Annotated in this window: 54 protein-coding genes and 1 tRNA gene (2 of these 55 only partly in view); 19 read left to right on the forward strand and 36 right to left on the reverse strand. The window is 68.5% G+C overall.

Features of this window, described 5'->3' with window-relative positions:
• On the forward strand, positions 1 to 360 hold the end of the coding sequence (locus tag MUN46_RS01290) for a 16S rRNA (uracil(1498)-N(3))-methyltransferase (RefSeq protein WP_243375807.1). It extends 363 nt beyond the left edge of the window; only the last 360 of its 723 coding nucleotides appear in the window; its start codon lies off the left edge, out of view; its stop codon occupies positions 358 to 360.
• 24 nt (positions 361 to 384) lie between these two features.
• On the opposite strand, the gene MUN46_RS01295 is transcribed toward MUN46_RS01290, so the two are convergent.
• From MUN46_RS01295 to mpl, 9 genes are all read right to left on the reverse strand, one after another.
• Positions 385 to 999: a hypothetical protein gene (locus MUN46_RS01295; RefSeq protein ID WP_243375808.1), complete on the reverse strand. Its 615-nt coding sequence runs from the start codon at positions 997 to 999 to the stop codon at positions 385 to 387.
• A 32-nt stretch (positions 1,000 to 1,031) separates the two neighbouring features.
• A complete protein-coding gene (locus MUN46_RS01300) occupies positions 1,032 to 1,472 on the reverse strand; it encodes a guanyl-specific ribonuclease (RefSeq protein ID WP_237979038.1) in 441 nt (146 codons plus the stop codon).
• 62 nt (positions 1,473 to 1,534) lie between these two features.
• Positions 1,535 to 2,263 carry a transglycosylase SLT domain-containing protein gene (locus MUN46_RS01305; RefSeq protein WP_243375809.1) on the reverse strand — a complete coding sequence of 243 codons (729 nt, stop codon included), beginning with the start codon at positions 2,261 to 2,263 and terminating at the stop codon, positions 1,535 to 1,537.
• 274 nt (positions 2,264 to 2,537) lie between these two features.
• A complete protein-coding gene (gene mgtE / locus MUN46_RS01310) occupies positions 2,538 to 4,070 on the reverse strand; it encodes a magnesium transporter (RefSeq protein ID WP_422732580.1) in 1,533 nt (510 codons plus the stop codon).
• A gap of 81 nt (positions 4,071 to 4,151) precedes the next feature.
• Positions 4,152 to 4,883: a monofunctional biosynthetic peptidoglycan transglycosylase gene (gene mtgA / locus MUN46_RS01315; protein WP_243375810.1), complete on the reverse strand. Its 732-nt coding sequence runs from the start codon at positions 4,881 to 4,883 to the stop codon at positions 4,152 to 4,154.
• On the reverse strand, positions 4,880 to 5,725 hold the full coding sequence (aroE, locus tag MUN46_RS01320; RefSeq protein ID WP_243375811.1) for a shikimate dehydrogenase: 846 nt from the start codon (positions 5,723 to 5,725) through the stop codon (positions 4,880 to 4,882). Before aroE ends, mtgA begins: the two co-directional genes overlap by 4 nt.
• A 151-nt stretch (positions 5,726 to 5,876) precedes the next feature.
• On the reverse strand, positions 5,877 to 7,886 hold the full coding sequence (locus MUN46_RS01325; RefSeq protein WP_243375812.1) for a ribonuclease catalytic domain-containing protein: 2,010 nt from the start codon (positions 7,884 to 7,886) through the stop codon (positions 5,877 to 5,879).
• Positions 7,887 to 7,925: 39 nt separating this feature from the next.
• A complete protein-coding gene (locus MUN46_RS01330) occupies positions 7,926 to 8,504 on the reverse strand; it encodes a YqiA/YcfP family alpha/beta fold hydrolase (protein WP_243375813.1) in 579 nt (192 codons plus the stop codon).
• Positions 8,501 to 9,859, reverse strand: coding sequence for a UDP-N-acetylmuramate:L-alanyl-gamma-D-glutamyl-meso-diaminopimelate ligase (gene mpl, locus MUN46_RS01335; protein WP_243375814.1), 1,359 nt, complete (start codon positions 9,857 to 9,859; stop codon positions 8,501 to 8,503). The genes MUN46_RS01330 and mpl overlap by 4 nt, the downstream gene beginning before the upstream one ends.
• 218 nt (positions 9,860 to 10,077) lie before the next feature.
• Here mpl and MUN46_RS01340 point away from each other — a divergent pair, with 218 nt between their 5' ends.
• Positions 10,078 to 10,716, forward strand: a complete 639-nt coding sequence (locus tag MUN46_RS01340; protein WP_243375815.1) for a hypothetical protein — start codon at positions 10,078 to 10,080, stop codon at positions 10,714 to 10,716.
• On the opposite strand, the gene MUN46_RS01345 is transcribed toward MUN46_RS01340, so the two are convergent.
• Positions 10,713 to 10,907, reverse strand: a complete 195-nt coding sequence (locus MUN46_RS01345; RefSeq protein ID WP_243375816.1) for a hypothetical protein — start codon at positions 10,905 to 10,907, stop codon at positions 10,713 to 10,715. The two genes, MUN46_RS01340 and MUN46_RS01345, sit on opposite strands and share 4 nt — an antisense overlap.
• Positions 10,908 to 10,987: 80 nt before the next feature.
• Between MUN46_RS01345 and accB the strand changes: the two genes are divergently transcribed.
• The 5 genes from accB to MUN46_RS01370 are packed head-to-tail and all read left to right on the forward strand — an operon-like array spanning position 10,988 to position 15,591.
• On the forward strand, positions 10,988 to 11,443 hold the full coding sequence (accB, locus tag MUN46_RS01350) for an acetyl-CoA carboxylase biotin carboxyl carrier protein (protein WP_243375817.1): 456 nt from the start codon (positions 10,988 to 10,990) through the stop codon (positions 11,441 to 11,443).
• Positions 11,444 to 11,449: 6 nt separating this feature from the next.
• Positions 11,450 to 12,799 carry an acetyl-CoA carboxylase biotin carboxylase subunit gene (gene accC, locus MUN46_RS01355; protein ID WP_237979028.1) on the forward strand — a complete coding sequence of 450 codons (1,350 nt, stop codon included), beginning with the start codon at positions 11,450 to 11,452 and terminating at the stop codon, positions 12,797 to 12,799.
• A 23-nt stretch (positions 12,800 to 12,822) separates the two neighbouring features.
• Entirely contained in the window at positions 12,823 to 13,722 is a 900-nt protein-coding gene (gene prmA / locus MUN46_RS01360; protein ID WP_243375818.1) for a 50S ribosomal protein L11 methyltransferase, read from the forward strand.
• Positions 13,723 to 13,758: 36 nt separating this feature from the next.
• Complete coding sequence (locus MUN46_RS01365) at positions 13,759 to 14,565, forward strand: zinc-ribbon and DUF3426 domain-containing protein (RefSeq protein ID WP_243375820.1); 807 nt, start codon at positions 13,759 to 13,761, stop codon at positions 14,563 to 14,565.
• A 60-nt stretch (positions 14,566 to 14,625) separates the two neighbouring features.
• The gene (locus tag MUN46_RS01370) at positions 14,626 to 15,591 is read left to right on the forward strand and encodes a carbohydrate kinase family protein (RefSeq protein WP_243375821.1); all 966 of its coding nucleotides are present in this window, start codon (positions 14,626 to 14,628) and stop codon (positions 15,589 to 15,591) included.
• 22 nt (positions 15,592 to 15,613) lie between these two features.
• On the opposite strand, the gene tolA is transcribed toward MUN46_RS01370, so the two are convergent.
• The 4 genes from tolA to MUN46_RS01390 are packed head-to-tail and all read right to left on the reverse strand — an operon-like array spanning position 15,614 to position 18,206.
• A complete protein-coding gene (gene tolA / locus MUN46_RS01375) occupies positions 15,614 to 16,645 on the reverse strand; it encodes a cell envelope integrity protein TolA (protein ID WP_243375823.1) in 1,032 nt (343 codons plus the stop codon).
• 6 nt (positions 16,646 to 16,651) lie between these two features.
• The gene (locus MUN46_RS01380) at positions 16,652 to 17,083 is read right to left on the reverse strand and encodes a biopolymer transporter ExbD (protein ID WP_243375824.1); all 432 of its coding nucleotides are present in this window, start codon (positions 17,081 to 17,083) and stop codon (positions 16,652 to 16,654) included.
• A gap of 5 nt (positions 17,084 to 17,088) precedes the next feature.
• Positions 17,089 to 17,763: a protein TolQ gene (gene tolQ, locus MUN46_RS01385; protein WP_243375825.1), complete on the reverse strand. Its 675-nt coding sequence runs from the start codon at positions 17,761 to 17,763 to the stop codon at positions 17,089 to 17,091.
• Positions 17,760 to 18,206, reverse strand: coding sequence for a YbgC/FadM family acyl-CoA thioesterase (locus MUN46_RS01390; RefSeq protein ID WP_243375826.1), 447 nt, complete (start codon positions 18,204 to 18,206; stop codon positions 17,760 to 17,762). The genes tolQ and MUN46_RS01390 overlap by 4 nt, the downstream gene beginning before the upstream one ends.
• Positions 18,207 to 18,443: 237 nt before the next feature.
• On the opposite strand from MUN46_RS01390, the gene MUN46_RS01395 reads away from it, so the two are divergent.
• Genes MUN46_RS01395 through MUN46_RS01410 form a run of 4 tightly spaced genes read left to right on the forward strand, consistent with a single transcriptional unit; the run spans position 18,444 to position 24,918 of the window.
• Complete coding sequence (locus MUN46_RS01395; protein WP_243375827.1) at positions 18,444 to 20,696, forward strand: ABC transporter substrate-binding protein; 2,253 nt, start codon at positions 18,444 to 18,446, stop codon at positions 20,694 to 20,696.
• On the forward strand, positions 20,693 to 21,670 hold the full coding sequence (locus tag MUN46_RS01400; protein ID WP_243375828.1) for an ABC transporter permease: 978 nt from the start codon (positions 20,693 to 20,695) through the stop codon (positions 21,668 to 21,670). Before MUN46_RS01395 ends, MUN46_RS01400 begins: the two co-directional genes overlap by 4 nt.
• 9 nt (positions 21,671 to 21,679) lie before the next feature.
• Entirely contained in the window at positions 21,680 to 23,074 is a 1,395-nt protein-coding gene (locus tag MUN46_RS01405) for an ABC transporter permease (protein WP_243375829.1), read from the forward strand.
• Positions 23,071 to 24,918, forward strand: coding sequence for an ABC transporter ATP-binding protein (locus tag MUN46_RS01410; RefSeq protein WP_243375830.1), 1,848 nt, complete (start codon positions 23,071 to 23,073; stop codon positions 24,916 to 24,918). The genes MUN46_RS01405 and MUN46_RS01410 overlap by 4 nt, the downstream gene beginning before the upstream one ends.
• A gap of 30 nt (positions 24,919 to 24,948) precedes the next feature.
• Here MUN46_RS01410 and ruvB read toward each other — a convergent pair whose 3' ends face one another.
• The 4 genes from ruvB to ffh are packed head-to-tail and all read right to left on the reverse strand — an operon-like array spanning position 24,949 to position 28,616.
• Positions 24,949 to 25,977, reverse strand: a complete 1,029-nt coding sequence (gene ruvB, locus MUN46_RS01415) for a Holliday junction branch migration DNA helicase RuvB (RefSeq protein WP_243375831.1) — start codon at positions 25,975 to 25,977, stop codon at positions 24,949 to 24,951.
• Between the two features lie 28 nt (positions 25,978 to 26,005).
• The gene (gene ruvA, locus MUN46_RS01420; protein ID WP_243375832.1) at positions 26,006 to 26,593 is read right to left on the reverse strand and encodes a Holliday junction branch migration protein RuvA; all 588 of its coding nucleotides are present in this window, start codon (positions 26,591 to 26,593) and stop codon (positions 26,006 to 26,008) included.
• Positions 26,590 to 27,180, reverse strand: a complete 591-nt coding sequence (gene ruvC / locus MUN46_RS01425) for a crossover junction endodeoxyribonuclease RuvC (RefSeq protein ID WP_243375834.1) — start codon at positions 27,178 to 27,180, stop codon at positions 26,590 to 26,592. Before ruvC ends, ruvA begins: the two co-directional genes overlap by 4 nt.
• 29 nt (positions 27,181 to 27,209) lie before the next feature.
• Positions 27,210 to 28,616: a signal recognition particle protein gene (gene ffh / locus MUN46_RS01430; protein ID WP_243375835.1), complete on the reverse strand. Its 1,407-nt coding sequence runs from the start codon at positions 28,614 to 28,616 to the stop codon at positions 27,210 to 27,212.
• Positions 28,617 to 28,892: 276 nt separating this feature from the next.
• Between ffh and MUN46_RS01435 the strand changes: the two genes are divergently transcribed.
• Genes MUN46_RS01435 through MUN46_RS01450 form a run of 4 tightly spaced genes read left to right on the forward strand, consistent with a single transcriptional unit; the run spans position 28,893 to position 31,255 of the window.
• A complete protein-coding gene (locus tag MUN46_RS01435; RefSeq protein ID WP_243375836.1) occupies positions 28,893 to 29,711 on the forward strand; it encodes a cytochrome C assembly family protein in 819 nt (272 codons plus the stop codon).
• A gap of 12 nt (positions 29,712 to 29,723) precedes the next feature.
• A complete protein-coding gene (locus MUN46_RS01440) occupies positions 29,724 to 29,996 on the forward strand; it encodes a PP0621 family protein (RefSeq protein ID WP_243375837.1) in 273 nt (90 codons plus the stop codon).
• A gap of 3 nt (positions 29,997 to 29,999) precedes the next feature.
• Positions 30,000 to 30,674: a 1,6-anhydro-N-acetylmuramyl-L-alanine amidase AmpD gene (gene ampD / locus MUN46_RS01445; protein WP_243375839.1), complete on the forward strand. Its 675-nt coding sequence runs from the start codon at positions 30,000 to 30,002 to the stop codon at positions 30,672 to 30,674.
• Positions 30,675 to 30,700: 26 nt separating this feature from the next.
• Positions 30,701 to 31,255 carry a YggT family protein gene (locus MUN46_RS01450; RefSeq protein WP_243375840.1) on the forward strand — a complete coding sequence of 185 codons (555 nt, stop codon included), beginning with the start codon at positions 30,701 to 30,703 and terminating at the stop codon, positions 31,253 to 31,255.
• Between the two features lie 186 nt (positions 31,256 to 31,441).
• Here MUN46_RS01450 and MUN46_RS01455 read toward each other — a convergent pair whose 3' ends face one another.
• The 5 genes from MUN46_RS01455 to rplU form a co-directional block, all read right to left on the reverse strand.
• A complete protein-coding gene (locus MUN46_RS01455; protein WP_243375841.1) occupies positions 31,442 to 33,199 on the reverse strand; it encodes a proline--tRNA ligase in 1,758 nt (585 codons plus the stop codon).
• Between the two features lie 86 nt (positions 33,200 to 33,285).
• Positions 33,286 to 34,452 carry a glutamate 5-kinase gene (gene proB, locus MUN46_RS01460; RefSeq protein WP_243375842.1) on the reverse strand — a complete coding sequence of 389 codons (1,167 nt, stop codon included), beginning with the start codon at positions 34,450 to 34,452 and terminating at the stop codon, positions 33,286 to 33,288.
• A 71-nt stretch (positions 34,453 to 34,523) separates the two neighbouring features.
• A complete protein-coding gene (gene obgE, locus MUN46_RS01465; protein ID WP_243375844.1) occupies positions 34,524 to 35,645 on the reverse strand; it encodes a GTPase ObgE in 1,122 nt (373 codons plus the stop codon).
• 104 nt (positions 35,646 to 35,749) lie between these two features.
• Complete coding sequence (gene rpmA / locus MUN46_RS01470; protein ID WP_237979005.1) at positions 35,750 to 36,013, reverse strand: 50S ribosomal protein L27; 264 nt, start codon at positions 36,011 to 36,013, stop codon at positions 35,750 to 35,752.
• Positions 36,014 to 36,046: 33 nt separating this feature from the next.
• The gene (rplU, locus tag MUN46_RS01475; RefSeq protein ID WP_237979004.1) at positions 36,047 to 36,358 is read right to left on the reverse strand and encodes a 50S ribosomal protein L21; all 312 of its coding nucleotides are present in this window, start codon (positions 36,356 to 36,358) and stop codon (positions 36,047 to 36,049) included.
• A 333-nt stretch (positions 36,359 to 36,691) separates the two neighbouring features.
• On the opposite strand from rplU, the gene MUN46_RS01480 reads away from it, so the two are divergent.
• The 3 genes from MUN46_RS01480 to MUN46_RS01490 all read left to right on the forward strand — a co-directional run bounded on the left by MUN46_RS01480 (position 36,692) and on the right by MUN46_RS01490 (position 37,816).
• A tRNA-Pro gene (locus tag MUN46_RS01480) sits at positions 36,692 to 36,768 on the forward strand.
• A gap of 194 nt (positions 36,769 to 36,962) precedes the next feature.
• Positions 36,963 to 37,601, forward strand: a complete 639-nt coding sequence (coaE, locus tag MUN46_RS01485; RefSeq protein WP_243375846.1) for a dephospho-CoA kinase — start codon at positions 36,963 to 36,965, stop codon at positions 37,599 to 37,601.
• Positions 37,598 to 37,816 carry a DNA gyrase inhibitor YacG gene (locus tag MUN46_RS01490; RefSeq protein WP_243375847.1) on the forward strand — a complete coding sequence of 73 codons (219 nt, stop codon included), beginning with the start codon at positions 37,598 to 37,600 and terminating at the stop codon, positions 37,814 to 37,816. The genes coaE and MUN46_RS01490 overlap by 4 nt, the downstream gene beginning before the upstream one ends.
• 6 nt (positions 37,817 to 37,822) lie before the next feature.
• Here the strand turns inward: MUN46_RS01490 and MUN46_RS01495 are convergent, their stop codons facing one another.
• The 4 genes from MUN46_RS01495 to secA form a co-directional block, all read right to left on the reverse strand.
• On the reverse strand, positions 37,823 to 38,593 hold the full coding sequence (locus MUN46_RS01495; protein WP_285230530.1) for an NUDIX domain-containing protein: 771 nt from the start codon (positions 38,591 to 38,593) through the stop codon (positions 37,823 to 37,825).
• Positions 38,590 to 39,480, reverse strand: a complete 891-nt coding sequence (locus MUN46_RS01500; protein ID WP_243375848.1) for an ATP-binding protein — start codon at positions 39,478 to 39,480, stop codon at positions 38,590 to 38,592. The genes MUN46_RS01495 and MUN46_RS01500 overlap by 4 nt, the downstream gene beginning before the upstream one ends.
• Entirely contained in the window at positions 39,477 to 40,127 is a 651-nt protein-coding gene (locus tag MUN46_RS01505) for a hypothetical protein (protein ID WP_243375849.1), read from the reverse strand. Before MUN46_RS01505 ends, MUN46_RS01500 begins: the two co-directional genes overlap by 4 nt.
• A 118-nt stretch (positions 40,128 to 40,245) precedes the next feature.
• Positions 40,246 to 42,996, reverse strand: coding sequence for a preprotein translocase subunit SecA (gene secA / locus MUN46_RS01510; RefSeq protein ID WP_243375851.1), 2,751 nt, complete (start codon positions 42,994 to 42,996; stop codon positions 40,246 to 40,248).
• A gap of 297 nt (positions 42,997 to 43,293) precedes the next feature.
• Here secA and MUN46_RS01515 point away from each other — a divergent pair, with 297 nt between their 5' ends.
• Positions 43,294 to 43,776 carry a hypothetical protein gene (locus MUN46_RS01515; protein WP_243375852.1) on the forward strand — a complete coding sequence of 161 codons (483 nt, stop codon included), beginning with the start codon at positions 43,294 to 43,296 and terminating at the stop codon, positions 43,774 to 43,776.
• A 16-nt stretch (positions 43,777 to 43,792) separates the two neighbouring features.
• On the opposite strand, the gene lpxC is transcribed toward MUN46_RS01515, so the two are convergent.
• From lpxC to murD, 9 genes are all read right to left on the reverse strand, one after another.
• Complete coding sequence (gene lpxC, locus MUN46_RS01520) at positions 43,793 to 44,710, reverse strand: UDP-3-O-acyl-N-acetylglucosamine deacetylase (RefSeq protein WP_243375853.1); 918 nt, start codon at positions 44,708 to 44,710, stop codon at positions 43,793 to 43,795.
• Between the two features lie 113 nt (positions 44,711 to 44,823).
• The gene (gene ftsZ, locus MUN46_RS01525; protein WP_243375854.1) at positions 44,824 to 46,251 is read right to left on the reverse strand and encodes a cell division protein FtsZ; all 1,428 of its coding nucleotides are present in this window, start codon (positions 46,249 to 46,251) and stop codon (positions 44,824 to 44,826) included.
• 144 nt (positions 46,252 to 46,395) lie between these two features.
• Positions 46,396 to 47,643, reverse strand: coding sequence for a cell division protein FtsA (ftsA, locus tag MUN46_RS01530; protein WP_243375855.1), 1,248 nt, complete (start codon positions 47,641 to 47,643; stop codon positions 46,396 to 46,398).
• A 6-nt stretch (positions 47,644 to 47,649) separates the two neighbouring features.
• A complete protein-coding gene (locus MUN46_RS01535; protein WP_243375856.1) occupies positions 47,650 to 48,489 on the reverse strand; it encodes a cell division protein FtsQ/DivIB in 840 nt (279 codons plus the stop codon).
• Between the two features lie 46 nt (positions 48,490 to 48,535).
• Positions 48,536 to 49,471 carry a D-alanine--D-alanine ligase gene (locus MUN46_RS01540; RefSeq protein WP_243375857.1) on the reverse strand — a complete coding sequence of 312 codons (936 nt, stop codon included), beginning with the start codon at positions 49,469 to 49,471 and terminating at the stop codon, positions 48,536 to 48,538.
• Positions 49,464 to 50,879: a UDP-N-acetylmuramate--L-alanine ligase gene (murC, locus tag MUN46_RS01545; protein ID WP_243375897.1), complete on the reverse strand. Its 1,416-nt coding sequence runs from the start codon at positions 50,877 to 50,879 to the stop codon at positions 49,464 to 49,466. Before murC ends, MUN46_RS01540 begins: the two co-directional genes overlap by 8 nt.
• A 5-nt stretch (positions 50,880 to 50,884) precedes the next feature.
• On the reverse strand, positions 50,885 to 51,985 hold the full coding sequence (gene murG / locus MUN46_RS01550) for an undecaprenyldiphospho-muramoylpentapeptide beta-N-acetylglucosaminyltransferase (RefSeq protein WP_243375859.1): 1,101 nt from the start codon (positions 51,983 to 51,985) through the stop codon (positions 50,885 to 50,887).
• Positions 51,986 to 52,020: 35 nt separating this feature from the next.
• Complete coding sequence (gene ftsW / locus MUN46_RS01555; protein WP_243375860.1) at positions 52,021 to 53,277, reverse strand: putative lipid II flippase FtsW; 1,257 nt, start codon at positions 53,275 to 53,277, stop codon at positions 52,021 to 52,023.
• On the reverse strand, positions 53,271 to 54,344 hold the 3' portion of the coding sequence (gene murD / locus MUN46_RS01560; protein WP_243375861.1) for a UDP-N-acetylmuramoyl-L-alanine--D-glutamate ligase. The gene runs 369 nt beyond the window's last position; 1,074 of the gene's 1,443 nt are visible here — the last part of the coding sequence; its start codon lies off the right edge, out of view; its stop codon occupies positions 53,271 to 53,273. The genes ftsW and murD overlap by 7 nt, the downstream gene beginning before the upstream one ends.

A 54,344-nucleotide genomic window follows, 5' to 3' on the forward strand; every position in this document is an offset into this window, starting at 1 on the left:
CTCAGGAAGCGCCTTGAAAAGCTGGAGTCGTGCGCCATCGCGGCCTGCGAGCAGTGCGGCCGCAGCGTGCTGCCGCCGCTGAAGGCCTGGCCCAGCCTCGAGGCCATGCTCTCGGGGGTGCGCGCCGAAAGGCGCTTCATCCTCGCCCCGTCGGCCGGGCGCGCGCCCGCGCTTTCGGGCGCAGCCTCGGCCGCCTTCGCCGTCGGTCCCGAGGGGGGATTTGAAGACTCGGAGCTGCTCGCGGCCGACAGCCTCGGGTGGGAGCGCGCCCTTCTCGGCCCGAGGATCCTGCGCACGGAGACCGCGGGGCTCGCGGCGCTCGCCGCGGCCAACGCAGCCGCGGGCGACTATCTCCTCTGAGGGCGCCGCGGGGCCGGGCCTTCTTCAGGGCCGGCGCTTTTCCCTTGCGGTGAGGATCCGCTCGATCACGGCCCCTAGGGTCCAGTCGTAGCCGAGCGACATCACCCCCGAGACCGCCGCCGCGGCCAGGCAGACGGCTCCGGCCGGGGCGGCCTTCGCGCTGAAGTCCTCGAAGGCCGCCGCGAGCTGCGGCGAGTTGAGGCTCAGGTCAGTGAGGTCGAGCAGGATGAGGCTCACGGAGTAGGAAAAAAGCCAGGGCGCGAAGCCCGCCAGGCTCGCCACGAGCAGCGCGGCAAAGAATTTCTTGGGCGGCCGGTTGAGCGCGATGGTCGGGTCGAGCACATAGGGCCCGGTGCTTCGAAGCGATTCCTTCCACAGCCCGATCACCAGCCCGACCAGGAAGCAGATGGCGCACAGCCCCGCCACAAGCAGCGTCATCCCGGCAATCGCGCGCAGCAGCCCGTGCATCGCGAGCAGGGGCGCCGCGACGAGAAAGAGCGCGAGCGGAAAGAGCCCCCAGCGCAGCGCGGTGCCCACCGCGCCGCGTCCGCCCAGGCGCATCAGGCGCCGCGCCACGTAGGCGCACAGCCCGATTCCCAGGGCAAGCCCGAAAGCGACGATGAGCGTGCGAACCCACATGGGCGTTTCTCCTGTTTACAGCCGGGCGGCGGCTACTCCCGGATCCGGTGCAGCACCTCGTAGTCGTCGGAGGTGTACCAGTACTCGCCGCTGGTCGCGACGCTGCCCTTCTTGCCGAGGCCGGCTACGATGCGGCGCTTGCCCGTCCCCTTCACGCCGGGGGTGGGAACGATATAGAGGCGGTAGTACCCGCGCCGCTTGATGGGGAGCTTCTTCTGCCGGTTGCGGAAAACGAGGCCGTCGTCCTTGTATTCGAAGGGGCCGCCCGCCTTGATGGCCGCGAGCTTCGCCCGCGCCTCCGGGGGCAGGTCCTTCACCGAAATCTCCTCGGCGGCGCCCCAGAGGCTTCCCCAGCGGCCTTTCTCAGACACGCCGGGCGAAAAGACGATGGCGGCGATCGCAATGGTGAGAAGGACTGCGAGAACGCCGGCTCCGAAAAGGGAGCGGGACCTGTCGAGCAGTTTCTTCAGCATAGCGGCTCTTCCTTGGGCGCCGGCGGGGGCTCGGGGCTGCGGCGTTTTCCCGCCGCGCGCCTTCAGCCTCCCGTCACCTCCGAGAGCCAGTTGCGGAACTCGGTGAAGGTGCCGGAGATCTTGTCGCCGAAGCTCTCAGCGGGCCTGCGCGAGCGGTGTAGGCTCACCGCCTCGGAGACGTCGCCCTGCGCGGCGAGCTTCATGCGGCTGTGCTCGCGCGTCACTTTGTTGCCGTAGCCCTGGTCGTGCGAGAGCAGCGCCCCGCCCATATAGAGCTTGAGCGCCCGCGGCAGCGACCCGGTGCGGTCGATCAGCTCGCGCAGCAGCTCGCTGCCCACCTGCAGGTTCGTCTCAATGTCGAAGACGCCGCCGCTTTTTTTCTTGAAGCGGCCCGCGTGGACCTTCGGCACCACCTGCATCAGCCCGCTCGCGCCGGAGCTGCGGTTGCGGGCGTTGGGATTGAAGGCGGACTCGGCCGCCGTAATGGAAAGGATGAGCAGCGGGTCGAGGTTGTTGCGCCGCCCGGCCTCGATCGCGCCGTCGATGATGCGCTCGATCTGGTCGCGCGGCACCTTGTAGGCGCGCGCCACGTAATCGGCGAGATGGCTGCGGTAGGCCGCGGGGTCTTCCGCAGCGGCGGCCGCCTCGGCCTGAGGCGCTTTCTGGATTTCAGCGCCCGCCGCGGAAGCGGCGGAGGCGGAAATGCAGAAAATCCCTCCGGCCAGCACGACAAGCGTCTGACGAAGATGGGAAGCGAGCGATGAAAAGGGGTTTCTCGAGTTATGTCTCATAAGGCTTCTTCGCGTCAGGCGCGCCGCACAGTCTGCTGCGGCACCGCTGCCTGCGGGGCTTTTTTCTCGGCCCCGGGGCGGGCGCCGCCGCGCGCCGGATCGCTGTTATTTCTGGTTTTCCGTCCTTTCGCCCGGAGGATCCGGGTCACAAAAAGCACTGCAGGGCCGCCGCTTCGGGAGGCCCCCTTCAGGGTTTAGTTTAATCTATTCGGCCGCAGGCACCCGGCCGCGCGCCGGAGACATACCTCTTAGGAAATAATCCCCGGGCGCCGCCTCACCGGAAGAAGAGGGTTGCGAGCGACAGGAAAATGAGGAAGCCGCCCGAGTCGGTCATGAACGTGAGCAGCACCGAGCCGCCCATCGCGGGGTCGCGCCCGAGGGCCCGCAGCACGAGCGGCACGGCCGCGCCCACGATCGCGCCGAGGATGATGTTGAGCATCATCGCGAGGAACATCACGAAGCCGAGCATCATGCCCTGGCCGGAATCGCGGTACAGGAACCACACGAGCAGCCCCGAGATGACGCCCCACATGATGCCGTTGATCAGGGCGACCAGAGTCTCGCGGCGCAGCACGTCGGGAATGTTGCTCGCCGTCACCTGCCCCATCGCCATCGACCTCACGAGCAGGGTGAGCGTCTGGTTGCCGGAGTTGCCCGCCATGCCCGCCACGATCGGCATCAGGGCGGCGAGCGCCACCACCTTCGAGATCGTGCCGTCGAAGGCGCTGATCACGCGCGAGGCGATGAAGGCCGTGCAGAGGTTCACGCCCAGCCAGAGCCAGCGCGAGCGCGCGGTCTCCCAGACGCTGCTGAAGATGTCCTGGTCGTCGTCGAGGCCCACGGCGCCGAAAGCGTCCTCCTGGCTCTCCTCGCGGATCACGTCGACCACCTCGTCGACGGTGAGCCGGCCCACCAGCCGGCCCGCCTCGTCGACCACGGCGGCGGAGACGAGGTCGTAGCGCTCGAAGGCCTGGGCGGCGTCGCTCTCGCTGTCAAGCGGCGAGAGCGTGAGCACGTCCTTCTGCATCACGTCCTTCACGACCTTGGAAGGAGTGTTCACGAGGATGCGCGACAGGGAAAGCGTGCCGCGGAAATGCCCTCCGCGGTCGACCACGAACACCTTGTCGGTGTGGTCGGGCAGCGCCTTATAGCGCCGCAGCTGCTCGAGCACCGACCCCAGGGTCGCGTCCTCGCGCACCGTGACGAGCTCGAAGTCCATGCGGGCGCCGACGCTGTCCTCCGGATAGGACATGGCCGCCCGCAGCTGCGAGCGCTCCTCCATCGACAGCCCTTCCTGAACCTCGGCGGAGACGTCGGGAGGAAGGTCTGGCACCAGGTCCGCGATCTCGTCGGTGTCGAGCGTCTCCACCGCATCGACGAGCTCGTCGCGGTTCATGGCCTCGATCAGGGTCTCGCGGACGCCCTCGTTTACTTCGATCAGGATTTCGCCGTCGCGGTCGCTGCCGACGAAGTTCCAGAGCGCGAGGCGCTCGTCAAGCGGCAGGGCCTCCAGCACCCAGGCGATGTCCGAGGGATGAAGCCGCTCGCAGATCGACCTGAGCTCGCGGGCCGCCTCCGGCGTGACGGGAACCGCCTCGGAGCGCTCGGCGTCATCGTGCCCGCGCTGCCGGCCGCTTTTCTCCTCCTGCTCCTCGAGCTCGTCAAAAATCTGCTGCACCCGCGCGAGCGCGTTGCTCGCGTCGTCGGGATCGCGCATGGGGCTTGAGGGAGCCGCAGCCGCAGCGGCAGGCTCTTCTTTGTGCTGTTTTTTTTCTTCCTCGACCATGTCTGTGCGAGCTCCGCTCATTCCGGCACTCCGGTGTTGGTGAGCACGATTGTACCCGCAAGAGGCCCGCAGCACCGAACGGCGGCCCGGCTCCGCGGGCTTTCAGCGCGCGAGGTTTTCGCCGCCGGCCCGCAGGGGCGTGCGCTGCATGTAGTACTCGATGCGGGCGGCCTTGCGCCTGATGAACGCCGAGCCCCGGTGGAGCTGGTAGTAGCGCGGCCGCGGCAGGATCGCCGCGAGGAACGCCGCCTGGCCCTCGGTCAGGGCCGAGGCGCTGCAGCCGAAGTAGTACTTCGCGGCCGACTGCACGCCGAAGATCCCCTCGCCGAACTCGGCGGTGTTCAGATACACCTCGAGGATGCGGCTCTTGGGCCACAGGCGGTCGAGCGCGAGCGAGATCAGGATCTCCCGGGCCTTGCGGATGTAGCTGCGCTCGTGGGTGAGAAAGACGTTCTTCACCACCTGCTGCGTGATGGTGGAGGCGCCCCCGCCGCGCCCCTTTTCGAGGTGCTTTTCCATCTCGAGCTCGAGGGCGTCCCAGTCGACCCCGTCGTGGTGGAGGAACTTCTGGTCCTCGGAGGCGATGACCGCGCGCTTGATGTTCGGCCCCATGCGCGACAGCGGTATCCATTCATGCCGGAAGGGAATGCGCCGGCCCTCCGCGGCGATCCGCTCGCGCTCGAGCTTCATGTAGGGCGTCATCGTGGGATTGACCCAGCGGTAGGCGGCCGCCTCCCCCAGAATGAAGATGTGCCAGAGCAGCGCCGCGGCCGCAAGCGCGAGCAGCGCGTTCCTTGCGGGATGCCTCAGGAAGGCCCGCAGCGCCCCGGTCACGGCCGGGCTGCGGCCGCCGAGGCCGCGCGGTTTTCAAGCAGGCAGCGGATCTCGCCGTAGGTCGAGGCGGTGTCGGGCCTCACCCCGCGCCAGTCCGCGTAGCTCTCCGCGGCCTGCTCGATGAGCATGCCCAGCCCGTCGACCGCCTTTCGGGCGCCCGACTTCAGCGCGAGCTCCATGAAAGGCGTGGGCCGCGCCGCGTAGACGAGGTCGTAGGCGAGCGAGGCCTCGGCGAAGGCCGCCTTCGGCACCGGCGGGGCCAGGTTGGACAGGCTCGTCGAGGTGGCGTTGATGATGAGGTCGAAGTGCTCGGCCGCGGTCTCCTCGTAGGCGATGGCGTCAATCCCGAAGCTGCTCGCGAGCGCCTCGGCGCGCTCCATCGTGCGGTTGGCGACCGCGATCCACTTCGGGTTGAGCTCGAGCAGCGACGGCAGCAGCCCCCGCACGCCGCCCCCGGCCCCGAGCACGAGAATGCTCGAGCCTTCGATCGGAAAGCCGAAGCGGCCCGTCACGTCCGCGACGAACCCCGCGCCGTCCGTGTTGTCCCCCGTCACGCGGCTGCCGAAAATAAGGGTGTTGGCCGCGCCGCAGCCCCTCGCCCGCACGGTGAGCCGCTCGGCGTACTTGTACGCCTCCATCTTGAAGGGCAGCGTGATGTTGCAGCCCTTGTAGCCCTGCTCGATCAGCGAGTCGACGAAGTCGGAAAAGCCCCCGATCGGCACCTCGAGCTTCTCGTAAACGATGCTCTCGCCCAGGCTGCGGGCGAAGCTGCGGTGAATTTCCGGCGACAGGCTGTGCGCAATGGGATTGCCCAGCACTGCGTAGCGATCGGGCTTTTTCATGATCTCTCCTTGACCAGTACTCAGGACTCCTGCGCCGCTACCCTCCAGGGCGGCCCGCGGCGCCTCGTGCCGTTTTCCTCCCTTTCTATCACAAGAAGAGGCAGCGGGCCAGCCTCCCGGCGGCCGGGCGGGCTGCGCCGCAGGGGGCCTTTCAGGGCCGGGGGCCGGGCTGCGGCTGGGGATCGGCCTGCGCCGGCGCGTCCCCGGGCTCCTGCTCCTGCGGGACCTGCGGCTGCGGCAGCGGCTCCTGCTCGGGATCCTCCTCCGGGTCCCCGAGCTCCTCCCTGCCGCCGCGCACCTCGCGCAGCTTCACCTCGAGCACGAGGTCGACGTAGTCGAGCGCGATCACATCGAGCATCACCCGCTGGCCGCGCTCGAGCTCGGGCAGGCCCGGCACGCGCTGCATGAACGGCAGCCCGTCGATGCGCACGAGGTCGTCCTTCACCACCGCGGCCTCGATGCTGCGCAGCCCCTCCTGCTCGATCCAGCGCAGCGACCAGTACCGCTCCATGCGGATCTGGAAGGACTTGTAGCTCTCGTAGATCGTCTCGAAGGTCTCGACGATGGAGAAGAAGTCCGCGTCGTTGCGCTCATAGGGGGGCTTCTCGCCCATGACGACGGCGATGATCTGCTGCTGGTTCACGAGGTCGACGTAGCGCCTGAGCGGCGAGGTGCACCACGAGTAGCGCGCCACCCCCAGGCCGTCGTGGGGGCCGCCCGTGGTGCTCATGCGCACCCGGCCCATCCTCTGGCTGCGGTAGATGCCGGCCGTCTCGTGCTCCTCGAGCCAGGACCCCCAGGTGCTGTTGGCGAAGATCATCGACTCGCCCACGAGAAGATCGAGGGGTTCGCCGCGGCGGCGGCCCTTCACGTGGATCACCGCGTCCTCGCCCTCGCCCTCGAGGTCGAAGTACCAGTCAATCTTGCCGCGGGGCTCGGGCCGCCCGCGCACCTTCTCGCGCTCGGCCTGCAGGTGCCGCGCAAAGCGCCACAGGTACGTGATGTCGGAGGCGTGCGGGATGGTGAGGCTGCCCGACTCGATCGCCTCCTCGGTCACCTGCCCGTCCCACTGGTCGTAGCGCAGGTTCACGTCCATCCGCACCCGCTCCAGCCGCGTGTCGGTTGAAAGCACGCTGAAGGTCGCGTCATCGACCACCGCGTAAAGCGACAGGCACGGCGAGATCTTGCCCTCGTCGAGCGAGAAGGCCTTCACCCAGCTCTCGGGCAGCATCGTGGTCTTCAGCCCCGGAGCGTAGACCGTGGACATCCGGCCGCGCACGAACTGGTCCATCGCGTCGCCGCGCTTCATCCCGAGGGAAGGGGCCGCGATGTGGATGCCGATGCGCGTGCGCCCGTTGCCGAGCGGCGTCACGGACGTCGCGTCGTCGATCTCCGTGGTGGAGGAGTCATCGATCGAGAACGGCGCCGCGTCCGACAGCGGCAGCTCCGCCCAGTCGTTGTGCGGGGGCTGCGGGAGATCGTCCGGGAAGCCCGCGCCTTCGGGGAAGTTCTCCTCGTAGAAGGAGCGCACGTGCCACTGCCAGGGCGAGCCGATCGCCTTCACCGACAGCAGCAGCTTGAGCGGCGTGCGGCGCGTCTCCGCGGCGGCGTCGCAAAGCGCCTTCCACTCGATGCTGTTCTTGTCGGGGTGCACGAGCAGCCCCACGGGGTCGGCGGCAATCTCGGGGGGCACGCGCCCCGCGACGAGCTCGGCGGTGATCTCGCGGCGCCGCTCTTCCTGGCGGCGCCGGCGCTCCAGGGCCTCGAGCGCGCGCTTGAGCGTCTCCTCGGGGGCCGGGCGGAAGCGCCCGCGGCCCTTGCGGTAGAAGTAGACGGGATTGTTGAAGAGGGCGAGCAGCAGCGCCCCGCGCTCCACCGGCGAGGGCTCCCCGCCGTAGTACTCCCGGGCGAGATCCTCGTAGGCGAACTCCTCCTGCGGAGCCACCTCCCAGAGAAACGAGGGATCGAGCTCCGAGGCCTTCGCCTGGGCCTGCTCCATGAACTGGGCGGGCGCGGGCGAGGCGAACTCAAAATAGGTCTTCGCCTGCTTCACCTTGGTGCGCCGCCCGGTCGGGAGCTCCACCTGGTAGGTGTTCTTGTCTGCAGAAAGGACGGCGCCCGCCTTGAATGAACCGTTGTCGTCGAAAAAAAGATTCGTCATAAAAAGAAGCTGTGTGAAAGCAAATGATGGCGGCCGGCCTCAGGCGGCCCCCGGCCCGCTGCAGCAGAAGTCGGTCACAGCCTCGCAGTAGTCTGCGAACGCGCTGATCCGGTGGTCCCCGCCGGGAATGAGCACGCGGGTCGCCTCGCGGTACTTCGCGTCCGCCTCGCGCCAGTCAAGCGTCTCGTCGGCGGTGGAAAGCAGCACGAGGTAGCGCTCGGGCCGGGTCACGGAGGGGACGTCGAGCTCGCGCAGCTGCCGCACGAAGTCGGGCGTGACGCTGACCGTCCGGTCTCCCGCCACGGTCGTCTGCTCGCCCATGTAGTCCTTCACGAACTCCCAGGGCCTCACGGCCGGGTTGAGCAGCACCGCCCTGCAGCCCCGCTTCTCGGCGAGCCATGCGGCGTAGAACCCGCCCAGGCTCGAGCCGACGACGGCGAGGGACTCGGCCGGGATCCCTTCGGTAAGCTGCAGCAGGAGCGAGGCGGCCTGCGCGGGCCCGATGTTCAGGTCCGGGGCGAGAAACGCCGCCCGGCGCCGCTCGTGCGCGGCGGCGAGCATCTGTCCCTTCACCGAGCGCGGCGAAGACAGGAACCCGTGGAGATAAAGGGTGGTCACTTCGCGCTCTCCCGGGCCTTGAGCGCGGCCAGAAGCCGGCCGTGGATGCCGCCGAACCCGCCGTTGCTCATCACAAGCATCCGGTCGCCGGGCTTTGACCAGGCGACCGCCTCCCGCACGAGGGGCTCGAGGTCGTGGTACACGTGCGCCTTCTCTCCGAGCGGCGCGAGCGCCTCGGCCACGTCCCAGCGCACGGCGGGCCCCGCGTAGCAGTAGACCTGGTCCGCGTCGGAGAGCGACCCCGGCAGCTGCGCGCGCAGCGTCCCCATCTTCATCGTGTTCGAGCGCGGCTCGAGGATCGCGATGAGGCGCCCCGAGCCCCGGCCCATCCGTCCCCTGAGCGCGGCGATCGTCTCGCGGATGGCGGTCGGGTGATGCGCGAAGTCATCGATCACGACGACCCCGTGCTCCGTGCCCTTCACCTCGAGCCGGCGCTTCACCCCGGCGAACTGCGGCATCGCCTCGAGCGCCTCGCGCGGCGAGACGCCGGCGCTGCGCGCCGCGGCAAGGGCCGCGAGCGTATTGAGCGCGTTGTGCCGCCCGAGCAGCGGCGAGTGCAGCACCCCGAGGCTCTCGCCGCGCAGGGCCACCTCCCCGTCCTCGGAAATCGTCCACCCGGAGGGATCGTCAAACCACTCGAGGCGGCTCCAGCAGCCCATGCCGATCACCTTCTTCAGGGTCTCGGAGCGGCCGTTGGCCACGATGAGCGCGTTGGAGGCCATGGTGCGCACGAGGTGGTGGAAGCTCTTTTCGATCGCCTCGACGCTGTCGAAGATGTCCGCGTGGTCGTACTCGAGGTTGTTGAGGACCGCGGTCTTCGGCCTGTAGTGGACGAACTTGCTGCGCTTGTCGAAAAAGCAGGTGTCGTACTCGTCGCCCTCGATGACGAAATAGGGGCTCTGCGGGCTGAGCCGGGCGCTGTGCCCGAAATTGCCGGGCACTCCGCCGATCAGAAACCCGGGCTTCTTTCCGGCCGACTCCAGCATCCAGGCGAGGATCGAGCTCGTCGTGGTCTTGCCGTGGGTGCCCGCCACGGTGAGCACGTGCCGTCCCTGCAGGATGTGCTCGCTGATCCACTGCGGCCCCGAGGTGTAGGGCAGCCCCGCGTCCAGGATCGCCTCGAGCAGCGGGTTGCCGCGCGAGATGGCGTTTCCGATCACCCAGAGGTCGGGCTTTACGGCGAGCTGATCCGCGCCGTAGCCTTCGTAGAGGCGGATGCCCGCCTCCCTGAGCTGATCGCTCATCGGGGGATAGACGCCTGCGTCGCAGCCGGTCACGGTGTGGCCGGCCTGTGCGGCGAGCTGCGCCACGCCGCCCATGAAGGTTCCGCAGATGCCGAGGATGTGGATGTGCATGTTGACTCCCAAAGCTGCCGGCCGGCGTGCGGCGCGCGTTTTTTCTTCGCCTTGTGCGCCGGCCGGGGCTATGTATTGTAGCCGCTCGCCCCGCAGGGCTGCCGGGCCGCGGCGCTCATTTTTCTCCCCGCCGGGCCGGCCCCGGGGGCTGCGGGAAAAAACGCTACACTGCGCACGCGGCGCCCGCCGCGCGGATATATAAAAGAAGGAAGAGCGAAATGAGAACCGAAGAGGCCGCCGCCTGGGCGGCGAGGCTGATCGTGGACGAGCACTGCAGCTGGCCGCTGATGCGCTCGAGGCTCGCCGAAGATCTGCCCGGGGGCGTCCCGCTGCCGCCCTCGGCGGCGATCGAGTCGGCGGTCCGCGAGCACCTCGCCCTTTTCTGCCCGGAGCACGCGAAGCTGCTCGGGGCGCTGCGGGCCGAGGCCCTCAGCCTGATGCTGCGGCTGCGGGAGGCGGGGCTCGAAACGTGGCTTGCGGGGGCGGTGCTCAACGGCGCGGCCACCGAGGACTCCAACATCGTGCTCGAGTGCTTCACGGACAACCCGAAGGAGGCCGAGGCGGCGGCATTCGCCGCAGGGATCGCCTGGGAGCCCGTCGATTCGGTCTCGCCGCCTGTCCTGCGCTGCGAGGAAACCCTCGGGTGGCTGCACCCGATCCGCCGCGGCAGCGTCCTCGCCGCGCTGCTGCCGCGCTGCCGGGCCCTGGGCGTGACGCTCGACGTCCTGCCCGAGGCGAGCCGCGCCCTCAACCCCCGGCGCCGCCCGCCGGACGCCCGGCAGCTGCCGGCCGAAGCCGCGGGGCGGGCCGGCGCCAAAGCCCTCGCCCGCCTCATCCGGGATTCCCGCGCGGATTAACCCATATGCAGGGTGCGCTCCCCCGGCACGGTCCGCGCACGCTTCGATACAATGCAACCGGCCGAGATTTGCCGGCCGTTGCGTGTTTTTTCGAAGCAATTGGCTAAAATTGCAGCTAAGTCCGCGCCGGCCGCCCGCCCGAAGCCCGCTTCAGGCGGAGCCGCCGCCGGAGTGTCAACGAATTTATCCATGCAGTTGTTCTCTTTTGCCGGGGAAAAGCCGGCAGAAGAAAACCGGGCGCCCGTACGGGTCCCGAAAGACTGGGGGATCTATGGATCTGCGAAAAATCAAAACCCTGATTGATCTTGTGAGGGAAAGCGGCGTAGCCGAGCTTGAGGTGAATGAAGGCGAGGACCATCTTCGGATCGTCAACGCCCCGGGCACGGCCGGGAAGCCCTCCGCGCCGGCGGCGCTGGCCGCGGCCGAGGCGGCGCCCGCGGAGGCCGAGGCCTCGAGCGCCGCCCCTGAGCCCAGGCCCGCCGCCCCCGAAGCGCGCAAGACCATCAACAGCCCGATGGTGGGCACCTTCTACCGGGCGCCCTCGCCCGATGCGAAGCCTTTCGTGCAGGTGGGCGACAGCGTCTCCAAGGGCGCCACCGTCTGCATCATCGAGGCGATGAAGCTGCTCAACGAAATCGAGGCCGAACAGGACTGCGTCATCAAGGAAGTGCTGGTGGAGAACGGCCAGCCGGTCGAATACGGACAGCCCCTTTTTGTCATCGAGTAAGCGCCCATGTTCGGAAAAATTCTGATCGCCAACCGCGGGGAGATCGCGCTGCGAATCCAGCGCGCCTGCCGCGAGCTCGGCATCAAGACCGTGGTCGTGCACTCCATGGCCGACGCCGAGGCGAAGTACGTGAGGCTCGCCGACGAAAGCGTCTGCATCGGGCCGGCCCCCTCTTCCCAGTCCTACCTCAACATTCCCGCCATCATCAGCGCCGCCGAGGTGACCGATGCGGAGGCCATCCACCCCGGCTACGGCTTTCTCGCCGAGAACGCCGACTTCGCGGAGCGGGTCGAGCAGTCGGGCTTCGCCTTCATCGGCCCGCGCCCCGAGACGATCCGCCTCATGGGCGACAAAATCACGGCCAAGAAGGCGATGAAGGAGGCCGGCGTGCCCTGCGTGCCCGGCAGCGACGGCGCCCTCCCGGACGATCCCGACGAAATCCGCAGGATCGCGCGCGAGGTGGGCTACCCCTGCTTCATCAAGGCGAGCGGAGGCGGCGGCGGACGCGGCATGCGGGTCGTCCGCAGCGAGGCCGCGCTCATCAACTCCGTCAATCTCACGCGCCAGGAGGCGAAGGCCGCGTTCGGCAACCCCGAGGTCTACCTTGAGAAATACCTCGAGAACCCCCGGCACATCGAAATCCAGGTCCTCTGCGACAACTTCAGGAACGCGGTCTATCTGGGCGAGCGCGACTGCTCGATGCAGCGCCGCAACCAGAAGATCATGGAGGAGGCTCCGGCCATCGGCATTCCCCGCCGCGTGATCGACCGGCTCGGCAAGCGCTGCGTCGAGGCCTGCCGCCGCATCGGCTACCGCGGGGCCGGCACCTTCGAGTTCCTCTACGAAAACGGCAGCTTCTACTTCATTGAAATGAACACGCGCGTCCAGGTGGAGCACCCGGTCACCGAAATGGTCACCGGGGTGGACATCGTGGCTGCCCAGATCCGCATCGCCTCGGGCGAAAAGCTCACCCTGAGGCAGCGCGACATCCAGATCAACGGCCATGCGATCGAGTGCCGCATCAACGCCGAGGATCCCTACACGTTCGTGCCCTCGCCCGGCCGGGTGACGGCATGGCACCTGCCGGGCGGACCCGGCATCCGCATCGACACGCACATCTTCGCGGGCTACACGGTGCCGCCGTACTACGACTCGCTCATCGCGAAGATCATCGCCCACGGCCACACCCGCGAGCAGGCGCTCGCGAGGATGCGCATCGCGCTGTCGGAGTTCGCCGCCGAGGGCATCCGCACCAACGTGCGGCTGCAGCGCGACATCACCTCCGATGAAATGGTGCGCCTCGGGGGCGTGAGCATCCACTACCTCGAGGAAAAGCTGAAGCAGCGCCAGCCCTAAGCGCGTCCAGGGAGAGCCCGAAGATGAAGGAAATCACACTGCTTGCCGACCGTGACAGCGCCGAGAAAATCGGCGACATGATGATGGAGGCGGGCGCGAGCAGCTACACGACGCGCGACGCCGACGAAGGTACGCCCGCCGAAAAGCCCCTTTTCGGCGAGCCGGGCCTCGAGCCCGACGTCCCCGCCTGGGAGCACTCGCTGCTGTCGATCCTGGTCGACGACGGCTTTGACTGGGAAACGGCCCTCGCGATCGCCGCGAAGTCGCTTCAGATCGAACCCCCGGCCGTGAAGAGCGTGGAGGCGGTCCCCGATGTCGACTGGGTGCGCGTGACCCAGGCCCAGTTCAAGCCGATACGCGCCTCCCGCCGCCTCTGGATCGTGCCCTCCTGGGACACGCCGCCTGAGCCCGGGGCCCTCAACATGAGGCTTGATCCCGGCGTTGCCTTCGGCACCGGCAGCCACCCCACGACGCACCTGTGCATCCAGTGGCTCGACGAGCACCTGAGCCGCGGCGCCTCGGTGCTCGACTACGGCTGCGGCACCGGCGTACTCGCCATCGCCGCCTCCATGTTCGGCGCGGGCAGCGTCGAGGGCTGCGACATCGATCCGCTCGCGGTCGAGGCCTCGCGCTTCAACGCGAAGAACAACGGAGTCGCCGGCAGCTTCTGCCTGCCGGAGGGCATCCCGCGCGAGCGCCTCTACGACGTCGTTGTCGCCAACATTCTCTGCAACCCCCTCATCAGCCTCGCCCCGGTGCTCTGCGGGCACGTGGCAAGGGGCGGGTTCCTGGTGCTCTCGGGCATTCTCTCCGATCAGGTCGACCGCATCGCCGAGGCCTACCGCCGGGCCGATCCCGCGATCCGGCTCGAACGCTGGCGCGAGGAAGAGGGCTGGAACGTCATCTGCGCCCGCGCGTCCTAGCGACTCTGCGAGCGGCTATGTCTTAGAATTTCGCTCATGGCATACATCACCCGCTGTCCGACCTGTGGCTGCATTTACGAGATCTCTGTGGAGGAACTGCACAGAGGGGGCGGCTATTGCCGCTGCGGCGTCTGCCAGTGCGAGTTCGACGCGAAGGAGTCGCTGCGGGAAATCGACCCGGAGGTCCTCAGCTCGCTCTTAAACCGCGCAGCCGCTCCGGCCGCGCAGCCGCCCGAGCCTCCGGCGCCCCCGCCCGAGCCTGCGGCGCCCGCCGCAGCTCCGCAGCAGGCCCCGCTCCGCGCCTCCCCCGCGGCCGCTCCCCAGGACTTCCCCGTCTTCACGCCGAAAAGGGACTTTCCGGACGGCGCCCGCCGCCGGGGCCTTCCCTGGGGCTTCTGGGCCGCCGGCAGCGCGGTGCTGCTTCTTGTGCTCGCCTGGCAGCTGCTGTCGCTTTTCGGTCCGGCCCTGAGCCGCCGCGTCCCCGGGCTTGTGTCCCTGCGCCAGAGCGTCTGCACGGCGCTGCCCTGCCCGGGGCCGGGCAGCGACAAGGCCAACCCCTACGCCATCGAGGACTTCGCCCTCAGGCCCCAGTCGTATGACCGGTACGAAATTTCCTTCACGCTCGTGAACAACGGCGCCGGCAGCGAGCGCCTGCCCGTGATTGAAGTGTCTTTTTCCGATGACAAGGGGCTGATCACCACGCGCAGATACCTGAAGCCGAGCGAATACGCGGGGCAGAACGCCCAGGGCTCCATCGCCGGCGCGGGCTCCGTCCCGGTCCGCTTCACCTTCAGCCTGGCCGGCGACCGCCCGGCCTCCTGCCAGGTCAAGGCCCTCGACTGAGGCGTGCGCGGGGCCGCGCAGCCCGCCGCGGCCGGCGCTTCATTTTTTAAGGATTGGACCATGACCGCCGTCCTCATTTCCGGCTCGATCGCCTACGACACCGTGTGCCGCCTCGAGGGCCGCTTCGAAAACCTGATCCTGCCGCGCGACATCGCGCACCTCAACCTCACGTTCCTCGCCTCCTCCATGACCCGCAGCTTCGGGGGCTGCGCCCCCAACATCGCCTGGTCGCTGAAGGCGCTCGGGGGCGAGCCCGTCATCCTCTCGGCGGTCGGGCGCGACGGGGAAGAATACCTGCAGCACCTCAGGCGCGCCGGCATCGCCACCTCCTCGATCGGGGTTTTCGGCGACGAATGGACCTCGCAGGTCTTCATCACCACCGACTCGGGCGGCAACCAGCTCTCCACCTTCGTGCCCGGGGCCATGCAGAGGGCGCATGAGGTCGCGCTGCCCGCCGGCCTGAAGAACATGCTCGTGCATATCGCGCCGGGAGGGCTCGAGGCGATGAGGCGGCTGGCCGCGCGCTGCCGCGAAGACTCGGTGCCCTACGTGTTCGACCCGGGGCAGGCGACCTCGCAGCTTGAGGCCGCGGCCCTCCGCGAGATCGAGTCCGGGGCCTGCCTCACCTGCCTGTCGGAGTACGAGGCGGCGCTGCTTGAGAAACGCCTGGGCCTCAGCCTCGAGGAAAAAGCCTCGCAGGGGCGGCGCTACCTCGTCACCTTCGGGGCCCGGGGCTGCGCGATGCTGCGGCCTGAGGGGAAGCTTTCCATTCCCGCCGTGCCGGCGGAAATCGCCTCGGGCACGGTGGGCGCGGGCGACGCCTTCCGCGGAGGGCTGCTTTTCGGGATGACCCGGGGGCTGTCCGACCCCGAGTGCCTGAAGCTCGGGGCGCTGATGTCCGCCTTCAGGCTCGAAGGCCCGGGCGCGCAGGGCTGGCGCCCCTCGCGGCAGGAGATCCGGGAGCGCTACAGGCAGGCCTGGGGCGAGCCCTTCCCCGTGCCGCCCGAAGGCGGCAGGCCGCGCTGAGACGGGCCGGAGCGCGCCCTCTTCAGCGCACGTCCACCGGGTCGAAGGTAAGCGACACCTCTCCGGGCATCACCACCCCCGGCACCGACGGGAAGCGGCTGCACTTCGCAATGGCGCGCTCCACCGCGGCGTCATAGCCCGCAAGGCCCGAGGCCTTCAGCTTCTGCGGCGAGCCGATCTGATCGCCGCTTGGCATCAGCCGCACGCGGTAGACGGCCTGATGCTGGCCGCGGCGCACGCCCGAGGGCACGCTGAAGATGATGTTCGGGCGGATGCAGGCCCGCACCTTTGCGATGAAGCCCGCCCGGGCCGAGCCCGACAGATTCTGGAACTGAGCGGTCCGGTCGCCCGTGGGGGTGCCCGCGGAGCGGCTCGAGGCGGCCCCGCCCATCGTCCGGGCGAGCTCCTGGGAGCGCACCCGGGCCGCGGCCATGCGGGCGGCCTCCTGCGCGCGGACCTGCGCGGCGGCCTTGGCCTGAGCGGCGGCCTGGGCCTGAGCGGCCTTCTGCGCCTCCTCGGCGGCCCTGCGCTTCGCCTCTGCGGCCTTCTTTGCGTCTTCGGCGGCCCTGCGCTTCGCCTCGGCCGCCTTCTTCGCCTCATCGGCCTTCTTCTGGAGCTCCTGCTGCCGCTTCTGCTCCTGCAGCTGCTTCTCCTTCAGCTTTTCCTGCCTGCGGCGCTCCTCGGCCTGCACAATGTCGGCCTTGCGCCGCTCCTCGGCCAGATCTTTCTGGGGCTGGGGCTGGGGCTTGGCCGCCGGAGCGCTCTGCTCGCGCGGGGCGGGGCTCGGAGCCGGCGCGGGCTCGGGCGCGGGGCTCGGGGCGGGCGGCGGCTCGACGGAGGGCCCTCCGTTCGGGCTCGTCCCGGTCGTGGGCGTCTCGGCCCAGAGCTCGACCATGACGTCCTCGTCCTGAGTCTTCCACTGGAAGGCGAAAAACAGCGCAACAAACAGCAGCGCGTGCACGCCGACCGCGCAGACGAGCGCCCGCCTGAAGTCCCTGCGACGGGCTTCGCTTTCGGGCGTCCAGCTCAAGGGGCGGGTCCTCTTTTCTTTCATCGCGCTTTACTTCCCGGCGTCAACCTGCAGGGCGAGCCCGACCCGCTCGACGTTCGCCTTCTGCAGGCTCTTCATCACCGCGATCACGCGGTCGTACTTCACGTCGCGGTCGGCCGAGATCACCACGGGCACGGGCTGCCCCGCGGCAGACTCCGCCCTGCGGACGGCGTCGACCAGGGCGGGCATGTCCGTGTCGCTCACGCGGCCTCCCTCCTTCATCGACAGCGACCCGTCGGCCTTCACAATGACGGAGATGACCCGGTCGGGGGCCTTCGAGGCCTTCGCCACGGTGGGGAGATTCACGACCGAGGGCTCCACGAACGGGGCGGAGACCATCAGAATGACCACAAGCACCAGCATCACGTCGATGTAGGGCACGACGTTGATTTCCGCCATGACGCGGCGGCGGGTGTTGCTGTCGGGGCGCAGTGAACTCATGGCCGTCAGCTCCTCTGCCGCTCAAGGATGTTGAGGAACTCCTCCGTGAAGGCGTCGAACCGGTTGAAGAGCCGGTTGGTGTGGGTCGCGTAAAAGTTGTAGGCGGCCACGGCCGGAATGGCGGCGAAAAGGCCGATGGCCGTGGCGACCAGCGCCTCGGCGATGCCCGGGGCCACGACGCCCAGAGAGACGTTGGTGAGGTTGGACAGCCCCGTGAAGGCGTTCATCACGCCCCAGACCGTGCCGAAGAGCCCGATGTAGGGCGACACCGAGCCGATCGAGGCGAGCACGGAAAGGCCGTTTTCCAGGCTGTCCATCTCGCGCTGGTAGACCGCCCTCATCGCGCGCTTCACGCCGTCGAGCACGTGCGCGGCGTCGATCCCGCGCTCCCGCAGCTTCGCGAATTCGCTCATTCCGGCCGCAAAGATCTTCTCCTCCGGGCCGCTTTTGTCGCGGCGCATCTGCGCCCCCTCGTAGAGCTTCGAGAGCTCCGCGCCGCCCCAGAACCTGCGCTCGAAGTCATCGGTCGCCTTCTGGGCGCGCCGCACCTGGAACCATTTCTGGAAAATCAGGGTCCAGCTCACCACCGACAGGGCGATCAGGATGAAAAGCACCACCTTCACAACCAGGGAGGCGTGCAGAATCAGCGTAATGATGGACAGATTTGCGTTCGGCGTCATTTCAGGGCCTGTCTATGGGCATGCAGGGGCTCGGTCAGCTCCGGCAGCATCGCATTGTAAAAAGGTTTGGGAAAAGGGCGGGGAGCCTTGGAGGCGGGATCCACGAAGGCGCAGCGCACCGTCCCTTCGGTGAGCAGCTCTTCGCCGCGCCAGATGTCCTGCTCGAGCTCGCAGGTGGCGTGGCGCATCCGCACAAGCCTCGAGCGCACGACGAGCTCATCCTCCAGCACGGCCGGCCGGCGGAAGCTGATCGAGAGATCCACCACCACGATCACGCCGCTTTCCGCGGCCATCTCAGTCTGGGAAAGGCCCAGGCTGCGGATCGCCTCGCTGCGCGCCCGCTCCATGAACTTGATGTAGTTCGCGTGGTAAACCACGCCCCCCGCATCGGTGTCCTCCCACTGGACGCGGACCGGGTAGGTGAACTGCTTGTCAGATGCCATTGCGCACCCCGGAAAATCCTTCTGCTTGAGAAAGTGCGCTCAGTATAGGACGGAGCGGATCCCTGCGGAGCGCGGTTAACAATAAGAAACCTTTCTGTCCGGTGCGCGGCCGCAGGCACGGGCGGAGGACGAAGGCGCCGGAGAGGCGGCAAGGCGGGCCGCCCGGGCGGCAGACCGCTAAACTAGAGAACCGTCAGCCCAGAAACCCCGGTTCTCAGGAAAAAAAGCGACTCCCTCATGGCCCAGCCCCTTCGCGCCCGCTTTCAACGCCTTGCCAGGCCGGCCGCCCTCGCGGCCGCCTGCGCGGCGCTTGCGCTTGCCGTCTCCTGCAGCGCGCCGGTGAACTCCCCGCGCCCGGGCGAGTCGGGGCTCGAGAACACGCTCTACTCGCCCTTTTCCGGCCGCAGCCCCAAAACGCTCGACCCGGCGGTCTCCTACTCTTCGGACGAGACCGCCTACACCTACAGCATCTACGAGCCGCCCTACCAGTACCACTACCTGAAGCGGCCCTACGAGGTGGTGCCCCGCTCGGCCGCCGAAGTGCGCCCCCCGCAGTACTACGACGCCTCGGGCCGCAGGCTGCCCGGGAACGCCCCTCCGGCCCTCATCGCCGAGAGCCGCTACGTCATCCCGATCAAGAAGGGCATCCTGTTCGCGCCCCATCCCTGCTTCGCGCGGGGCCCCGGCGGGGAGCTGCTCTACGCGGACCTGCCCGAGAAGGACGCCGCGAGGCTCAAAAGCCCGCTGGAGCTGCCCGGGCGCGGAACGCGCGAGCTCACGGCCGAGGACTTTGTCTACGGCATCAAGCGGATCGCCTCCCGGCGGGTCGTGAGCCCCGCCTTTTCGGTGCTTGCGGACCACATCATCGGGCTGCGGGAAATGAACCGGGCGATCTCCCGGGAGGAAGACCGCCTGACCCGTCAGACCGGGCGGCGCCCCCGCTTCCTTGACCTGCGGCGGATCGCCTTTCCCGGCGGCGGCGTGAAGGCGCTGGACCGCTATACGCTCGAGATCCGCGTCAGGGGCAAGTACCCGCAGTTCAAGTACTGGCTCACCATGGCCTTTTTCGCGCCGGTGCCCTGGGAGGCCGAGCTTTTCTACTCGAACCCGGGCTTTGCGGAGAACAGCATAGGGCTCGCCTGGTGGCCGGTCGGGACCGGCCCCTACATGATGGAGCGCTTCGAGGAAAACCGCCTGCACAGCATGGTGCGCAATCCCAACTTCCGGGGCGAGCCCTACCCCTGCGAGGGCGGGCCCGGCGACCGCGAGGCGGGGCTGCTCGCCGACTGCGGCAGGCCCACGCCCTTCATCGACCGGATCGTCTTCACGATCGAGAAAGAGGCGATCCCGCTGAAGACCAAGTTCCTGCAGGGCTACTACGACAGCCCCGCCATCGACCGCTCCGACACCGGCCAGGGCTTCCTCATCGAGGCCGCGGACTCGCCCGAGAAGTCCCGCGAGTACGAGAGCAAGAAAATCCGCTTCCCGCGCTCGCCCGACCTCTCCAACTGGTATCTGGGCTTCAACATGCTCGACCCCGTGGTGGGCGCGGGCCGCACGCCGGAGCAGGCCGCGCGGCACCGGGCGCTGCGCCAGGCGCTCTCCATCGCGATCGACTGGGAGGAGGCGATCTCCATTTTCCAGAAGGACCAGGCGGTCGCCCTGATGGGGCCGCTGCCGCCGGGGCTGCAGGCGGGGCAGGGCTCCGCCGCCCAGGAGATCAACCCCGTCGTCTACAGGCGCGGCGCGGGGGGCCGCCCCGTGCGCAGGACGCTCGAAGAGGCGCGGGCCCTGATGGCCCGGGCGGGCTACCCGGGCGGCCGCGACTCGGCCACGGGCCGCCCGCTCGTGCTCGCCCTGGACTACCAGCAGGCGGCTTCGGGCAGCCGCCAGCTCCTTGACTGGTACCGCAAGCAGTTTGCCAAGCTGGGCATCCAGCTCGAGATCCGGGCGACCGACTACAACCGCTTCCAGGACAAGATGATCCGGGGCGCCGCGCAGATCTTCCTCTGGGGCTGGAGCGCGGACTACCCCGACCCCGAGAACTTTCTCTTCCTGCTCTACGGCCCCAACGCCAAGGCGGTGACGGGCGGCAGCGGGGAAAACGCCGCCAACTACCGCTCGGCCTCCTACGACCGGCTTTTCGAGGCGATGCGCTTCGAGGACGACGGCCCGCGCAAGGACGCCCTGGTCGCAGCCATGGTGCGCACCGTCCAGGAAGACGCGCCCTGGAGCTTCGGCTACACGCCGCTGTCCGCCGCCGCTTATCATCAGTGGGTGCTCAACGCAAAGCCCTCCTCCATGATCCGCAACACGCTGCCCTACCTGCGGCTCGACACCGCGCTGCGGGCCCGCCGGATCAGGGAGTGGAACCGCCCGGTGTGGTGGCCCCTCCTGATCCTCGCCGCCGCCGCGGCCGCGGCCGCGGCCTCCGCGGTGCGGCTCGTGCGCCGCCGCTCCAAACGGCTCGGCCGGGAGACCCGCCCATGATCCGATACCTGGCGCGCCGTCTGGTCTACGGCTTTTTCATCCTGCTCGGCGTGAACCTCATCACCTTCGTGCTCTTTTTCGCGGTGAACACGCCCGACGACATGGCCCGGCTCGCCATCGGCGGCCGGTACGTGAGCGCCGAGGCGATCGCCGGCTGGAAGTCGGCCCACGGCTACGACAAGCCGCTTTTCTGGAACGAGGCCGAGCAGGGCCTCGCCCGGGCCACCCGGACCATCTTCTGGGAGCGCTCCGTGCCGCTGCTGCGCTTTGACTTCGGCTCGAGCGACCGCGGCCGCAGCATCAACCGGGAAATCGCCGAGCGGGCCGGCCCGTCGCTTGCCCTCGCGCTGCCCACCTTCCTGCTCTCGGTGGGGGCGACGACGTCGCTCGCGCTGCTGCTCGTGCTGTTCCGCCGCACCCGGGCCGAACGGCGGGGGCTTGTCGCCTGCGTCTTCCTCATGTCGATATCGAGCCTCTTTTACATCATCTTCGGGCAGTGGCTCTTCGCACGCGTGCTGCGGCTCGTGCCCATCTCGGGCTTCGGCAGCGGCTGGCACCTCGCGGTGTTCCTCATCCTGCCGGTCGCGATCGGGGTGCTGTCGCGGCTGGGCTCCGACACGCTGTTCTACCGCACCATGTTCCTCGAGGAAATCGGCCGGGACTATGTCCGGACCGCCCGGGCCAAGGGCCTGTCGGAGATGCGGGTGCTCTTCACGCACGTGCTCCGCAACGCGATGCTGCCCATCATCACCTCCACCGTGGCCGCCATCCCGCTGCTTTTCATGGGCTCGCTCGTGATGGAAAGCTTCTTCGGCATCCCGGGGCTCGGCAGCTACACGATCGACGCGATCAACGAGCAGGACTTCTCCATCGTCCGCGCCATGGTCTTTCTCGGCACTGCGCTTTACATCGCGGGGCTCATCCTCACCGACATCGCCTACACCCTGGCCGACCCCCGGGTGAGGCTGGAGTAGGGAGGGGACATGCCGCTTTTTGTTTTCCTGCCGACCGACGCCGTGATGTGGCTGCTTGCCGCAGGACTCTTCCTCGCGGTTTTTTCCGCGCGCCGCAGCCCCCGCGCGCGGCAGCGCTGGGGCGAGGTGTTCTCGGGCCGCGCGGCGCAGGCCTGCGCGGCCGTGCTCGCGTTCTTCCTGGCCATCGCCCTGGCCGACTCCGTGCACTTCCGCGCGAGGCTCCCCGCCCAGGGCTCGGACGGCCCCGTCTATGCGGCGGCCGCCGAGTCGCTGCTCGACCACTCGCTCGGCTCCTGGATCGCGGGCCGCGAGCGAAGCTACTCCTCGCCCTTCTCAGGCCGCGAGTTCGACCGCTCCTCCGACCCCGCCTCGGGCTCCGCCCGGCGCTTCCGCCAGCCTCTGCGCGGCGTCACCCCCCGGGCCCTCGGCGGCTCCGGGCGCCGCGCCGACCTCCTGCGCCGGGGGGCCTGCGGGCTGCTGGCCGGGGCGCTTCTCGGGGGGCTTGTCCTTCTCATCCCCGCCGCAGTCTCCGCGAGGCGCCGCAAGAGCTCCCTCGCGCAGGCCGCCCGCGCCCTGCTGGTCTCGCGCGGCGGCTTCATCGCCGCCTCGGCGCTGCTGCTCGCGGGCAGCGCCCTCGTCCTCGCCTTCTGGGGCGGCTACCACCCGCTCGGCACCGACAGGACCGGCAACGACGTGCTCTACCAGGCGCTCAAGAGCCTCCGGACCGCCTTCGCCCTCGGCACCCTCGCCACGCTCGCGATGCTGCCCTTCGCGCTTGTGCTGGGCATCGCCGCGGGCTACTTCAAGGGCTGGGTGGACGACCTGGTGCAGTACGTCTACACCACGATCTCCTCCATTCCCTCCGTGCTGCTCATCGCGGCCTGCGTGCTGATGATCCAGGTCTTCATCGACCGGCGCCCGGACCTTCTGCCGACCTCGCTCGAGCGCGCCGATGCGAAGCTCTTTTTCATCGCGGTCATCATCGGCGTGACGAGCTGGGCGCCGCTCGCGAGGCTGCTGCGCGCCGAAACCCTCAAGCTCTCCGGGCTCGACTTCATCACGGCCTCGGTCGCCTGCGGCACGCCGGCCTGGAAGATCATGGCGCGGCACCTCCTGCCCAACGTGCTGCACATTGTGCTCATCGTCTCGGTCATCGGATTTTCCGACATCGTCCTCTACGAGGCCGTGCTGTCCTACATCGGGGTGGGCGTCGACCCCTCGATGAACTCCTTCGGGTCCATGATCAACGCGGCCCGCAGCGAAATGTCGCGCACCCCGGCCGTCTGGTGGAACCTCGCCGCGGCCTTCATGTTCATGGTCGCGATCGTGCTGAGCGCGAACCTCCTCGCCTCGGCGGTCCGGGACGCCTTCGACCCGAGGACGGCAAAGGGAGGCCGCAGATGACGCGCGAGCAGCCGCTTCTCGAAGTGAGGGACCTCACGGTGAGCATCGCCGGCGCGGAGCGCCGCGTCACGCCGGTCGACGGCGTGAGCTTTTCGCTGCGCCGCGGCGAAACCCTCGCGCTCGTGGGCGAGTCCGGCTGCGGCAAGTCGCTCACCGCCTTGTCGCTCATGAGGCTGCTGCCGGAAGCGGCCGCGATCACAAGGGGCGAAGTGAGGCTTGCGGGCGAAGACCTTCTCGCCCTGCCCGAATACCGCATGCAGGACGTGCGCGGACGCCGGATCGGCCTGGTGTTTCAGGAGCCCTCCACCTCGCTCAACCCCGTGATGACGGTCGGGGACCAGATCGGAGAGGTGCTGCGCCGGCACTTCCGGCTCACCCGCTCGGAGGCTCGCCGCGGCGCCCTCGAGTGGCTCGCCCGCGTGGGGATCCCCGAGCCGGAGCGCCGGGCGGCGGCCTATCCCTTCGAGCTCTCGGGCGGGCAGAAGCAGCGCTGCATGATCGCCATGGCGCTCGCGGGCAGGCCCGGCGTGCTCATCGCCGACGAGCCTACGACGGCGCTCGACGTGACGCTGCAGCGCCAGATCCTCGACCTCCTCCTGCGCCTGAAGCGCGAGACCGGCCTCGCGCTGCTGCTCATCACCCACGATCTCGCCGTGGTGAGGCAGACTGCCGACCGGGTGGCCCTCATGTATGCGGGGCAGATCGTGGAGAAGGCCCCCGCCGATGAGTTCTTCGCAAATCCGCGCCATCCTTACGCGCGGCAGCTTCTCAGGGCGGTGCCGAACCTCGCCGCGCGCGGCGCTCCGCTCGAGGGCATCCCCGGGACCGTGCCGGTGCTCGACCACGAGTTCCGGGGCTGCCGGTTCGCGCCGCGCTGCCTGTGGGAGAAGCCGCAGTGCCGCAGCGAGCGGCCGGCTCTCCTGCCCTCGGGCCCGGGGCGCTGGTGCGCGTGCCTGAGGCCGGAGCTGCCGGAAAACCCGGGCGCGGCCGCGGCGGTCCGCGCGGCGCAGGGGGACGGGCCGGAACAAACGCCCCCCGAGCCCGTCCTTGAAGTCTCGGACTGCCGGGTCGCCTTTCCGCTGCGGCGCCGCTTTCCGGATTTCAGAGCCCGCGCCTTCAGGGCGGTGGACGGCGTCTCGCTGCGCCTCTGCCGAGGCGAGACGCTCGCGCTCGTGGGCGAGTCCGGCAGCGGCAAGACCACGCTGGGGAAGGCGCTCCTGCGGCTGCTGCCCTCCCGGGCCCGGATCTCGGGCTCGATCCGGATCGGAGGCTGCGAGGTGCTCGAGGCGCGGGGCCGGGCGCTGCTGGCGCTGCGGCGCCGCGCGCAGATGGTTTTCCAGGACCCCTACTCCTCGCTCGACCCGAGGATGACCGTCGGGGAGACGCTGCTCGAGGCGCTCGTGAACCTGAGGCCGGATCTCGACGCCCAGGCGCGGCGCGCGAGGATGCGGCGCCTTCTGGACCTCGTGGGGCTCGGGGAGACGGCCCTCGCGCGCTACCCCCACGAATTCTCGGGCGGCCAGCGCCAGCGCATCTCGATCGCCCGCGCGCTCGCCCCCGGGCCGCAGCTGCTGGTCTGCGACGAGCCCACCTCCGCGCTCGACGTTTCCGTGCAGGCCCAGATCCTCAACCTTCTGTCCGACATCCGGCGCGAGACCTCGACCGCCTGCCTGCTCATCACGCACAACTTCGGGGTGGTCGAGTACACGGCCGACCGGATATGCGTCATGAAAAACGGCAGGATCGTGGAGTCGGGCGAGGCGGGGGACGTGCTCGAGCACCCCCGAGACGACTACACGAAGGCGCTGCTCGCGGCCGTCCCGTCCATCGGGAGGCGCTCCTGAGCGAAGGGCCTTGAGCGCGCAGGAGCGCCTTCAGAAGAGGGTTTTCTGGGCGGCCGGGCGCGGCTCAAAGCCGAAGTGCCGGTAGGCCGCCTCGGTGGCCATGCGCCCGCGGGGCGTTCTGAGGACGAAGCCCTGCTGGATGAGGTAAGGCTCCACCACGAATTCAAGCGTGTCGCCGTCCTCGCCCACCGCTGCGGCGAGATTGTCGATGCCGACCGGGCCGCCGGAGAATTTTTCGATGATGGCGCGCAGGAACCGCTGGTCGATCCCGTCGAGCCCCAGCTCGTCCACCCCGAGCAGCGCGAGCGCCTCGGAGGCGATTTCGCGGGTGATGACGCCCCCGTGCCTCACCTCGGCGTAGTCGCGGACCCGGCGCAGGAGCCTGTTGGCGATGCGCGGCGTGCCGCGGCTGCGGCGCGCGATCTCGGCGGCCCCCTCGGGCTCGATCTTCACCTTGAGCAGGGCGGCCGAGCGGTTCACGATCCGGGCGAGCTCCTCGGCGCTGTAGAACTGCAGCTGGTTGATGATGCCGAAGCGCGCCCTTAAGGGGCTTGTGAGCATGCCGGTGCGGGTTGTCGCCCCGATGAGCGTGAAGGGCTGCAGATCGAGCTTGATCGAGCGGGCCGCCGGACCCTCCCCGATCATGATGTCGATCTGGAAATCCTCGAGCGCCGGATAGAGGATTTCCTCCACCACGTGCGAAAGGCGGTGGATCTCGTCGATGAAGAGGATGTCGCCGCGCTCCAGGTTGGTGAGGATCGCGGCGAGGTCCCCCGGCCGCTCGAGCACGGGGCCCGAGGTCTGCCGCAGGTTCACGCCCATTTCGTGCGCGATGATGTGCGCGAGCGTCGTTTTGCCCAGCCCCGGGGGCCCGAAGAGCAGCAGGTGGTCAAGCGGCTCTCCTCTTTTCTTGGCCGCCTCGATGAAGATGGAGAGCTGGCTGCGCACCGACTCCTGGCCCACGTAGTCCCTGAGGGTTTTAGGCCGCAGCGCCCGGTCCACGTTCTCCTCGTTCGGAGAGGCGCTCGCAGCGGTCACAATGCGTTCAACGTTTTCCATAAAGCGATCCGTCCTGCAGGAGGCAAGGTTACACTTTCGAGCGCAGGGCGAGCCGTATGCCCTCGGCCGCGCTCACGCCCTTGGGCAGCCTTCTCGCGGCGGCCGCGGCGTCGCGCTCGCTGTAGCCCAGGGCGATGAGGCCGGCCGCCACGTCGGCCTGGACGCTGCCGGGCGCCGGCCCTTCCGCAGACGACCCGGGCAGCCCCGGGGCGAGGCCGTCGAGCTTGCCCTTGAGCTCCAGCACGAGCCTTGCCGCGGTTTTCTTCCCGATGCCCGGCACCCGCGTGAGCAGGTCCGCCTCGCCCGCGGCGACCGCGGCGGCGAGATCCGCGACCGACAGGCTCGAGAGCACCGCCAGAGCCGTCTTGGCGCCGATGCCGCTCACCTTGACGAGGGTCTGGAAGGCCGCCTTCTCTTCGCGCGTGAGAAACCCGTAGAGCAGGATGGCGTCCTCGCGCACCAGCATCTGCACGTAAAGCGTGGCGCTCTTTCCCGTCTCGGGCAGCGCCGCAAGCGTCGACACCGGCACCGCGAGCTCGTAGCCCACGCCGCCCACGTCGAGCACTATGCCGGTGGTCTGGCGGTCGGCGATCACGCCCTTCAGCATCGCGATCATGGCTTTCTCTCCTCCATGCCTGTGATTTTCTGCGTCCAGGCCCGCCGCGCCGCCCTCGCCCCGCCGCAGGAGGTCGAGCGCGCCGCCCCGATCGAGGTCTTCGACGCGCCCGCGGCCTCCACCATCCGGGCGGCCTGCGCAGCGCACAGCGCGCAGGCGAGCGCATCGGCCGCATCGGCCTGCGGCGTCTCGGGCAGCGAGAAGACCATGACCATCATCGCGCGTATCTGGCTTTTCTGCGCGCGCCCCGAGCCCGTCACGGCCTGCTTGATCTCGGTCGGCGTGAACTCGGCCACCCGCAGCCCCGCGCAGGCCGCGCTCGCAAGCGCGGCGCCCCGCGCCTGCCCGAGCAGCAGCGTGGAGTTCGGGTTCACGTTCACAAACACCTTCTCGCAGGCCGCCATGTCGGGGCCGGTCTCGGCGATGATCTCCTGCAGCCGCCGGTAAATGACGGCCAGCCGCTGCGCGAGTTCGGACTTCGGGACGCGGATGACGCCCGCAGTCACAAGCCTCGGCTCTCCGGCGGCCGCGTCAATGACGCCGAAGCCCGTCCGGTTGAGCCCGGGGTCAATGCCTAGAATTCTCATGAAACGGCGCGCTCCATCCGAGGCGGGGCTCACCAGGGCCTGCCGCCCATGCCGGGAAAGCCCCCGCCCCCGAAGGGCATGCGGCCGCCGGCCATGCGGAGCAGCCGCGACAGCCCGCCCTTTTTCATGCGCTTCATCACCTCTGTCATCTGCTCGTACTGCTTGAGCAGCTTGTTCACTTCCTGCACGGGCAGCCCCGCGCCGGCGGCGATGCGCTTCTTGCGGCTCGCCTTGATGAGGTCCGGATGGCGCCTCTCCTGCGGCGTCATCGAGTCGATGATGCCGATGGTGCGCCGGATCATCCGGTCTGCATCCTCATCGGAAACGTTCGCCTTGGCGGCCGCCTCCTGCATCGAGGCCGGCAGCTTGTCGATCAGGCTCGAGACGCTGCCCATCGAGCGCATCTGCACCATCTGGTCGCGGAAATCGTTGAGGTCCATGCGGCCGTTTTTGCGCATGCGCTCGGCCACCTTGCGGGCCTTTTCCGCATCGATCGAGCTCGTCACGTCCTTCACGAGGGAGACGATGTCGCCCATGCCGAGGATGCGGCCGGCCATCGCCTCGGGATTGAACTCGTCGAAGCCCCCGAGCTTCTCGCCCGTTCCCACGAACTTGATCGGCAGGCCGGTCACCTCGCGCACAGACAGCGCCGCGCCGCCCCTCGAGTCGCCGTCGAGCTTCGTGAGCACGATGCCGGTGAGCGGCAGCCGCTCGTTGAAGACCCGGGCGGTGTTCACCGCGTCCTGGCCGGTCATCGCGTCGACCACGAAATAGGTCTCGATCGGATGCAGGAAGGCCGAAAGGTCGGAGACCTCCTGCATCATCTTCTCGTCAATCGAAAGCCGGCCGGCCGTGTCGACGATCAGCACGTCCGCAAAATGCAGCTTCGCGTAGTCGAGGGCGGCCCGCGCGATATCCAGGGGCTTCTGCTCGACGGTGCTCGGGAACCAGTCGGCGCCGGCCTGCTCGGAGACCATCTTCAGCTGCTCGATGGCGGCCGGCCGGTAGACGTCGGCCGACACGGTGACGACCTTCTTTTTCATGCTGTCCTTCAGCCACTTCGCCAGCTTCCCCGCGGTGGTCGTCTTGCCCGCGCCCTGCAGGCCCGCCAGCAGGATCACGGCCGGGGGCGTGCAGGCGAGGTTGATCCTGCGCTGCTTCTCGGGCAGGTCGCCACCGATCACGGCGGTGAGCTCCTGCTGCACGATCCCGACGAGGGCCTGGCCCGGGTTGAGGCTGCCGACGACCTCCTGGCCGAGGGCCTTCTCCTTGATGCGGTTCGTGAGGGTCCGCACGACCGGCAGCGCCACATCGGCTTCGAGCAGCGCCAGCCGCACCTCGCGCAGCATCTCTTTGGAGTTTGCCTCGGTAATGCGGGCCTGGCCGCGCATCGTCTTGACCACTTTGGCCAGACGCTGGGTAAGAGTATCAAGCATGGTGATGAATCAAAGGCTTTATTTGAAGGAAGGCGCCTGGGGAAAAAGCCGCACGGCCCTCCCGTCCTGGGAATGGGGCCCGGCCCGCGCCCTGCACGTGATGTGCATTCTAAAGGTTCGCGGCGCCTTTAGGCAGGCCCCCGGGCGGGGCCTGCCGCCGCGCCGCCGCGAGCCTCGGAGCGGCGCCGGCAAATAGCCTACAATGAGCCCAAAGCAACTTTTCGATGCTCCTGCCGAGGCGGCCCGGCTGTCCTCGCCGCAGGGCACCTCCACACGATGATGACAGGCACTCTTCTGACGGTTTTGGCGGCCCTCGCATACGCCGGCTGCGGCGCAGTCGCGCTCAGCTCGCTGTGGAAGCGCGGCGGACGGGCTCCGGCCTGGCTTCTTGCCGGCATTCTCGCGGCTCTCGTCCTGCACTCGGCGGGCGTGAGCCGGCAGATCTTCCACGACGGCGGCATCTTCTTCGGGTTCGGCCCGGCGGTCTCCGCCTCCATGCTCTTCGCGGTGGCGATTCTCTCGATCGTCTCCTGCTTCCAGCGCATCGGCCCGGTGTTCGGCATCGCCCTGATCGCGGCGGCCGCCGCGGCGCTGCTGCCGGCCGTGTTTCCGGGCGAGCCGATGAACGCCGCGCTGTGGACGCCGCTTTTCCGCGTCCATCTCGGCCTCGGGCTGATCACCTACGGGCTGCTCGCCACGGCGATCATCCAGGCGGTGCTGATGCAGCTGCAGGACGGCCGCTTCCGCCGCTCGCCCGATCCCATCCCGCAGCGCGGGATTCTTTCGAACCTGCCGTCCATCCTATCGATGGAAAAGGTTCTCTTCTATATGCTCTGGACGGGCTTTGCGACGCTCACCGCGCTGCTGGTCACGGGCTTTTTCGTCACGCACGAAGCCTACGGCGTGTGGCTGCACTTCGACCACAAGACCTTCCTCACCTGGGCGAGCTGGCTGTGCTGCGCGGTGCTGCTGGCCGGCCACCGGCTGCTCGGCTGGCGGGGCTCGACCGCGCTCAAGTGGTGCTGGATCCTCTGCGCGATCTACCTCGTCGCCTACCTGGGCTACACCTTCCTCATTGAAGTCTTCATCGACTGAGCGGAGCTATTTATGGGCTTAATCAGGCTTCTCCCCTGGATCATTCTCATCGTCATCGCATTCGTGTTCCTGTCGCGCAAAAAACGGGAGCGGGAGCGCTCGGCCATGGAGGAGGAACTCAAGGCCATGCGCCGCCAGCTCAACGCCCGCCAGGGTCCCGCGGAGGGCTCCTCCGAGGAGATGGCGCGCTGCCCGCACTGCGGCACTTACTTCCTGCGGCGCGACGGCGTCATTAAAAACGGCCGCCTCTACTGCAGCCGCTCCTGCGCGAGAAAGGACGCCTGAGACATGCGCGAGCCGCTTCTGAGGCAGCCCCGCTTCGAGATCGGCCCCGAAGGCTGGGCGCTCGGAGCGCTTGCGATGCCGAGCCTGCACTTCGACCTCAGGCCCGACCCCCGGGACGTGAGCCTCATCGTCGTGCACAACATCACGCTGCCGCCCGGACGCTTCGGCACGGGCTGCGTCGAGCGCTTCTTCACCGGCCGGCTGGGGCTCGACGAGGACCCGAGCTTTGAGTCCCTCAGGGGGCTGCGGGTCGCCTCGCACTTCTTCATTGAACGCTCGGGGCTTGTGATCCAGTTCCTGTCCTGCGCGGTGCGGGGCTGGCATGCAGGCCGCTCCTCATTTGAAGGCAGGCCGCGCTGCAACGACTTCTCCGTCGGCATCGAGCTCGAGGGCACCGACTTCGAGCCCTTCGAGGACATCCAGTACGAGTCCCTCGCCGCCGTCATGGAAGCGCTCGCCCGCCGCTACCCGATCCGGGCCGCCGCCGGCCACAGCGACATCGCCCCCGGGCGCAAGACCGATCCCGGCCCTTATTTCGACTGGAGCCGCGTGATGACGCGCGGCCTGCTCGAGCGCGGCGTCGCCTTTCCCTTCGCCGCCGGAGCCGGAAAGGCCCCGGGCGCGGGCGCCGCGGCGCGCGCCCCTTTAACATCTGCCGGGGAGGGCCGCCCCTCCTGACCGGATGACCCTATATACTGAACGCCATGAACCTGATCTCACATCTGCTCGGCTATGTCGTGGATCTGCTCGCAGCGCTGCTCGGCTCGGTGCTGCTGCTGAGAGCCTGGGTCTACACGCTTGCCATCCCCACCTCCGACCCGATCGCCAAATTCTGTGAAGTCCTCACCGACTGGCTCGTGCAGCCCGTGGTTCGAAGCACGGGCGGACGCATCGGGCGCTGGCACTGGCCCGCGCTGCTGTGCGCCTTCGCGGTGGCGATCCTCTCGTCCATCCTCTCGAGGCTTTTGTTCGGCGTGCCCATGTCGCTGCTCGGGCTCCTCGTCTCGCCCTTCGCGCTTCTGGGCCGCTGGGCCACCGAGCTCGTGCTCTGGGGAACCGTGATCTGGGCGGTGCTCACCTGGCTGCGCTCGCCCTCGCCGGTGATCCGCACGCTGGGGTTCCTGGTCGAGCCCTTCCTGCGCCCGATCCGCAGGGTAATTCCGCCGATCAAGGGCGTGGACCTCTCGCCGGTCTTCGTGTTCATTCTCTGCCAGCTGGTCCTTATCCTGATCACACCGCTGGCCCGCGGCATCGTCTGACGCCCGCGAAACGGCGCAGCGCGCCCCCGCCAGAACCGCTTTGGCTCCCCCTTTTTCCCGCCGCTCCTGCCGGGCAGGAAAAAAGCGCCTCTTCCTCCTGGGGACAGTTCAGACAGTTCAAAGAGACGCTTTTTTCTTTTTCCTGAAAAGGGACGGGCCGAAGCGGCCCGCCCCCTTCCAGCGGCCTCAGGCCCGCGCGGCCTTCAGCTTTTCCAGGATGAAGGCGGCCGCGTTTTCCAGCCTCACCATCTCCCGCTTGTCGAGGCTTCGGCGGCTCGTGTACTCGACCTCGCCGTTCTTCAGTCCCCGGTCTCCAACCACAATGCGATGCGGCACGCCGATCAGCTCCCAGTCGGCGAACATCGGGCCCGGACGCATGTCGCGGTCGTCGAGGATCACATCGACCCCGGCCTTCTGCAGCTCGTCGTGCAGACGGTCGCAGGCTTCGCGCACGGCTTCGCTGCGGCGGTAGCCCATCGGGCAGATCACCACCTCGAACGGCGCGATCGCCTCGGGCCATATGATGCCCTTGTCATCGTGGTTCTGCTCGATCGCGGCGCCCGCCACGCGGGAAATGCCGATGCCGTAGCAGCCCATTTCAAGGGGCTGCGGATGGCCCTGCTCGTCGAGATAGGTGGCCCCCATCGCCGAGGAGTACTTGGTGCCGAGGTAAAAGACGTGCCCCACCTCGATGCCGCGCTGCAGCTTGAGCGTGCCCTGGCCGTCGGGCGAGGGATCGCCCTCGACCACGTTCCTCAGGTCCGCGAACTGCGGCTCGGGGAAGTCGCGGCCGAAGTTCACGCCGCGCAGGTGGAAGCCCTCTTCGTTCGCGCCCACCACGAAGTCGCTCATGCAGCGGACCGCGAAGTCGCCGTAGACCTTCACCTTCTGCGGATCGAGGCCGACGGGCCCCAGATAGCCCGGCTTGCTGCCGAAGGCTTCGAGGATCTCGGCCTCGGTGGCGAAGCGGAAGCCGTCCTTCAGCTCGGGCAGCTTCCCGACCTTCACTTCGTTCAGGCTGTGGTCGCCGCGCAGCAGCACGAGAACGATCCGGGCGGGCAGGGGCCGGCCGGCCTCGTCGGTGCGGTCGGCCGCGAGCACCACGGACTTGACGGAGCGGGTGAGCGGCAGCCCGAGCAGCGCCGTCACGGACTCGCACTTGTCGCAGCCCGGAGTGGGCACCTTCTGCATCGTCTCCTTCGGGGCCTGGCGCTCGGAGGAGGGCGGCAGCGCCTCGGCGAGCTCGATGTTGGCGGCGTAGCCCGAGCCCGTGCTGTAGGCGATGAGGTCCTCGCCCGTGTCGGCAATCACCTGGAACTCGTTGGAGCGCGAGCCGCCGATCGATCCCGTGTCCGCGGCGACCGGGCGGAAGACCAGGCCCGTGCGGCTGAAGATGCGGCAGTAGGCGTCGAACATCTTCTTGTAGCTCTCGCCCGCCTTCTGCGCGTCCCGGTCGAAGGAATAGGCGTCCTTCATGATGAACTCGCGGCCGCGCATCAGCCCGAAGCGGGGGCGCCGCTCGTCGCGGAACTTAGTCTGGATCTGGTAGAAGTTCACCGGCAGCTGCCTCCAGGAGGTGATCTCCTGGCGCGCGAAGTCCGTAATCACTTCCTCGGAGGTCGGCTGGATCACGAAGTCGCGGTCATGCCGGTCCTTGAAGCGCAGCAGCTCGGGGCCGTACTTCTCCCAGCGCCCGGACTCCTTCCAGAGCTCGGCGGGCTGCACGATCGGCATGAGCATCTCGATGGAGCCCGCGCGGTCCATTTCCTCGCGAACGATGTTCTCAATTTTGCGGATCACCCGCAGGCCCATCGGCATGTACGTGTAGACGCCGGCAGCCAGCTTCTTGATCATGCCCGCGCGGATCATGAGCTTCTGGCTCGCGATGTCCGCGTCGGCCGGAGCTTCCTTCAGTGTTGAGATAAAAAATTGTTGAGCTCGCATGGAACTTCCAGTCAGATAAGCGGCCGCACGCGCCCAGGACAGGCCCGGCGGTCCGAAACTAAACGAAAAAGCATTCTAAAACGAAGTCAGCCGGCTTCGAAACCGGCGGGCTTGGTCACGACGAGATTGTCGCGGTGGATGAGCTCGGGCTGCTCCATGTAGCCGAGGATCGCCTCGATCTCCTCGGTGTGCCGCCCGGCGATCCTCAGGGCATCGGCGCTCGGGTAGGCGGTGAGCCCCCGGGCGATCTCCTCGCCCTCGGGAGAAAGCACGGCGATCACGTCGCCGCGCTTGAAGTCGCCCCGCACCTCCTTTACTCCGACGGGCAGCAGGCTCGTGTGGCCGTCGATCAGCGCGCGGGCCGCTCCACGGTCGAGGACCACCGCGCCGGACAGATTGAGGTGGTCGGCAATCCAGGCCTTGCGCGCGAGAATCTTCGGCGTCTCCGGCACCAGCTCAGTGCCGAGGGGCTCGCCCGCGGCCAGCCTGCGAAGCGGCTCCTTTTCGCGCCCCGAGACGATGATCGTCGCAGCCCCGGTGCGGGCTGCGCGCTTTGCCGCGAGAACCTTAGTAATCATGCCGCCCTTGGACAGGGAGCTTGCGGCCCCGCCCGCCATCTTCTCGAGCGCCGGATCGCCCGCGCGGGCCCGGGCGATGAAGACCGCGTCCGGGTTCCTGCGCGGGTCGGCGCTGTAGAGCCCCTTCTGGTCGGTGAGGATCACGAGCAGGTCGGCATCGATCAGGTTGGCGACCACGGAGCCCAGCGTGTCGTTGTCCCCCACCTTGATCTCGTCGGTCACGACGGTGTCGTTTTCGTTGATCACGGGCACGACGCCGAACTTGAGCAGCGTGAGCAGCGCCCCCCTCGCGTTCAGGTAGCGCGTGCGGTCGTTGAGGTCCCCGCCGGTGAGCAGCACCAGGGCGGATTTGATCCCGCGCTTTTCGAACTCGTGCTCGTAGGCCTGCGCGAGGCTCATCTGCCCCACGGCGGCCGCGGCCTGCAGGCGGCTCACGTCGGTCGGCCTCTCCGACCAGCCGAGCCGCAGGATGCCCTCGGCGATCGCCCCGGAGGAGACCAGGAGCACCTCGCGGCCGTCGCGCGTGAGGGCGGACAGATCGCCGGCAAGTGCGGCGATCGCCTGAAAGTCAAGCCCCCGCCCGTCATTCGTGATCAGGGCCGAGCCCACTTTCACCACAATGCGCTTCGCCTCGGCCGCGACGGAGCGGGCCGCTGCTGCTGATTCGCCTGCCATGATGCTTTTCTCCCCTTTTTTCCAGTTTTTCCGCCTGCCCTGCCGCGGCGCCGCGCCGGACAGCGCTCCCCTCAGGCCTGATCCCCGGCGGGGGCGGCGCCCTCTTCAGGCTCCGCGCCGGACTGAGCAAAACGGGGGTCGGCCGCGTCCTGCGCCGCCTTCTTTTCAGCCCGCCGCGCCTCGTCGAGGAACTGCGCAATGGCCATCACGACCTCGCGCGTGCCTTCCCTCGAGGCGGCCGACATGACGAAGAACGGCCGCCCGGCCCCCCCCCCGTCCTGCAGAGCCTCGCGCAGCTCGGCCACCCGCGCGGGCCTTTCGGACTGCGGCACCAGGTCGAGCTTGTTGAGCACGACCCAGCGCGGCTTCGCGGCAAGCGACGCGCTGTATTTCCCAAGCTCGCTCACAAGCGCGCGGGCCTTGGCGACCGGGTCGCTGCCGTCGAGCGGGGCCATGTCGATCACGTGCAGCAGCAGCTTCGTGCGCTCCAGGTGCCGCAGGAACTCGTGGCCCAGCCCCGCGCCTTCGGCCGCCCCTTCGATCAGACCGGGAATGTCGGCGATCACGAAGCTGTTCTCGTGCTCGATGCGCACGACTCCGAGGTGCGGCGACATCGTCGTGAAGGGATAGTCGGCGATCTTCGGGCGGGCGTTGGACACGGCCGTGATGAAGGTCGACTTCCCGGCGTTCGGGTAGCCGAGCAGCCCCACGTCGGCGAGCACCTTGAGTTCCAGGTGCAGGCTGTGGTGCACGCCGGGCTCGCCGAGCGTGTACTGCCTGGGCGCGCGGTTCGTCGCGCTCTTGAAGTGCAGGTTGCCGAGGCCTCCGCGGCCGCCCGCGGCGATCAGGGCCTTCTTCCCGTTCTCGGAGAGGTCGGCGAGGACCTCGCCCGAGTCCTCGTCGGTGATCACCGTGCCCACGGGCATCCGCAGCACGATGTCCCGGCCGGCCTTGCCGTAGCAGTCCGACCCCATGCCGTTTTCGCCGTTCGGAGCCTGGTACCTGCGGGTGTAGCGGTAGTCGATGAGGGTGTTCAGGTTTTCATCGGCCACCGCCCAGACCGAGCCGCCGCGGCCGCCGTCGCCGCCGTTGGGGCCTCCGCGGGGAATGAATTTTTCGCGCCGGAAGGAGGCCGAACCGTTGCCGCCCTTGCCGCCCTGAACTTCAATCTTCGCTTCGTCGATGAATTTCACAGCGAAATCCGTCCTAATGTGAGCCGGGGCTTCGCCCGGAATCTAAAAAAGCCCTGCCGCCAGAGACGACAGGGCTTTTGCTGAAAATTGCCAGACTGCCCGCCTCAGGCGGCAAGCGGGACAACCTTCACAAACTGCTGGTTGCGGGGACCCTTCACCTCGAATTCGACGGTGCCCGAAGCAGTCGCGAACAGCGTGTGGTCGCGGCCCATCATGACGTTGTCGCCGGCGTGGAATTCAGTGCCGCGCTGACGCACGATGATGGAGCCGGCGGAAATCACCTGGCTGCCGAAAACCTTGACGCCCATGCGATGAGCCTTGGAGTCGCGTCCGTTGCGGGTCGAGCCGCCGCCCTTCTTGTGTGCCATTTTTTTCTATTCCTCTAGAAAAAATTCAATGAATTAAGCTGCGATTTTTTCGATCTTCAGCTCGACGTAGTTCTGGCGATGGCCGGCGCTCTTCTTGGAGTGCTTGCGCTTGCGGAACTGGAAAATGCGGACCTTGTCGGCGCGGCCCTCGGAGACCACGGAAGCGGTCACGGAAGCGCCTTCGACGAGAGGAGCGCCCACCTTGAGCTCCTTGCCCTCGCCCACGGCGAGAACCTCGGAGAGCGTGACGGTATCGCCGACCTTGGCGCCCAGAGTCTCAACCTTGAGCAGGTCGCCTTCGGAGACGCGGTACTGCTTGCCGCCGGTCTTGATGATTGCGTACATTCTTTTCCCCAGTGTTTCACTCAGCCGGCGGCTGCGCGCTCGGGCGGGCCCCGGAACTGTGAAACCTTCTTGTGTCAAAAACAGGCTCCTTGGGAAGCAAGGAACCTGACCTGTGTGTCTCATCCTGCCTAGGGCGGGATGAGCAGGATATTATCTTCTGTTTTTCCTATAAAGTCAAATAAATTCCCGGGCTTTCATCCCGCGCCCGGAAGGCGGCCGGTTTCCCGCGGACGGAGGAAAATTTGACATTCCCGCGGGAAAGAGTATTATGGTTGCCCTCGGCGTTGGAAACGACGGTTTTTCCCGCATGGGAACCCGCCGGATCAGCCGGCTCGGGGTGTGACTCAGCCTGGTAGAGTGTCACGTTCGGGACGTGAAAGTCGGAGGTTCGAATCCTCTCACCCCGACCAGATTTCGAAAAGCGCGCGGTGCGTCAAAGCTCCGCGCGCTTTTTTCTTTCCGCCTTTCCCGCGGCCTCCCGCAGACGCTCCCCCGGCAGCTGCTCGCGCGCGCCCTTCATGCGCGTTATCCTCCTGTCTGCCGAAAAGCGCAGGAGCAGCCTCCTGCGCGGGCGACGAAAAAACACTGGAGGGCATACAAGCTCATGCAGACCGACCGCCGATGGATTCTGGGCCTCACCGGAGGGATCGCCTCGGGCAAGACGACCGTTTCGAACTGGCTTGCCGCCGCGGGCTGCGCGGTGGCCGACGCTGACGAAGAATCGAGGGCCGTCACCGCCGCGGGCGGCGAAGCGATGCCGCAGCTCGAGCGCGAGTTCGGGCGGCGCTGCCTGCGGCCCGACGGCAGCCTCGACCGCCGGGCGATGCGCCGCATCGTCTTTTCCGACCCGGAGGCGCGCCGAAGGCTCGAGGCCGTGATCCATCCGCTCGTGCGCCGGCGGCTGATCGAGCGGCTCGCCGGCGGCGGCAGCGCCCCGTACTGCGTGCTCGTGGTGCCGCTGCTACCCTCCATCCTGGAGCTGCGGCCTCTGCTGAACCGCCTGCTTGTGGTGGACGTTCCCGAATCTCTGCAGGTCGAGCGCCTCATGCGGCGCAGCGGCCTCTCGCGCGGCGAAGCCCTCGCGATCCTTGCCGCGCAGTCGCGTCGCTGCGAGCGGCTCGAGGCGGCCGACGACGTGCTGGAGAACTGCGGCAGCGAGCCCGAGCTCTTCCGGGGGCTGGAGAGCCTGCACGAGCGCTACTGCGCCATGGCCCGGCGCTTCATGGAGAACTGTGCGGCATGACAGAAAGCAAGGAAAAAACTGAAACGTTCTCGGTCCGCTGCCCGATCTGCGGCAAAAAGGTCCCGTGGGGGCCGCAGAGCCCGTGGCGGCCCTTCTGCTCGGAGCGCTGCAGGCTCATCGACCTGGGCGAATGGGGCAGCGACGCCTACCGCATCGAGGGCCGGCCCGGAAGCGCGGACCTGCTCGACGAGGGCGACGCCAAAAAAGAGCCTTAAGAAGGCCTAAAACCGCCGCCACAGGCCGTGCCAGCCCTGCTCGAGGGCGGCCTCGAGCGCCTCCTGCGAGAAATCCGCGGAGGGCTTCAGGACGGGCAGCGCGCAGCCGGCGGGGCCCGCCTCGGGGCAGCGCTGCGCAAAAACGAAGTCCGTGCCGGACGGAGCCTCCCCGGGCTGTCCGCAGAGCGCGCCGCGGAAGGGCCCGCCCCGGCCGGAGACGAGCAGGGCGCCGGCGGGAAGAAAGCCGCGCGCGAGGCGAGGCGAGGCCCCGCCCTCCGGAAGGAAAAGCAGCCGCGCGCCCGCTTCGAGCGCCCTGCGCGCCCTCCCGGCCAGGTTCCCGCCGCCTTCAAGCAGCGCCGCCCTCAAGGGCAGCCCCGCCCACCCCGCGATCACGTCATCCATGGGCAGCAGCTTCCCGCCGGGCAGCCGCCCCCGCTCGTAAAAGCCGAAGCGCTGCCCCTCCAGCCCCCGCGGCTCCCCGCGCCAGCGCCAGCAGCGCCGGAAATGAAGCCGCACGAGCGCGTGCGGGTAGTCCACCATCCGCACGAACCAGGGGTAGGAGCGCAGGACCTCGATCCCAAGCTCTTCCTCGAGCTCGCGCCTGAGGGCGCTGCCGGGATCCTCGCCCGGCTCGAGCTTGCCGCCGGGAAACTCCCAGAATCCGGCGCAGGGCTTGCCCTCGGGCCTCGAGCCCATCAGGACCCGCCCGCAGCCGTCCATCAGAACCCCCACCGCGACATCCACCGGCTCGCGGCCGCCGAAGCCCGCGCCGCTCACGGCAGGGGCCTGCCCCGGGCGACGCAGGAGGCCGCGGCTCGGGCGAACTGCTGGGCGACGCGGCCCGAGCGGGAGCCCCGGCCCAGCGCGAACTGCAGGGCCGAGACGCGCATCTCCGGGGAGGCCGCCTGCTGCTCGGGCACGCCCAGCTCGCGCAGCCACAGCCCGACGATGTCGAGGTACTCGTCCTGCGAGAAGGGATAGAAGGACAGCCACAGCCCGAAGCGCTCGGACAGCGACAGCTGCTCCTCGATCGTCTCGGCGGGATGCAGCAGCCCGTCCGCGTCGAGGCTCGAGTCGAGGTTGTCGGCGGCGCGCTCGGGCATCAGGTGCCGGCGGTTCGAGGTCGCGTAGACGAGCGTGTTGCCGCTGCCGCCCGCGATGGAGCCGTCGAGCGCGGCCTTGAGCGCCCTGTAGCCGCCCTCGCCCTGCTCGAAAGTGAGGTCGTCGCAGAAAAGGATGAAGCGCTCCGGGCGCCCGGCCACGACCTTCACGATGTCGGGCAGGTCGGTGAGGAAGTCGCGGCTCACCTCGATCAGCCGCAGCCCCTCCGCGCGGTAGGCCATGAGGCAGGCGCGGATGAGCGAGCTCTTGCCCGAGCCGCGCGCCCCCGTCAGGAGCACGTTGTTCGCGGGCAGCCCCCGCACGAAGCTCTCCGTGTTGCTGAAGAGCAGCTCCTTCTGGCGCTGCACGTGCAGCAGCTCCCCGCCGCTGATCAGGGCCGGGCAGAGCACGGCCTCGAGCCGCCCCGCGGTCATCCCGAGATAAGGGCGGCGCTCCCAGCGGAAGGCGCTCTGCGACCAGTCGACGTCGCCCGGATCAGGCGGCAGCAGCGCCTCCAGCCGGCCGATGAGCCGCGACAGTTTCTTTTCCAGTTCTCCGTTCATGAGGCTTGCCCTCCTTTTCCCGTTTCTTCAAGGCCCGCGAGGGCGGCGTCGGCCGTCGACAGCACAAGGGCCCTCAGGCTCTCAAAGGGGGTGCTGCCCGCGCAGCGCCTCCCGGCGCCGGGCTTTCCGGTAGCCAGGGCAAAGGCAAACCGCACCTCCCCGAACGCTTCGCGAAGGTCCCCGGCGATCCGCTCGAGCTCGTCCGTCCCCAGCCCCGCGTCGGTCGCCGCCGCGACCGCCCTCCCCCGGTCCAGGCGGAAGGCGAAGGCGTTCACGACCACGGGCGAAAACTCCACAAAGCAGCGGCGCGACTCTCCCCGCCCCGCCAGAGCGCCGGCTCCAGCGGCCTCGAGCGCCCCGAGCCCCGAGCGCTCCGCGTCTTCCCGCCAGCCGGAGGCGCCCGCCTCCGGGCGCGGGCCCGTGCCCGCGTATAGCGCCAGGGTGTGCTTCTTCGGCTCCGGACGCCCCGGCCGCTCCCAGGCGAGCACCCGGAGGGCGCGCACGCGGGCCTGCGGGGCAAGCAGCCCGCAGTCCCGCGAGGCGGACCAGCCGGCCCGCCCCCGCGGGAACTGAAGCCTGAAGCCGCCCGCCCGGCCCGAGGCCGTCAGGCCCCGAATCGCGTTGAGATCCGCCCACTGCTGTGCCATGTCTGCCCGCTCCATCGATAAAAACAAAGCCCGGCCGGCCTCCGGATTCCGAAAGGCTCCTGCCGGGCGCCGCCCTGGGGGCCGGGGCGGCCTGCGGCCGCTCCGCTCCCTGCGCTTTTCAGCTCAGCCTGCCGTGGCAGTCCTTGAATTTCTTGCCGGAGCCGCACGGGCAGGGGTCGTTGCGGCCCACGTGCTCGAAAATCGAGGGATCGAGCTCGCGGGGTTCGCCGCCGCTCAGGCTCGCGGGCTCGGACTCGGGCTCGGTCACGGACGAGGGCTCGGGCTGCGCCGCCTGGGCGGCCGCGGCCTGGCGCTGCGCCTCGGCCGTCGTGGCGTCGCTTGCCGCCTCGGCCTCCTCCGGCATCTGGATCTGCACCTGCATCAGCACGCGGATCACGCCCTCGCGGGTGATGTCGAGCAGGTCCTTGAACATTTCAAAGGCCTCGCGCTTGTACTCCTGCTTGGGCTGCTTCTGGGCGTAGCCGCGCAGGAAGATGCCCTGGCGCAGCAGGTCGAGGCTGCTGATGTGCTGCCGCCAGGTCTGGTCGAGCACCTGCAGCAGCACGGAGCGCGCGAACGCGTTCCAGGCGTCCGCTCCCACGAGCTCCACCTTCGCGTTGTAGACCTTGTCGGCCTCCTCGATCACCTTCTGCACGAGGTCGTCGTCAATGCGCGACTCGTCCTCCTCCATCCAGCGCTTGGCGTCGAAGTCGACCGCCCATTCGCCGCGCAGCGCCGTGGTGAGGCCCTCGAGATCCCACTGGTCCTCAACGGTCTCCGGGGGCACATAGCGGCGCACGAGGTCGCTGTAGAAGCCGTGGCGCATCTCCGCCAGGCTCTCGGTGAGGTCCTTCGAATCGAGGATCTCGTTGCGCACCTTGTAGATCTCGTGGCGCTGGTCGTTCTGCACGTCGTCGAACTCGAGCAGCTGCTTGCGGATGTCGTAGTTGCGCGCCTCGACCTTGCGCTGGGCGTTCTCGATCATGCGCGAGAGCATCCGGCTCTCGATCGGCACGCCTTCCTCGAGCTTGAGCCTCTCGGCCATCGACTTCATGCGGTCGCCGCCGAAAATGCGCAGCAGGTTGTCTTCCATCGACAGGTAGAACGCGGAGCTGCCCGGGTCGCCCTGGCGGCCGGAGCGGCCGCGCAGCTGGTTGTCGATGCGGCGCGACTCGTGGCGCTCGGAGCCGATGATGCGCAGGCCCCCGTTTTTCACCACCTCGTCGTGCAGCTTCTGCCACTGCGCCTTTTCCTTTTCGATCTGGGCCGCCTTCTGCTCCTCGGTGAGGCTGTCGTCGTGCGTGATCGCCTCGATCCGGTTGCTGATGCTGCCGCCCAGCACGATGTCGGTGCCGCGGCCGGCCATGTTGGTGGCAATCGTCACCATGCCGGGCCGCCCGGCCTCGGCGACGACCAGGGCCTCCTTCTCGTGCTGCTTCGCGTTGAGCACGTTGTGCGGAATGCCCGCCTTGTCCATGAGCTTGCTGATGATCTCCGAGTTGTCGATCGAGGTCGTGCCCACGAGCACCGGCTGCCCGCGCCGGTAGCAGTCCTCGACGTCCTTCAGGATCGCGGCGTACTTCTCGCGCTCGGTCTTGAAGACCCGGTCCTGCTCGTCGCGGCGGATCATCGGGCGGTTGGTCGGAATCACGACCGTCTCGAGCCCGTAGATGTCCTGGAACTCGTAGGCCTCGGTGTCGGCCGTGCCCGTCATGCCCGCGAGCTTGTCGTACATGCGGAAGTAGTTCTGGAAGGTGATGGAGGCCATCGTCTGGGTCTCCTGCTGGATCTTCACCCCTTCCTTCGCCTCGATCGCCTGATGGATGCCGTCGCTCCAGCGCCGGCCGGGCATGAGGCGTCCCGTGAACTCGTCGACGATGATCACCTCGCCGTTCTGCACCACGTAGTGCTGATCCCGGTTGAAGAGCGTGTGGGCCTTGAGCGCCGCGAGCAGGTGGTGCATCAGCATGATGTTCTGCGGCGAGTAGAGGCTGCGGCCGTTCTTGATGAGGCCGCGCTCGGTGAAGATGCGCTCGACCGTTTCATGGCCCTGGTCGGAGAGGTAGACCTGATGGGCCTTCTCGTCGACCCAGTAGTCGCCCGGCTCCTTTTCGCCCTTCTGCCGCGTGAGCAGCGCCGGAATCGCGTCCATCTCGCGGTAGAGCTCGACGTTGTCCTCGGCCGGGCCGGAAATGATGAGCGGGGTTCTCGCCTCGTCGATCAGGATGGAGTCCACCTCGTCGACGATCGCGTAGTTGAGCGGCCTCTGGCGGCGGTTGCCCGGCTCGTACTCCATGTTGTCGCGCAGGTAGTCGAAGCCGAACTCGTTGTTCGTGCCGTAGGTTATGTCGCAGGCGTAGGCCTCGCGCTTCACGGCAGGGTCCTGCTCGCCCGAGAGGATCACCCCCACGCTGAGGCCGAGCCACTTGTAGAGGCGCCCCATCCAGCGGGCGTCGCGCGAGGCAAGGTAGTCGTTCACGGTCACCACGTGCACGCCCCGCCCGGTGAGCGCATTCAGGTACACGGCCAGCGTCGCGGTGAGCGTCTTGCCTTCGCCCGTGCGCATTTCGGCGATCTTGCCGTCGTGCAGCACCATGCCGCCGATCAGCTGCACGTCGAAATGCCTCATGCCCATCACGCGCACCGAGGCTTCGCGCACCACGGCAAACGCCTCAGGCAGCAGGCTGTCGAGGGTCTCGCCGCGGTCGAGGCGGGCCCGGAACTCCCCGGTCTTTGCCTTGAGCTCGTCGTCGGAGAGCTTCTTCATCGAGGGTTCTAGCGCGTTGATCTGGGCGCAGCGGCGGCGGTAGGCCTTGACGAGGCGCTGGTTGCGGCTGCCGAAAATTTTTGTGAGAAATCCGTCGAACATATCATCCCTTGCGCCTGCGGCGCCGGCCCTCTGCCTTCCCCGCCTGATGCGCGCGGGAAGGGGGGCAGCGCAGGCGTGAAGCCATACACTGGAAACCGTTCAAGTCCGGGAGCGCGCACCGCCCCCGAGCTTAAAAGAAAACAAGAATAGGGGATTATCGCACAGTCGGACAGACGGGCGTGCGCCCCGGCAGGGGAAAAGAACCCCGCCCTGCCCTATACTTGCCGCTGAGGGAAGGGCTGGGCCGCCCCTTTCCGCACGCGCACCGGCGGCCCGCAGGAGCAAAGCCAGAACATCATGACTGCCGCACCCAAAGGCGGACCGGCGCTGCGCCGCCCGTTCCGCTACCTCAGCGCAAGCCGGGGCCTCGGCTCGAGGCTGCGCGCCGCGCAGGAAGTCTCCCGGGTCGTGGAGGAGGCCTGCGCCGGGCGGCGCCTGCGCGTCCGTTTTTCCGGCCCGGGCCAGGCCGTGCTCCTCGAGGGCGGGGCGCTGCGGCTGGTCGTGCGCACCCCCTCCGAGGCCTACCAGATCCGCAACGTCATGCCCACCATCCGCGCCGCGCTCGAGCGCGCCTTCGGCGGGGCCGTCCGCTCGGTCTCGGTATCGGTGAACCCCGCGCTGCACGACCCCCTGCCCTCGGGCGGCGACGCCCCGCAGGGCGAGCCCCGGCTCCCCAGCCCGAAGGCGGCCAGAGAGGCTCTTGAAAAAGCAAAGCGGCTTCCCGAAGGAAGCCGCATCCGCGAGTCGCTCGAAAACCTGGCCCGCTCGCTCGAAGACTGAGGCGCGCCCGCCTCTTTCAGGCGAGGGCGCCGGAGGGCTTGAAGACAAAGTCGACGGGGGCCTTCTGCGCCTCCTCGAAAGTGACGAGCTCCCAGGCCCCCTGTTCGGCCAGCAGCGCCCGCAGCAGCCGGTTGTTGAGCGCGTGCCCCGACTTGTGGGCCGTGTACGCGGCCAGCAGCGGATGCCCCAGCACGTAGAGGTCGCCCATCGCGTCGAGGATCTTGTGCTTCACGAATTCGTCGCGGCTGCGCAGCCCGCCGCTGTTGAGCACCCGGTAGTCGTCCATCACGACGGCGTTCTCGAGCGTGCCGCCCTGGGCGAGGCCCATCGAGCGCAGGAACTCCACGTCGTTCACGAACCCGAAGGTGCGGGCCCGGGAGACGTCCTTCACATAGGAATCCTTCGAGAAGTCCACCCGGGCGCGCTGAATCGTCGCGTCGATGGCGGGGTGGTGGAAGCTGATCGAAAAGTCGAGCGTGAAGCCGAAATGCGGCTCGAGCCTCGCGCTCTTGTCGCCGTCCTTCACCTCGACCGCCTTCAGCACGCGCACGAAGCGCTTCGGCGCATTCTGCTCGACGATGCCGGCGGCATGGATCAGAAAAACGAAACTCGCCGCGGAGCCGTCCATCACCGGGATCTCCGGGGCGTCGACCTCCACCAGGCAGTTGTCGATCCCCAGGCCGTTGAAGGCGCTCATCAGGTGCTCGATCGTGCTCACCCGGGCGCTGCCCACGTTGACGGTGGTCGCCAGCCTGGTGTCGTTCACGTTCTCAGGCCGGGCGGGGATGTCCGGCGCGCCCTTCAGATCCGTTCTCCGGAAAACGATGCCCGCGTTCTCGGGGGCCGGACGGAAAACCATGCGGATGCGGCGCCCGCTGTGCAGTCCGATCCCCACCGTCGAGACCGGCTCCTTTAGCGTTCTCTGCTTAAGCATTTTTTAGCTGTGTTTCAAGGCCGGCGCCTCAAGGCCCTTCAAAGGCCGAAGACCTCGGCGCCCCGGGCGCCGGCGAAAAATTCTGGATCCGCTATTTTAGCGGAATCGCCGCCTCAGTGATGCGGCTTGTTGCGGCTGAAGGCGGGCGTTTCCATGCTCCTGAGCATTTCCTCGCTGAAAAAGCCCTGGCTCCAGACATTCACTTCAAGGGGCTTGCCCTCCGGGCGGGCGCCCGGTTCGGCCGCCGCGCTCTCGGCGGGCTTTTCGGGCCTGGGCTTGGCCTTGGGCTCGGGCTGCGCGCTCTCCGCCTTCGGAGACTCCCAGGCAAAGCCGGGGGCCGCCGCGGCGGCGGGAGCGCCGCCCGCCGGGGACGGCGCGGGGGCCGCGCGGTGCGGCTGCTCGGGCTCCGTCGGATCCTTGAAGGCAGGAATCGGCTCGGGCTTCGGGGCCTCGGCCGGAGCGGCCTGGGCGGGCGCCTTTTCGGCGGAGCCGGCCGCCGGCGCGGCCTGAGAGGCCGCCGAGGGAGCGGAGAAAATCGACGACCAGTCGGGGCGAGCGCCCTGCTTCTGCGCGTCGGCTCCCGACAGCGGGCTGTCCATGCCGGTGGCCACCACCGTCACCCTCAGGTTGTCGCCCATCGAATCGTCGCGGGCCGAGCCGAAAATCACGTTCGCGCCGGGCGAGACGAAATTGTTCAGGATCTTCATCACCTTGCGCGGCTCGGAGAGCTTGAGCGAGTTGCTCGCCGTCACGTAAACCAGAAGCCCGCGGGCCCCGTGCAGGTCGGTGCCCTCGAGCAGCGGCGAGGACACGGCCTGCGTGGCCGCCTTCTCGGCGCGGTCCGGCCCGGAGGCGGTGGCCGATCCCATGAGGGCCGTGCCGTGCTCGCGCATCACGGTGGACAAATCGTTGAAGTCGACGTTGATCAGGCCCGGCGTGTGGATGATCTCCGCAATGCCGTTGCAGGCCTTGTAGAGCACCTCGTTCGCGGCATTGAAGCAGTCCTCCATGGTCGCGTCCTCGCCGAACTCGTCCTCGAGCTTGTCGTTGAGGATCACGATGAGCGAGTCCACGTACTTCTTCAGGTTCTCGATGCCCTTTTCGGCGCGCGTCATGCGCGGCGTGCCCTCGTAGGAGAAGGGCTTGGTCACCACGCCGACGGTGAGGATGCCCTCCTCCTTGGCGATCTTGGCGATGACGGGGGCCGCGCCCGTGCCGGTGCCGCCGCCCATGCCCGCCGTGATGAAGAGCAGGTGCGCGCCGGAGACGGCGTCGCGGATCCGCTCGGCGGAATCCACCGCGGCCTTCGCTCCGACCTCGGGGTTCGCTCCGGCGCCCAGGCCGCTCTCGCCAAGCTGCAGCAGGACGTGGGCCTTGTTCATCGCAAGCGCCTGGTGGTCGGTATTGGCGGCGATGAACTCGATGCCGTCGGCGCCCTGATCCACCATATACTGGACGGCGTTGCCGCCGCCCCCGCCCACGCCGATCACCTTGATCACCGTGTTGCGCGGGTCTTTGTCCAGCATTTCGAAACTACTCATTGCACATCTCCGTGACGCAGCCCTGACTGCTCGCCTTTAAGCCCTCCGTCGCGGAGAGCGTGAATTTGGAACATTATCTACGATTTTGGTGTGTTCAGCTCAATTTTCGCAGGATCGGCGCGCCCGCCTCAGGGGCGGGGCAAATCAGTAATTGCCGATGAACCAGCGCTTGATCGTCTCCCAGGTGCCCCGGCCCATGTGCATTTTTCCGCTGTCCATCGCCTTGCGGTGCAGCATGGCGTCCCGGGCCGCCTCCCTGAGCAGCCCCACCGCCGTCGACCAGGCCGGGGAGCTGCCCGTGCCGCCGATCGTCTGCCCGATGTCCGGCGAGCCGATCCGGCAGTGCTGCTCGAAGACGCTGCGGGCGAGCTTGAGGAAGCCCTCGGTCTGGCTCACGCCTCCGGTGAACACGACGCCGGCGGGAATGCGCTGGTCGAGCCCCGTCCACTTGAGCATCTCGCGCACGATCTTCAGGATTTCGCGCAGCCTCGCCTCGATCACCTCGGCGAGCTCCTGCTGCGCGATCACGCGCGCCTCGCCCACCGGGGTGTCGGCGTGCAGCAGCTCCGCGGGGTTGATGACGTCGCAGGCCCTGTAGCGGCTCGCGTCCGCCCCGCCGAAGCGCAGCTTCACGAGCTCGGCCGCCTTCTCGTCGAGCTGGTAGAGCGCGGCGATGTCCTTCGTGACGGCGCTGCCGCCCAGGGGGACGATCGCCGTGAACCAGACGACGTTGCGGATGTAGACGGTCACGTCGACCGTGCCGCCGCCGAAATCGATCAGGCAGACCCCCAGATCGCGCTCCGAGGGCGTGAGAACCGCCCAGGCCGAGGCCCACACGGGCACGGTCCAGTGCGCCACCTCGACGCCGCTGCGGCGCACGCAGCGCAGCAGGTTGGTCGCCGTCGTGGGCGAGCCGCAGGCCACGTGTATCGACGCCTCGAGCCGGTTTCCCGTCATGCCCATGGGCTTGAGGATGCCGCCCTCGCCGTCGACCGCGAACTCCTGGATCAGGATCTTGAGCACCTGCTCGCCGCTCTTGAGCTTGACCTCCTTCGCGTTGGCCACGGCCGCGTCCACGTCGGACTGGCCGATCTCGGGCCCGCGCACGGGCGTGGCGCCCACGTTGTTCACGAATCTGAGCCGGTAGTCCTCGCAGGCCGTGTACACGTCGGTGATGTGCAGCCCCGAGGTTCTCTCAGCCTCGTCAATGGCCGCGCGGATCGAGCCCACGGCCGCCCCGATGTCCACCACGACGCCGCTGCGCACGCCCTCGGAGCGCGTGGAGCCGAGGCCGCAGATCTTCACCGCGCCCTCGCTGTTCGGTTCTGCGACGATCACCGCGACCTTGCTGGTGCCGACGTCGAGCGCCGCCAGTAAATTGCTTTTGTCCATATCGTCCTACACCGCCGGGCCATCCGCTTTCCCGGCGTCCTTCGGCTGCGCGGCCTGGGCCTCCGCGGCGGCCTGCTTCTGTTCATGGGCCGCGATCTTCGCGGGGTCCGGCATCGTGGCCGCGAATGCGTTCACATAGCGCGCGTCAATCTGCGCGGGCGGCCCTCCCATCATGCGGGCGACCTCGCCGTAGTGGGCGACCACCAGGGCAAAGCGGCTGCCCGCGCTGCTGTCGTGAGTCTCGCGCCCGAGGATAATCCGCGTTTCGGGGACGCTGCCGCCCTCGATCTTCATCGACCAGGCCCCCCGGTCGGTCACGGAAAGCTCCTCGACGTCCGCGCCGAGCCGCCGCGCCAGGGGCTCGAGCACGCCGAACATCTCCACCACCTGCGGGGCCATCGGGTCAGGCCCGGAGAACCGGGGCAGCTTCTGCGCCTCCGAGGCCTTCACCTCCTTCGGCGCGAAGATCTCCCCGCGGTCCGACAGCAGCCGGGTGCCCCCCCAGAGGGCCGCCGCGCGCCGGCGCACGATCGTGACGCGGAGCGCATCGGGCCAGACCCGCTCGACGCTCGCCCGCGACACCCAGGGCACCGCCTCGGCCACCCCGCGCAGCGCGTCGATGTCGGCGGTGAAGTAGTTCCCGCGCAGGCTCTCCCAGAGCGACTTCTCGAGCGCCGGGCAGTCGATGAAGTCCGTCTCCCCGGCGATCTCTATCGTGCGGATGCTGAAATACGGCCGGTGCACCGCGTAGTCGCCCGCCAGCCAGGCGAGCGCCGCCAGGCACAGCATCATCACGATGCCCGCGCCCCTGCGGATCCGCCGCTTCGCCCCCGTGTTCTCCTGCATGGCTGTCGTGTCCCCGTCCCCCGGCCTTGAAAAGGCGCCTGCGGCCTCAGTCGAGCCTCGCCGCGGCCGCCACCTGCATCACGAGCTCCTCGTAGGAAATGCCCGCGGCGCGCGCGGCCATCGGCACGAGCGAATGCGGAGTCATCCCCGGATTCGTGTTGATCTCGAGCAGCCGCCAGGCCCCCTCTTCCATCATGAAGTCGATGCGGCCCCAGCCGCGGGCCCCGATCACCCGGTAGGCGCGCAGCACGTCGCGCTCAACCGCCTGCGCGGTGCTCTCGGGAAGAGCGGCCGGGCAGGCGTACTTCACCTCGCTGCCCTGGTACTTGTTCACGCTGTTGTAGTCGCCGCCCGGGGCGATGATCTCCACAATCGGGAGCATCCGCGCCGAGGCGCCCTCGCCGAGCACCGCGGCGGTGAACTCCCGGCCGTGGATCAGGCGCTCGACGCGCACTGAGTCGCGCCCGCCGCAGCTCTCGCGGATCGCCTTCGCAAGCGAGCTCTCGTCGGCCCGCTCGAGCTTCACGACCCCGAAGGAGCTGCCGTCATGGTCGGGCTTCACGATGAGGCTCGCGCCGAGCCGGGCGATGAGGGAGGCCGCCTCCCGCGGATCGTTCGTCCTCACGCCGTCGGGCACGGGCAGCCCCTCCCCGCGCCAGAGCCGGCAGGTCGCGTCCTTGTCGATGGCCAGCGCGCTCGCAAGCACGCCCGAACCCGTATAGGGGATTCTCAGCCACTCGAGCACGCCCTGAATCGTTCCGTCCTCGCCGCCCGGGCCGTGGAGCATGTTGAAGGCCCGGTCGAATCCCCCGGACTCAAGCTCTCCGAGGCTCTGCCGGCCCGGGTCGAAGGCGCGGGCGTCCACGCCACAGCGGCGAAGCGCCTCAAGCACGCCCTGCCCGCTCGACAGCGACACCTCGCGCTCGCTTGAGCGCCCGCCCATCAATACCGCCACCCGGCCCAGACTCGCCGCGTCAATCATTTTTCTTCCCCCCTGCAAGCTTGATGATGGCCGGTGCGGCTCGGCCTATGGAGCCGGCGCCCAGCGTGAGCACGACATCGCCGTCGCGCACCACCTTGAGGACTGCCGCGGGCACATCCTCCACTTTTTCCTCATAGATCAGATCCGCTCCGCCCGCAAGCCGGATCGCCCTGGCCAGGGAGCGGCTGTCGGCCCCCACGATCGGGGACTCGCCTGCAGGATAGACCTCGGTGAGCACGAGCACGTCGGCGCCGCGGTTGAGCACCTGCACGAGATCCTCAAAGCAGTCGCGCGTGCGAGTGAAGCGGTGCGGCTGGAAGGCGACCACGATGCGGTGCCCGGGGAAGGCTCCACGGGCGGAGTCGATCGTCGCCTGCATTTCATGGGGATGGTGCCCGTAGTCGTCGATCAGCGTAAAGGTTCCGCCGCCCTCCTCCTGCGGCACGCGCAGCCCCTCGGTCACGGCAAAGCGCCGGCCCACGCCGCGGAAGGAAGCAAGGCCGCGGCGGATCGCTTCGTCGGAGACGCCCACCAGGGTGGCCACCGTGATCGCGGCGAGCGAATTGGCCACATACTGCATGCCCGGCAGGTTCAGAACCACAGGCAGGGGCTCGTAGCCCGGCCGCAGCACCGTGTACTTCATCTGCAGGCCGCTGCGCTCGACGTCCACCGCGCGCACCTGGGCGTCCTCGCTGAGGCCGTAGGTCACCACGCGCTTGGTCACCCTCGGGATGATCGAGCGCACGTTCTCGTCATCGATGCACAGCACCGCCACGCCGTAAAAAGGCAGCCTCTCCACGAAGCGCACGAAGGCTTCCTTCAGCCGCCCGAAATCCTGCCCGTAGGTGTCCATATGGTCGTGGTCGATGTTGGTGACCACGGCGAGCACCGGCGAGAGGTTGAGAAACGAGGCGTCGGACTCGTCGGCCTCGGCCACCAGATACTCCCCGGTCCCCAGCTTCGCGTTGGTGCCGGCCGCGTTGAGCCTGCCGCCGATCACAAAGGTGGGGTCGAGCCCTCCCTCGGAAATGAGCGCGGTGGTGAGCGACGTGGTCGTGGTCTTGCCGTGCGTGCCCGCAATGGCGATGCCCTTGCGCAGCCGCATGAGCTCGGCGAGCATCACCGCCCGGGGAACCACCGGGATGCGCGCCGCGCGGGCCGCCTGCACCTCCGGGTTGTCCTCATGCACGGCCGAGGAGACCACCACCGCGTCGGCCCCCTTCACGTGGCTCGCGTCGTGCCCCTTCCAGACCGTGGCCCCCAGGCTCCTGAGGCGGGCGGTGGTTTCGCTCTCGGCGATGTCCGACCCGGTCACGTGGTAGCCGAGGTTCAGGAGCACCTCCGCTATGCCGCTCATGCCCGCTCCGCCGATTCCGACGAAATGCACGTTTTTGACTACAAATTTCAATGCCATCAGAGCACCTTAAAAGTTAGATCCGTCCGTGCCTCAATGATATCCGCAACGCGGTCCGCGGCATCCGAATGCGACAGGCGCCGCGCCGCGCAGGCCATGCGCAGCAGCTCCTGGCGATCCGCGCCGCGCAGCCTCTGCGCAAGCGCCTGCGGCGTGAGACCGCTCTGCCGCAGGCAGATCCCGGCCCCGTTTTTCTCCATGTACTGGGCGTTCTGCAGCTGGTGGGACGTGGTCTTCACCACCAGGGGGACGAGCATCGCCGCGGCGCCCGCCGCGCAGATTTCCGAGACGCTGGTGGCGCCCGCCCTGCAGATCACGAGATCCGACCAGGCGTAGGCCGCGGCCATGTCATCGATAAAGGGGCGGATCGAGGCCTTGAGCCCCGCCTTCGCGTAAAGCCCCCTGACTTCCTCCTCGGCCCCGGCCCCGCACTGGTGGATGACCTCGGGGCGGAACTCGGGGGGCAGCAGCGCAAGCGCCGCGGGCAGCAGCCGGTTGAGGAAGCGCGCCCCGAGGCTGCCGCCGAAGACGAGAAGCCGCAGCCTCCCGCCGCGGCCCGCGAGCCGCTCCTCGGGAGGCGGCAGCGAGGCAATTTCGCTTCTCACGGGGTTGCCCGTCACCACGGCGCGCGCCCCGGCCCGCCGGGCGGCCTCGCCGTCAAAGCCGCACGCGAGGACGTCGATGAACGGCAGCACCATCCGCACCGACAGCAGGCTCGAGGCGTCGCAGTTCATCACCACGGCGGGGATCCCCATCCTGTGCGCGGCGATCGCCGACGGAACGGCGATGTAGCCGCCGGTGGAGAAAAAGGCGTTCGCCCCGCGCCGCCGGAGGATGTCCCGCGAAGCGGGGAAAGCCCGCAGCAGCTTCACCGCGCCCCGGGCGGCCTCGGCGAGCCCCCGGCCCCGGACGCCGGAAAAGTCGACCGCGTCCATCTCGATGCCGCGCCGCTCGACCAGCCGCCGCTCCATGCCCGTCTCCGTGCCGAGCCAGGAGACCGTCCAGCCCCGGGCGCGCATGGCCGCGGCCACCGCGAGGCCGGGCATCACGTGCCCGCCGGTCCCCGCAGCCGCTATTACCAAATGTTTTCCAGAAGTCATCGCTTTTTCGCTTTTTTCTTATTCCGCAGGCCGGCCTAGATCTGGCCGCCGTGCATCAGCACGCGGTTTTCGTGGTCCACGCGCAGCAGCAGCGCAATGCCGCACAGCGTGGACAGGATCGCCGAACCCCCGTAGCTCATGAGCGGCAGCGTGAGCCCCTTGGTCGGCAGCAGCCCCGTGGCCACGCCGACGTTGATGCAGACCTGCACCCCGATCCAGATGCCCACGCCCTGGGCGACAAGGCCGGAGAAGACGTTGTCCATCTTAACGGCGATGCGGCCGATCTCAAAGGCGCTGCGGATCAGGCGGTAGTACAGGAAAAGCACCACGACCACGCCGACAAATCCGAGCTCTTCGCCGATCACTGCGAATATGAAGTCCGTATGGGCCTCGGGCAGATAGTTGAGCTTCTCCACCGACCCGCCCAGGCCCGCCCCGAAGATTTCCCCGCGCCCGAGCGCGATGAGAGAGTGGGAAAGCTGGTAGGCCTTGCCCAGCACGTTCTCCTCGTTCCACGGGTCGAGATAGGCCACCACCCGGCTCAGCCTCCAGGGCGTCCAAATGATCATGGACGCCACGAGCCCGGCCACGGCCGCGACCATGAGAAAGAAGATTTTATAGGAGAGCCCCCCGACGAACAGCACGCCCATCACGATGGCGATGACGACAATGGTCGCGCCGAGGTCCGGCTGCACGATGAGCAGCGCGGCCACGGCCCCCACGGCAAGGGCCATCGGCAGGAACCCCTTGCGGAAGGAATGCATGTAGTCCTGGCGCGTGAGGGTGAAGTACGAGGCGAAGATCACCGCCACGAACTTCGTGAACTCCGAGACCTGCAGGTTCATGAACGGGAAGCGGATCCAGCGCCGGGAGCCGTTCACGCTCACGCCCACGCCCGGCACGAGCACGAGCACGAGCAGCAGCACGGCCAGCACCCCGAGGGGCTTGGCCAGCCGCAGCCACGCCCTCATCGGGACGTGGTAGACGCCGTAGGCCGCGGCCAGGGAAATGGCAAGCGAAATGAGGTGCCGGGTGAGGAAGTAGGTCTGGGAGGTGCCGTACTTGGGCGAGTCGGCAAGCGAAATCGAGGCCGAGTAGACCATGACGGTGCCCAGCCCGAGCAGCAGGCTCACCACCGCGACCACCACCCAGTCGAAATCGAGGCTCCTGCCGCGCATGAGCCTGCCTCCCGAGACGGGAGTGCTCATCTCGTTGGGATAGACCGCCTCGACCCTGAGCGCGTCTTCGTCCTTTCTGCGGCGCGCAAGGCGGCCGCGGAGCCTATCTAGCACGACCGGCCGGCCTCCTCGGAAGCGATTCGAGCGACGACCTCGCGAAAGAGCTTCGCGCGCTCCACGTAATTAGGGAACATGTCCCAGCTCGCGCAGGCCGGAGACAGCAGCACCGTGTCGCCCGCTCGGGCCATGGCGAAAGCCTGGCGGACGGCCTGCTCAAGGTCCGGGGCGGCGCTGTGCGCAACGCCCGAGGGCTCGATGGCCCGGGCGATGATCCCGCCGTCGCGCCCGAAGGTGACGGCTCCCTTCGCCCAGCGCTTCACCGCGGGCTCAAGCAGTGAGAAATCCTGCCCCTTGCCGTCGCCGCCGAGAATGACGATGAGCTTCGCGCCCGCGCTGCCCAGCCCTTCGAGCCCGGCGGCGGTCGCCCCCACGTCCGTGCCCTTCGAGTCATCGATGAAGTCGACCCCGCGCACCGACTGCACGAACTCCGTGCGGTGCGGCTCGCCGCGGTAGGCCTGCAGCGCCCGCAGCGCGGCGCCCGGCTCCGCGCCCGCGGCAAGGGCCAGCGCGAGCGAGGTGAGGGCGTTGAGCGCGTTGTGCAGGCCGCGGATCTTAAGCGCCGGGACCGGCATCAGCCGCTCCAGGCGCAGCCCGCCCGCGTCGTCCGAACGCGCGCGGCACAGCCACTGCACCCCGTCCAACTCCGTGAGCCCCCAGTCGCCGGGGCGCTTCGGCTCGTCCAGCCCGAAGGTCTCCGTGCGCTCGCCGGGCCGCGCGCTTTCCATCGACAGGCGGTCGCCCCGGTTGAGCACCTCGAGCGTCCCCGGAGTGAAGATCCGGCGCTTGGCCTCAACGTACGGGCCGAAGCCGCCGTGCCAGTCAAGGTGGTCCTGCGTCACGTTGGTGATCACCGCGGCCCTGCAGTGCAGGCTGGAGGTCGTCTCCAGCTGGAAGCTCGAGAGCTCGAGCACCCAGACCTGGGGCAGATCCCCCGAGGCCGCGCGCGTGGAGAGCTCCCGAATCGCGCTCGGCCCGATGTTGCCCGCAGCCACGGCCGTCAGGCCGCTTTCGAGCAGCATCTTCGTGGTGAGCGAGGTGGTCGTGGTCTTGCCGTTTGTGCC

It is taken from the genome of Mesosutterella faecium, from assembly GCF_022809315.2.
In the GTDB taxonomy this organism is placed as follows: domain Bacteria; phylum Pseudomonadota; class Gammaproteobacteria; order Burkholderiales; family Burkholderiaceae_F; genus Mesosutterella; species Mesosutterella faecium.

Bases quoted from the DNA above. Each gene is read 5' to 3' on its own strand.
- ffh (WP_243375835.1), bottom strand. From the start codon at position 28,616: ATGCTTGATACTCTTACCCAGCGTCTGGCCAAAGTGGTCAAGACGATG.
- secA (WP_243375851.1), bottom strand. From the start codon at position 42,996: ATGTTCGACGGATTTCTCACAAAAATTTTCGGCAGCCGCAACCAGCGC.
- MUN46_RS01340 (WP_243375815.1), top strand. From the start codon at position 10,078: ATGAGAACCGAAGAGGCCGCCGCCTGGGCGGCGAGGCTGATCGTGGAC.
- rpmA (WP_237979005.1), bottom strand. From the start codon at position 36,013: ATGGCACACAAGAAGGGCGGCGGCTCGACCCGCAACGGACGCGACTCC.
- MUN46_RS01455 (WP_243375841.1), bottom strand. From the start codon at position 33,199: ATGCGAGCTCAACAATTTTTTATCTCAACACTGAAGGAAGCTCCGGCC.
- coaE (WP_243375846.1), top strand. From the start codon at position 36,963: ATGCAGACCGACCGCCGATGGATTCTGGGCCTCACCGGAGGGATCGCC.
- MUN46_RS01390 (WP_243375826.1), bottom strand. From the start codon at position 18,206: ATGGCATCTGACAAGCAGTTCACCTACCCGGTCCGCGTCCAGTGGGAG.
- MUN46_RS01435 (WP_243375836.1), top strand. From the start codon at position 28,893: ATGATGACAGGCACTCTTCTGACGGTTTTGGCGGCCCTCGCATACGCC.
- aroE (WP_243375811.1), bottom strand. From the start codon at position 5,725: ATGAAAAAGCCCGATCGCTACGCAGTGCTGGGCAATCCCATTGCGCAC.
- MUN46_RS01395 (WP_243375827.1), top strand. From the start codon at position 18,444: ATGGCCCAGCCCCTTCGCGCCCGCTTTCAACGCCTTGCCAGGCCGGCC.
- MUN46_RS01515 (WP_243375852.1), top strand. From the start codon at position 43,294: ATGACTGCCGCACCCAAAGGCGGACCGGCGCTGCGCCGCCCGTTCCGC.
- MUN46_RS01400 (WP_243375828.1), top strand. From the start codon at position 20,693: ATGATCCGATACCTGGCGCGCCGTCTGGTCTACGGCTTTTTCATCCTG.
- MUN46_RS01305 (WP_243375809.1), bottom strand. From the start codon at position 2,263: ATGAGACATAACTCGAGAAACCCCTTTTCATCGCTCGCTTCCCATCTT.
- MUN46_RS01535 (WP_243375856.1), bottom strand. From the start codon at position 48,489: ATGCAGGAGAACACGGGGGCGAAGCGGCGGATCCGCAGGGGCGCGGGC.
- MUN46_RS01295 (WP_243375808.1), bottom strand. From the start codon at position 999: ATGTGGGTTCGCACGCTCATCGTCGCTTTCGGGCTTGCCCTGGGAATC.
- ftsA (WP_243375855.1), bottom strand. From the start codon at position 47,643: ATGGACAAAAGCAATTTACTGGCGGCGCTCGACGTCGGCACCAGCAAG.
- MUN46_RS01500 (WP_243375848.1), bottom strand. From the start codon at position 39,480: ATGAACGGAGAACTGGAAAAGAAACTGTCGCGGCTCATCGGCCGGCTG.
- MUN46_RS01370 (WP_243375821.1), top strand. From the start codon at position 14,626: ATGACCGCCGTCCTCATTTCCGGCTCGATCGCCTACGACACCGTGTGC.
- MUN46_RS01365 (WP_243375820.1), top strand. From the start codon at position 13,759: ATGGCATACATCACCCGCTGTCCGACCTGTGGCTGCATTTACGAGATC.
- ampD (WP_243375839.1), top strand. From the start codon at position 30,000: ATGCGCGAGCCGCTTCTGAGGCAGCCCCGCTTCGAGATCGGCCCCGAA.
- MUN46_RS01505 (WP_243375849.1), bottom strand. From the start codon at position 40,127: ATGGCACAGCAGTGGGCGGATCTCAACGCGATTCGGGGCCTGACGGCC.
- lpxC (WP_243375853.1), bottom strand. From the start codon at position 44,710: ATGCTTAAGCAGAGAACGCTAAAGGAGCCGGTCTCGACGGTGGGGATC.
- MUN46_RS01440 (WP_243375837.1), top strand. From the start codon at position 29,724: ATGGGCTTAATCAGGCTTCTCCCCTGGATCATTCTCATCGTCATCGCA.
- proB (WP_243375842.1), bottom strand. From the start codon at position 34,452: ATGGCAGGCGAATCAGCAGCAGCGGCCCGCTCCGTCGCGGCCGAGGCG.
- MUN46_RS01410 (WP_243375830.1), top strand. From the start codon at position 23,071: ATGACGCGCGAGCAGCCGCTTCTCGAAGTGAGGGACCTCACGGTGAGC.
- tolA (WP_243375823.1), bottom strand. From the start codon at position 16,645: ATGAAAGAAAAGAGGACCCGCCCCTTGAGCTGGACGCCCGAAAGCGAA.
- mpl (WP_243375814.1), bottom strand. From the start codon at position 9,859: ATGCACATCCACATCCTCGGCATCTGCGGAACCTTCATGGGCGGCGTG.
- accB (WP_243375817.1), top strand. From the start codon at position 10,988: ATGGATCTGCGAAAAATCAAAACCCTGATTGATCTTGTGAGGGAAAGC.
- MUN46_RS01345 (WP_243375816.1), bottom strand. From the start codon at position 10,907: ATGGATAAATTCGTTGACACTCCGGCGGCGGCTCCGCCTGAAGCGGGC.
- MUN46_RS01540 (WP_243375857.1), bottom strand. From the start codon at position 49,471: ATGATTGACGCGGCGAGTCTGGGCCGGGTGGCGGTATTGATGGGCGGG.
- murG (WP_243375859.1), bottom strand. From the start codon at position 51,985: ATGACTTCTGGAAAACATTTGGTAATAGCGGCTGCGGGGACCGGCGGG.
- MUN46_RS01325 (WP_243375812.1), bottom strand. From the start codon at position 7,886: ATGACGAATCTTTTTTTCGACGACAACGGTTCATTCAAGGCGGGCGCC.
- ruvC (WP_243375834.1), bottom strand. From the start codon at position 27,180: ATGAGAATTCTAGGCATTGACCCCGGGCTCAACCGGACGGGCTTCGGC.
- MUN46_RS01300 (WP_237979038.1), bottom strand. From the start codon at position 1,472: ATGCTGAAGAAACTGCTCGACAGGTCCCGCTCCCTTTTCGGAGCCGGC.
- ruvB (WP_243375831.1), bottom strand. From the start codon at position 25,977: ATGGAAAACGTTGAACGCATTGTGACCGCTGCGAGCGCCTCTCCGAAC.
- MUN46_RS01490 (WP_243375847.1), top strand. From the start codon at position 37,598: ATGACAGAAAGCAAGGAAAAAACTGAAACGTTCTCGGTCCGCTGCCCG.
- ruvA (WP_243375832.1), bottom strand. From the start codon at position 26,593: ATGATCGCGATGCTGAAGGGCGTGATCGCCGACCGCCAGACCACCGGC.
- MUN46_RS01405 (WP_243375829.1), top strand. From the start codon at position 21,680: ATGCCGCTTTTTGTTTTCCTGCCGACCGACGCCGTGATGTGGCTGCTT.
- MUN46_RS01450 (WP_243375840.1), top strand. From the start codon at position 30,701: ATGAACCTGATCTCACATCTGCTCGGCTATGTCGTGGATCTGCTCGCA.
- ftsZ (WP_243375854.1), bottom strand. From the start codon at position 46,251: ATGAGTAGTTTCGAAATGCTGGACAAAGACCCGCGCAACACGGTGATC.
- accC (WP_237979028.1), top strand. From the start codon at position 11,450: ATGTTCGGAAAAATTCTGATCGCCAACCGCGGGGAGATCGCGCTGCGA.
- MUN46_RS01380 (WP_243375824.1), bottom strand. From the start codon at position 17,083: ATGAGTTCACTGCGCCCCGACAGCAACACCCGCCGCCGCGTCATGGCG.
- mgtE (WP_422732580.1), bottom strand. From the start codon at position 4,070: ATGAGCGGAGCTCGCACAGACATGGTCGAGGAAGAAAAAAAACAGCAC.
- rplU (WP_237979004.1), bottom strand. From the start codon at position 36,358: ATGTACGCAATCATCAAGACCGGCGGCAAGCAGTACCGCGTCTCCGAA.
- prmA (WP_243375818.1), top strand. From the start codon at position 12,823: ATGAAGGAAATCACACTGCTTGCCGACCGTGACAGCGCCGAGAAAATC.
- tolQ (WP_243375825.1), bottom strand. From the start codon at position 17,763: ATGACGCCGAACGCAAATCTGTCCATCATTACGCTGATTCTGCACGCC.